The organism is Kitasatospora sp. NPDC086009 (assembly GCF_044540385.1).
Lineage (GTDB): Bacteria > Actinomycetota > Actinomycetes > Streptomycetales > Streptomycetaceae > Kitasatospora.
Genome location: NZ_JBITSA010000015.1, coordinates 57,672 through 113,179, shown reverse-complemented (window position 1 = coordinate 113,179; position 55,508 = coordinate 57,672). Strand labels below are relative to the sequence as shown.

The 55,508-nt window shown below is 75.2% G+C and carries 48 protein-coding genes and 1 pseudogene (1 of these 49 only partly in view); 24 read left to right on the top strand and 25 right to left on the bottom strand.

The features are described 5' to 3' along the window. Together ACIF6L_RS29385 and ACIF6L_RS29380 are read right to left on the bottom strand one after the other, a co-directional pair. Positions 1 to 127, bottom strand: the 5' portion of a protein-coding gene (locus ACIF6L_RS29385; protein ID WP_359806202.1) for a hypothetical protein. The gene continues 80 nt to the left of window position 1, outside the view; the window shows 127 of its 207 coding nt (coding positions 1–127); its start codon is at positions 125 to 127; its stop codon lies beyond the left edge, outside the window. Positions 128 to 136: 9 nt separating this feature from the next. Further along, positions 137 to 3,331, bottom strand: coding sequence for an SNF2-related protein (locus tag ACIF6L_RS29380; RefSeq protein ID WP_396490516.1), 3,195 nt, complete (start codon positions 3,329 to 3,331; stop codon positions 137 to 139). A 193-nt stretch (positions 3,332 to 3,524) separates the two neighbouring features. On the opposite strand from ACIF6L_RS29380, the gene ACIF6L_RS29375 reads away from it, so the two are divergent. From ACIF6L_RS29375 to ACIF6L_RS29340, 8 genes are all read left to right on the top strand, one after another. Beyond that, positions 3,525 to 4,847, top strand: a complete 1,323-nt coding sequence (locus ACIF6L_RS29375; protein WP_396490514.1) for an MFS transporter — start codon at positions 3,525 to 3,527, stop codon at positions 4,845 to 4,847. A 148-nt stretch (positions 4,848 to 4,995) separates the two neighbouring features. Continuing rightward, complete coding sequence (locus tag ACIF6L_RS29370) at positions 4,996 to 5,646, top strand: hypothetical protein (RefSeq protein WP_396492608.1); 651 nt, start codon at positions 4,996 to 4,998, stop codon at positions 5,644 to 5,646. A 129-nt stretch (positions 5,647 to 5,775) separates the two neighbouring features. Then, entirely contained in the window at positions 5,776 to 5,970 is a 195-nt protein-coding gene (locus ACIF6L_RS29365) for a DUF1508 domain-containing protein (RefSeq protein ID WP_329490958.1), read from the top strand. A 129-nt stretch (positions 5,971 to 6,099) separates the two neighbouring features. Next, on the top strand, positions 6,100 to 7,362 hold the full coding sequence (locus ACIF6L_RS29360; protein ID WP_396490511.1) for a glycosyltransferase family 4 protein: 1,263 nt from the start codon (positions 6,100 to 6,102) through the stop codon (positions 7,360 to 7,362). Then, positions 7,359 to 8,612 (top strand): glycosyltransferase, encoded by a 1,254-nt coding sequence (locus ACIF6L_RS29355; protein WP_396490509.1) that lies wholly within the window; start codon positions 7,359 to 7,361, stop codon positions 8,610 to 8,612. The genes ACIF6L_RS29360 and ACIF6L_RS29355 overlap by 4 nt, the downstream gene beginning before the upstream one ends. Further along, positions 8,609 to 9,664, top strand: coding sequence for an SGNH/GDSL hydrolase family protein (locus ACIF6L_RS29350; protein WP_396490507.1), 1,056 nt, complete (start codon positions 8,609 to 8,611; stop codon positions 9,662 to 9,664). The genes ACIF6L_RS29355 and ACIF6L_RS29350 overlap by 4 nt, the downstream gene beginning before the upstream one ends. A gap of 153 nt (positions 9,665 to 9,817) precedes the next feature. Then, positions 9,818 to 10,927 (top strand): NUDIX hydrolase, encoded by a 1,110-nt coding sequence (locus ACIF6L_RS29345; RefSeq protein WP_396490505.1) that lies wholly within the window; start codon positions 9,818 to 9,820, stop codon positions 10,925 to 10,927. A 40-nt stretch (positions 10,928 to 10,967) separates the two neighbouring features. Then, the gene (locus tag ACIF6L_RS29340; RefSeq protein ID WP_396490503.1) at positions 10,968 to 11,354 is read left to right on the top strand and encodes a DUF6188 family protein; all 387 of its coding nucleotides are present in this window, start codon (positions 10,968 to 10,970) and stop codon (positions 11,352 to 11,354) included. 134 nt (positions 11,355 to 11,488) lie between these two features. On the opposite strand, the gene ACIF6L_RS29335 is transcribed toward ACIF6L_RS29340, so the two are convergent. The 4 genes from ACIF6L_RS29335 to ACIF6L_RS29320 all read right to left on the bottom strand — a co-directional run bounded on the left by ACIF6L_RS29335 (position 11,489) and on the right by ACIF6L_RS29320 (position 14,479). Continuing rightward, the gene (locus tag ACIF6L_RS29335) at positions 11,489 to 11,863 is read right to left on the bottom strand and encodes a hypothetical protein (RefSeq protein WP_329490951.1); all 375 of its coding nucleotides are present in this window, start codon (positions 11,861 to 11,863) and stop codon (positions 11,489 to 11,491) included. Positions 11,864 to 12,032: 169 nt separating this feature from the next. Continuing rightward, positions 12,033 to 12,437, bottom strand: coding sequence for a roadblock/LC7 domain-containing protein (locus ACIF6L_RS29330; RefSeq protein WP_329490950.1), 405 nt, complete (start codon positions 12,435 to 12,437; stop codon positions 12,033 to 12,035). Between the two features lie 82 nt (positions 12,438 to 12,519). Further along, entirely contained in the window at positions 12,520 to 13,965 is a 1,446-nt protein-coding gene (locus tag ACIF6L_RS29325) for a hypothetical protein (protein WP_396490502.1), read from the bottom strand. 130 nt (positions 13,966 to 14,095) lie between these two features. Then, entirely contained in the window at positions 14,096 to 14,479 is a 384-nt protein-coding gene (locus ACIF6L_RS29320) for a hypothetical protein (RefSeq protein ID WP_329490948.1), read from the bottom strand. A 929-nt stretch (positions 14,480 to 15,408) separates the two neighbouring features. On the opposite strand from ACIF6L_RS29320, the gene ACIF6L_RS29315 reads away from it, so the two are divergent. Further along, a complete protein-coding gene (locus tag ACIF6L_RS29315) occupies positions 15,409 to 15,663 on the top strand; it encodes a LapA family protein (protein ID WP_396490499.1) in 255 nt (84 codons plus the stop codon). Between the two features lie 167 nt (positions 15,664 to 15,830). On the opposite strand, the gene ACIF6L_RS29310 is transcribed toward ACIF6L_RS29315, so the two are convergent. After that, on the bottom strand, positions 15,831 to 16,250 hold the full coding sequence (locus ACIF6L_RS29310; RefSeq protein WP_396490497.1) for a PLDc N-terminal domain-containing protein: 420 nt from the start codon (positions 16,248 to 16,250) through the stop codon (positions 15,831 to 15,833). 403 nt (positions 16,251 to 16,653) lie between these two features. On the opposite strand from ACIF6L_RS29310, the gene ACIF6L_RS29305 reads away from it, so the two are divergent. Together ACIF6L_RS29305 and ACIF6L_RS29300 are read left to right on the top strand one after the other, a co-directional pair. Continuing rightward, positions 16,654 to 17,295 (top strand): alpha-ketoglutarate-dependent dioxygenase AlkB, encoded by a 642-nt coding sequence (locus ACIF6L_RS29305; RefSeq protein ID WP_396490495.1) that lies wholly within the window; start codon positions 16,654 to 16,656, stop codon positions 17,293 to 17,295. Between the two features lie 96 nt (positions 17,296 to 17,391). Next, positions 17,392 to 18,246 (top strand): VOC family protein, encoded by an 855-nt coding sequence (locus tag ACIF6L_RS29300; RefSeq protein WP_396490494.1) that lies wholly within the window; start codon positions 17,392 to 17,394, stop codon positions 18,244 to 18,246. Between the two features lie 147 nt (positions 18,247 to 18,393). Here ACIF6L_RS29300 and ACIF6L_RS29295 read toward each other — a convergent pair whose 3' ends face one another. The 3 genes from ACIF6L_RS29295 to ACIF6L_RS29285 are packed head-to-tail and all read right to left on the bottom strand — an operon-like array spanning position 18,394 to position 21,571. Then, on the bottom strand, positions 18,394 to 19,242 hold the full coding sequence (locus tag ACIF6L_RS29295) for a carbohydrate ABC transporter permease (RefSeq protein ID WP_359806242.1): 849 nt from the start codon (positions 19,240 to 19,242) through the stop codon (positions 18,394 to 18,396). Continuing rightward, positions 19,239 to 20,216, bottom strand: a complete 978-nt coding sequence (locus tag ACIF6L_RS29290) for a sugar ABC transporter permease (RefSeq protein ID WP_359806244.1) — start codon at positions 20,214 to 20,216, stop codon at positions 19,239 to 19,241. Before ACIF6L_RS29290 ends, ACIF6L_RS29295 begins: the two co-directional genes overlap by 4 nt. Before the next feature lie 41 nt (positions 20,217 to 20,257). Then, positions 20,258 to 21,571, bottom strand: a complete 1,314-nt coding sequence (locus tag ACIF6L_RS29285; protein ID WP_329490941.1) for an extracellular solute-binding protein — start codon at positions 21,569 to 21,571, stop codon at positions 20,258 to 20,260. Positions 21,572 to 21,892: 321 nt separating this feature from the next. On the opposite strand from ACIF6L_RS29285, the gene ACIF6L_RS29280 reads away from it, so the two are divergent. Continuing rightward, a complete protein-coding gene (locus ACIF6L_RS29280; protein ID WP_359806249.1) occupies positions 21,893 to 22,843 on the top strand; it encodes an IclR family transcriptional regulator in 951 nt (316 codons plus the stop codon). A gap of 519 nt (positions 22,844 to 23,362) precedes the next feature. Then, complete coding sequence (locus ACIF6L_RS29275) at positions 23,363 to 24,121, top strand: alpha/beta hydrolase (RefSeq protein ID WP_396490491.1); 759 nt, start codon at positions 23,363 to 23,365, stop codon at positions 24,119 to 24,121. 20 nt (positions 24,122 to 24,141) lie between these two features. Here ACIF6L_RS29275 and ACIF6L_RS29270 read toward each other — a convergent pair whose 3' ends face one another. The 5 genes and pseudogenes from ACIF6L_RS29270 to nirB all read right to left on the bottom strand — a co-directional run bounded on the left by ACIF6L_RS29270 (position 24,142) and on the right by nirB (position 30,064). Beyond that, entirely contained in the window at positions 24,142 to 24,753 is a 612-nt protein-coding gene (locus tag ACIF6L_RS29270) for a universal stress protein (RefSeq protein WP_396490489.1), read from the bottom strand. Between the two features lie 178 nt (positions 24,754 to 24,931). Beyond that, the gene (locus ACIF6L_RS29265; RefSeq protein WP_359806257.1) at positions 24,932 to 25,603 is read right to left on the bottom strand and encodes a helix-turn-helix domain-containing protein; all 672 of its coding nucleotides are present in this window, start codon (positions 25,601 to 25,603) and stop codon (positions 24,932 to 24,934) included. 92 nt (positions 25,604 to 25,695) lie between these two features. Then, a complete protein-coding gene (locus tag ACIF6L_RS29260) occupies positions 25,696 to 27,054 on the bottom strand; it encodes a nitrate/nitrite transporter (RefSeq protein ID WP_396490487.1) in 1,359 nt (452 codons plus the stop codon). Positions 27,055 to 27,140: 86 nt separating this feature from the next. Beyond that, positions 27,141 to 27,473, bottom strand: a pseudogene (nirD, locus tag ACIF6L_RS29255) (nitrite reductase small subunit NirD); the annotation flags it as partial. Beyond that, positions 27,470 to 30,064 carry a nitrite reductase large subunit NirB gene (gene nirB, locus ACIF6L_RS29250; protein ID WP_396490485.1) on the bottom strand — a complete coding sequence of 865 codons (2,595 nt, stop codon included), beginning with the start codon at positions 30,062 to 30,064 and terminating at the stop codon, positions 27,470 to 27,472. The gene nirB and the pseudogene nirD, both read right to left, overlap by 4 nt. Before the next feature lie 335 nt (positions 30,065 to 30,399). Between nirB and ACIF6L_RS29245 the strand changes: the two genes are divergently transcribed. From ACIF6L_RS29245 to ACIF6L_RS29235, 3 genes are all read left to right on the top strand, one after another. Further along, entirely contained in the window at positions 30,400 to 31,548 is a 1,149-nt protein-coding gene (locus ACIF6L_RS29245; RefSeq protein ID WP_396490484.1) for a uroporphyrinogen-III synthase, read from the top strand. Positions 31,549 to 31,655: 107 nt separating this feature from the next. Beyond that, positions 31,656 to 32,468 carry a sirohydrochlorin chelatase gene (locus ACIF6L_RS29240; protein WP_396490482.1) on the top strand — a complete coding sequence of 271 codons (813 nt, stop codon included), beginning with the start codon at positions 31,656 to 31,658 and terminating at the stop codon, positions 32,466 to 32,468. A gap of 154 nt (positions 32,469 to 32,622) precedes the next feature. Then, positions 32,623 to 34,200 (top strand): carboxyl transferase domain-containing protein, encoded by a 1,578-nt coding sequence (locus ACIF6L_RS29235; protein WP_396490481.1) that lies wholly within the window; start codon positions 32,623 to 32,625, stop codon positions 34,198 to 34,200. Positions 34,201 to 34,283: 83 nt separating this feature from the next. On the opposite strand, the gene ACIF6L_RS29230 is transcribed toward ACIF6L_RS29235, so the two are convergent. From ACIF6L_RS29230 to ACIF6L_RS29220, 3 genes are all read right to left on the bottom strand, one after another. Continuing rightward, the gene (locus ACIF6L_RS29230) at positions 34,284 to 35,237 is read right to left on the bottom strand and encodes a hypothetical protein (protein WP_396490479.1); all 954 of its coding nucleotides are present in this window, start codon (positions 35,235 to 35,237) and stop codon (positions 34,284 to 34,286) included. A gap of 2 nt (positions 35,238 to 35,239) precedes the next feature. Next, positions 35,240 to 35,773 (bottom strand): SigE family RNA polymerase sigma factor, encoded by a 534-nt coding sequence (locus ACIF6L_RS29225; RefSeq protein ID WP_329490929.1) that lies wholly within the window; start codon positions 35,771 to 35,773, stop codon positions 35,240 to 35,242. A 173-nt stretch (positions 35,774 to 35,946) separates the two neighbouring features. Further along, positions 35,947 to 36,921, bottom strand: coding sequence for a helix-turn-helix domain-containing protein (locus ACIF6L_RS29220; protein ID WP_396490477.1), 975 nt, complete (start codon positions 36,919 to 36,921; stop codon positions 35,947 to 35,949). Between the two features lie 116 nt (positions 36,922 to 37,037). Here ACIF6L_RS29220 and ACIF6L_RS29215 point away from each other — a divergent pair, with 116 nt between their 5' ends. Together ACIF6L_RS29215 and ACIF6L_RS29210 are read left to right on the top strand one after the other, a co-directional pair. Continuing rightward, positions 37,038 to 37,832 (top strand): NAD(P)H-dependent oxidoreductase, encoded by a 795-nt coding sequence (locus ACIF6L_RS29215; protein ID WP_329490927.1) that lies wholly within the window; start codon positions 37,038 to 37,040, stop codon positions 37,830 to 37,832. 517 nt (positions 37,833 to 38,349) lie between these two features. Further along, on the top strand, positions 38,350 to 38,724 hold the full coding sequence (locus tag ACIF6L_RS29210; protein WP_329490926.1) for a transglycosylase SLT domain-containing protein: 375 nt from the start codon (positions 38,350 to 38,352) through the stop codon (positions 38,722 to 38,724). 275 nt (positions 38,725 to 38,999) lie between these two features. On the opposite strand, the gene ACIF6L_RS29205 is transcribed toward ACIF6L_RS29210, so the two are convergent. Continuing rightward, positions 39,000 to 39,458 carry an HD domain-containing protein gene (locus ACIF6L_RS29205; RefSeq protein WP_396490474.1) on the bottom strand — a complete coding sequence of 153 codons (459 nt, stop codon included), beginning with the start codon at positions 39,456 to 39,458 and terminating at the stop codon, positions 39,000 to 39,002. Positions 39,459 to 39,601: 143 nt separating this feature from the next. On the opposite strand from ACIF6L_RS29205, the gene ACIF6L_RS29200 reads away from it, so the two are divergent. Next, positions 39,602 to 40,609: an AEC family transporter gene (locus ACIF6L_RS29200; RefSeq protein WP_396490472.1), complete on the top strand. Its 1,008-nt coding sequence runs from the start codon at positions 39,602 to 39,604 to the stop codon at positions 40,607 to 40,609. A gap of 262 nt (positions 40,610 to 40,871) precedes the next feature. After that, on the top strand, positions 40,872 to 41,219 hold the full coding sequence (locus ACIF6L_RS29195) for a hypothetical protein (RefSeq protein WP_329490922.1): 348 nt from the start codon (positions 40,872 to 40,874) through the stop codon (positions 41,217 to 41,219). A 72-nt stretch (positions 41,220 to 41,291) separates the two neighbouring features. Here ACIF6L_RS29195 and ACIF6L_RS29190 read toward each other — a convergent pair whose 3' ends face one another. Continuing rightward, on the bottom strand, positions 41,292 to 41,726 hold the full coding sequence (locus ACIF6L_RS29190; protein WP_396490628.1) for a MarR family winged helix-turn-helix transcriptional regulator: 435 nt from the start codon (positions 41,724 to 41,726) through the stop codon (positions 41,292 to 41,294). 185 nt (positions 41,727 to 41,911) lie between these two features. Between ACIF6L_RS29190 and ACIF6L_RS29185 the strand changes: the two genes are divergently transcribed. Next, entirely contained in the window at positions 41,912 to 42,781 is an 870-nt protein-coding gene (locus ACIF6L_RS29185) for an alpha/beta fold hydrolase (RefSeq protein WP_396490470.1), read from the top strand. Positions 42,782 to 42,958: 177 nt separating this feature from the next. Here ACIF6L_RS29185 and ACIF6L_RS29180 read toward each other — a convergent pair whose 3' ends face one another. After that, on the bottom strand, positions 42,959 to 43,222 hold the full coding sequence (locus ACIF6L_RS29180) for a dsRBD fold-containing protein (RefSeq protein ID WP_329490920.1): 264 nt from the start codon (positions 43,220 to 43,222) through the stop codon (positions 42,959 to 42,961). 282 nt (positions 43,223 to 43,504) lie between these two features. Here ACIF6L_RS29180 and ACIF6L_RS29175 point away from each other — a divergent pair, with 282 nt between their 5' ends. Continuing rightward, on the top strand, positions 43,505 to 44,488 hold the full coding sequence (locus tag ACIF6L_RS29175) for a DMT family transporter (protein ID WP_396490468.1): 984 nt from the start codon (positions 43,505 to 43,507) through the stop codon (positions 44,486 to 44,488). 29 nt (positions 44,489 to 44,517) lie between these two features. After that, positions 44,518 to 45,192 (top strand): DUF6629 family protein, encoded by a 675-nt coding sequence (locus ACIF6L_RS29170; protein ID WP_396490466.1) that lies wholly within the window; start codon positions 44,518 to 44,520, stop codon positions 45,190 to 45,192. Positions 45,193 to 45,235: 43 nt separating this feature from the next. Here the strand turns inward: ACIF6L_RS29170 and ACIF6L_RS29165 are convergent, their stop codons facing one another. Beyond that, positions 45,236 to 51,157 carry a TIR domain-containing protein gene (locus tag ACIF6L_RS29165; protein WP_396490464.1) on the bottom strand — a complete coding sequence of 1,974 codons (5,922 nt, stop codon included), beginning with the start codon at positions 51,155 to 51,157 and terminating at the stop codon, positions 45,236 to 45,238. Between the two features lie 88 nt (positions 51,158 to 51,245). Here ACIF6L_RS29165 and ACIF6L_RS29160 point away from each other — a divergent pair, with 88 nt between their 5' ends. Next, entirely contained in the window at positions 51,246 to 52,448 is a 1,203-nt protein-coding gene (locus ACIF6L_RS29160) for an SLC13 family permease (RefSeq protein ID WP_396490462.1), read from the top strand. A 101-nt stretch (positions 52,449 to 52,549) separates the two neighbouring features. Here ACIF6L_RS29160 and ACIF6L_RS29155 read toward each other — a convergent pair whose 3' ends face one another. Genes ACIF6L_RS29155 through ACIF6L_RS29145 form a run of 3 tightly spaced genes read right to left on the bottom strand, consistent with a single transcriptional unit; the run spans position 52,550 to position 55,272 of the window. Further along, entirely contained in the window at positions 52,550 to 53,443 is an 894-nt protein-coding gene (locus ACIF6L_RS29155; RefSeq protein WP_396490460.1) for an inositol monophosphatase family protein, read from the bottom strand. Beyond that, positions 53,421 to 54,290, bottom strand: a complete 870-nt coding sequence (locus ACIF6L_RS29150) for a hypothetical protein (protein ID WP_396490459.1) — start codon at positions 54,288 to 54,290, stop codon at positions 53,421 to 53,423. The genes ACIF6L_RS29155 and ACIF6L_RS29150 overlap by 23 nt, the downstream gene beginning before the upstream one ends. 19 nt (positions 54,291 to 54,309) lie before the next feature. Continuing rightward, positions 54,310 to 55,272: a hypothetical protein gene (locus ACIF6L_RS29145; RefSeq protein ID WP_359835965.1), complete on the bottom strand. Its 963-nt coding sequence runs from the start codon at positions 55,270 to 55,272 to the stop codon at positions 54,310 to 54,312. Positions 55,273 to 55,508: the final 236 nt, after the last annotated feature.

Genomic DNA, 55,508 nt, shown 5'->3' with positions numbered 1-55,508 from the left:
CGACCAACCCGTCGACGGCCGGGGCCGCTTCGGGGCCTGCGTCGGCGGGCGCGATAGGCGGCGGGACCCTGCCCTGCCAGAAGGTGTCGAGCGACTCCGTCAACGGGCGGTCATCCGGTACTGGCATGGTGGCGGGTCACTCCCCGATCGCGTCGGCGGACAGGGTCAGCAGCTCGCGCAGCCGCTCGGTGGACAGCTCGGCCAGCCACTGCTCGCCGCCGCCGACCACGGCGTCGGCCAGCGCGCGCTTGGCGGAGATGAGGTCGGCGATCCGCTCCTCGACGGTACCGACGCAGACCAGCCGCCGGACCTGCACGTCGCGGCGCTGGCCGATCCGGTGCGCGCGGTCGGTGGCCTGGTCCTCGACCGCCGGGTTCCACCAACGGTCCAGGTGGATCACCTGGTTGGCGGCGGAGAGGTTCAGACCGGTGCCGCCGGCCTTGAGCGAGAGCAGGAAGACCCGCGGGCCGTCCGGGGCCCGGAACCGCTCGACCAGGTCGTCCCGCCGCCCCCGGGGCACCCCGCCGTGCAGGTACAGCACCTCGCCGCCCAGGCGGCGGCTCAGGTACGGCTGGAGCATCGCGCCGAACTCGGCGTACTGGGTGAAGACCAGCGCGCGGTCCCCCTCGGCCAGCGCCTCCTCCAGCACCTCGACCAGCCGCTCGACCTTGCCCGAGCGCCCGGCCACCTCCGTTCCGTCGTGGAGGAGTTGGGCCGGGTGGTTGCACACCTGCTTGAGCCGGCCGATCGCCGCCAGCACCGCCCCCTTGCGCTCCACGCCGCGGATGCCCTGGAGGCGCTGCAGCAGGTCCGCGACCACCGCCCGGTAGAGGCCGGCCTGTTCGGCGGTGAGCCCGCAGTGGACGGTGAACTCCTGCTTGGCCGGGAGGTCCTGGGCGATCAGCGGGTCGCTCTTGCTCCGGCGGAGCAGGAACGGACCGCTCAACCGCCGAAGCCGGGCCGCGACCTCGGCGTTGCCGGACTGCTCGACCGGGATCGAGAAACGCTCCTTGAACGACTCCGCACTGCCGAACAGGCCGGGGTTGGCGAAGTCCAGGACGGCGTGCAGATCGGCCAGCCGGTTCTCGACGGGCGTGCCGGTGAGGGCGATCCGGGGGCCGGAGCGCAGTGATCGCAGCGCCCTGGACTGCCGGGCCGCCGGGTTCTTCACCTGCTGGGCCTCGTCGGCGACGATCCGCCGCCAGCGGATCCGCCGCAGGTCGGCGACGTCGCGCTGGACCAGCCCGTAGGTGGTGATCACCAGGTCGGCGGACGGATCCGGCGCCGAGCGGTCGGCGCCGTGGTGGACGTGCACGCGCAGGCCGGGGGCGAACCGGGCGGCCTCCCGCTGCCAGTTGCCGACCAGCGACATCGGGCAGACCAGCAGGGTGGGCCCGGCCGCGCCGCGCTCCTGCTCCAGCGCGAGCAGGGCGAGGGTCTGGACCGTCTTGCCCAACCCCATGTCGTCGGCGAGCACCGCGCCCAGGCCGAGCCGCCCGAGGGCGTCCAGCCAGGCCAACCCCCTTCGCTGGTAGGGGCGGAGAGTGCCGGTGAAGGCCTCGGGCAGCTGCGGCGTCCGGTCGGCGTCGCCGGGCCGACCGGCCAGCAGGTCGCCGATCGGCCCGGTCGCGTGGACGGCCGTGACGGGGAAGCCATCCACACTGGCGCGGTCGTCCACGGCCAGTCGGAGCAGCTCGACCGGCTCCATCGTGCCGCTGCCGTGGTCGGCCAGGAACCTCACGGCAGCGGCGAGTTGGGCCTGGTCGACCTCGATCCAGCGACCGCGCAGCCGGACCAGGCCCTGCTGGGCGGCCGCGAGCTCGGCCAACTCCTGCTCGGTGAGGGTCACTTCACCGAGCGAGAGCTGCCACCGGAAGGCCAGTACGGCGTCCCGGTCGATCTGCGCGGTGCGCTTGACCGCGCCGGGGGTGGCGGCCGGAGCCGCGGTGAGGACCAGCCCGAGCCGGGGGCGCCGCTGCCACCAGGCCGGGAGCAGCACCCCGAAGCCGGCCCGGGTGAGGGCCGGCGCCGCCGTGCGCAGGAAGTCCAGCGCGCCGTCGCGGTCCAGGTCGACACCGGTGGGGCGGGGGTCCAGCAGGGCGGTGCGCAGCGGCGGGTGGATCCGGGCGGCCCGGTCGAGCTCGGCCAGGTAGGCCTCGGCCGGATCCGGGACGGTGCGGGCCAGGGCCGCGTGCGCCTCGTCCTCGGCCCACAGCGCGGCGGCGGGCACCACCAGGGACGGCCGGTCGGCGGCCTGGACCAGCAGGTCGAGCCGCCAGGAGTCGGCGACGGCGCCGCCGTCGGGGTCGTCCGGGTCCGGGCCGAGCGGTTCGCCGAGGCGCAGGTTCAGCCGGACCGGGCTGTCCGGGGACCGGGCGGCGTACCAGGCGGCGAGCCGCTCGGGCAGGTCGGCGGGCGGGCGCTCGGGAAGCCGGCCGTCGGCGGAGTGGAGCGCGGCGAGCCACGGTTCGGCGGGCGGTTCGAGATCCGCGAGCGCGGCCCGGGCCTCGCGGTCGACCAGGGTGTCCAGCAGATCTGTCGACAGGTCGACGGCGCTGCGCCCGGCCGGCGCCGGCTCCGTGGTCGGTGGTCCGGGCGTGTGCTGTCCGGGCGCGGGCGCTGCAGGCGTGGGCGGTGCGGACGCGGGCGGTGCGGACGCGGGCGGTGCGGGCGCGTGCGGTCCGGGCGCGTGCTCGGCGCGGCAGACCGGGGGGCAGCCGGCGGCCAGGGCCGCGAGCTCCCGGCGGGCCGCGGTGTCCGGCGCGGGCCGCCAGCGCGCGTACCACTCCCCCGGCCGCTCCTGTTCCAGCGCGGGCAGCAGCCGCCCTCGCCCGACCAGCCGCCAGGCGAGGTCGTGGACGGCGGACAGCCAGCGCAGCGAGGCGCCGTACGCGACCTCGACGGTTTCGCCGCCCGGGAGCTCGACGGTCGCGCCCGGCCAGTGCGGGTCGTGCAGGGCACCCAGCAGCTGGGCCGCCTCGGCGGCGTCGAACAGCAGGGTCGGCACCCGCCAGGGGCTGAGCGTGACCCCGCGCGGCGCGGCTCCGACCGGCAGATCGGGCGAGGGCACCGGTCGGCCGCCGAGGGCGGGCAGCAGCAGGCCGGTCCAGCGCTCCGCCCCCTGGCCGGCGAGCCAGTCGAGGCCCGGCCCGATCGCGCCCAGCAGACGCGCGACGTCGGCGGCCGCGCAGGCGAACGGATGGGCGCCGGCCCGGGCGCCGTCCGCCGCACTCCGGTCGGCCGCCGCGCGGCCCTCCCGGTACACCGCGGCATCCTCCGCCCAGAGGGCGAGGCGGCCGTCAGCTCGCCAGAGCGCGTGCAGGGCGTACATCGGCCGGGGCCTTCCGGAGCGGTGCGGACAGCGGGCTTCCCAGCCTAGCTTCGAGGTCCGACAGGTCGGCCGGGCGGCGGGTGGTGCCCCCGCAAGTCCCCCCATGAGGTCTGTTGACATCAAGTATCTTGACGTCGAGATTCATGTCCGGCAGGCTGCTCCCCGAACACCGGAACGGCGAGGGGCAGGGGTCATGGCACAGCACGGGGGCGGACTACTGGCGCAGCTGCGGCGGCCGCCGGGCGGACGGGACGGGCGGGTCATGCTGCTCGCCCAGTTCCTGGACCGGACCGGCACGGGGGTGTGGGCCGCGGCCTCGGTGCTGTACTTCACCTTCGTCACCCGGCTGGACGCGCGGCAGGTCGGCCTGCTGCTGGGCGTGGCCGCCGTGGCGGGCATCGCCGGCTCCCCGCTGGCCGGGCAACTGGCCGAACGGTTCCCCGTCCGGGGGCTGCTGATCGGGTGCCACCTGGTGCGGATCGCCACGATGGGCCTGCTGCTGGTCTGCGACGGCTTCACCGCGCTGCTCGCCGTGATGGCGGTGACCTCCCTGGGCGAGCGGGCGGCCAAGACGCTGGAGATGCTCTTCGCCACCCGGGCGACGGGCGAGCGGCGCTCCACCTACCAGGCACTCACCCGCAGCGCGGCCAACGCCGGGTACGCGCTGGGCGCGGGCATCGCGGCGGTCGGCCTGGCGGTGGGCACCACCGACGCCTACCGGGCACTGGTCCTCGGCAACGCGCTGTCCTTCGCGGTGACCGCGGCCCTGGTGTGGCGCACCCGGGAACCGCGCGGCGGCGGCCGGGTCGCGGCGCGGGCCGATACGCCGGGCGCCCCGGCACAGGAGCCGGCGCCCAGCCCGTGGCGGGACCGCGGGTACCTGCGTTTCGTCCTCCTGGACATCCCGATGAGCCTGGACGACTCGGTGCTCAACGTCGGGCTTCCGCTCTGGCTGGTGAACCACACCTCGGCGCCGCACGCCCTCGTGCCCGCCTTCCTCGCGATCAACACCGTCCTGGTGGTGGTGCTCCAACTCCGGGTCTCCGCGCGCGCCGAGGGCCCGCACCGCGCGGCGGCGGCGGTCACCCTGTACGGCGTGGCGATGTCGGTGGGCTGCGCGGTCGTGGCACTCGGCACCGGCGGCGGGGCCTGGTCGGCGGCGGCCGCCCTGCTGGTCGCGGCGATGCTGGTCACCGCCGCCGAGCTGATGCGGTCGGTGAGCTCTTGGGAGCTGGCCGTCTCGCTGGCCCCCGAACGGGCCCGGGCCTCCTACCTGGGCGTGGCCGGCATGGCCCAGTCCGTCCAGAAGTCGGCCGGCCCGCTGCTGCTGACCGGCGCGGTGATGGCCGCCGGCCCGGCGGGCTGGCTCACCCTCGGCGCCGCCGTCGCGGGACTCTCCGTCGTGCAACGCCGCTCCTGCGAACGGCGGTTGGCGGAGCTCGCCGCACCGATGGCCGAACCGCCGAGCACTCCCCGGGGCGGAGCCGTCGACAGGGCACCGGAACTGCGCGCCTGAGGTCCGGTCTCCGGAGGAGTTGCCGCCCGCGAACCGCGAGGTGGAGTCGCTCGGGGCGGTCGACGACCGAGCGGGCGGCCGTCGACCGGGGAGCGACACCCGGTTCAAGCCTCCGGCGACGGGAACGCTGCCGCCGGGGGTGGTCGGGATGGCAACGGCAGGGGGTACCGGCCCGGGGCCGGGGACCGGTCCGGGCGGCGGTGGCGGGCCGGGCGGCGGTGGCGGGCCGGGGAACACGCCGGGCGGCGGACCCGGCGCTCCGCCCGGGCGGTCACGGCAGCGAGCCGTTCGAGCCTGGCTGGGCCACTGGTCCACCGTCCTCGGCGGTCTCGGGACGCTGCTCGCGGGCCTCGCCGCCGTCCTGACCTGGTGGCAGCTTTCGGGGAACAACTCCCCCCACCCGGCGTCCTCCGGCGGGCCGGCCGCCGCCGCGGCACCGGCGAGCACGTACGCGTCGACGACTCCGGGCCCGGTGGCCACCGCCACGACGGCGTCCTGGGCCGGGACCTGGCGCGGGAGCATCACCCAGGGACGCGAGAAGTACGTCGTCCTCGTACGGATCCGCGACGCGCGGATCGGCGAGGAGTTCGCGGACGCCGAGTACTCCCCGCTCGGCTGCACCACGGTCTGGCTGCTCACCGAGCGCCTCCCGAAACGGCTGACCGGCCACGAGAGGGTCACCCGCAACACCCGGACGACGTGCGTGAACGGCGACTTCGTGCTGGAGCCGCGCAGCGACGGCACGCTCCTGTTCGACTGGGGCCCGTCGCGGGCCACCGGCATCCTGACCCGCGAGTAGCACCGCCCTGAAACTCTCGGCCCGATCGCGGTAGGGGGTGACCCATCTGGCTCATCTGGCATGCGGTGGTGGGAACTTGGGCCTACGTTGCGGTGCGAGGGGGCTACCGGACCGAAAGGTGAAAACCCAATGGCAGGGAAGTTCGAGCTGTACACCGACGAGACCGGCATGCACCGGTTCCGGCTCAAGGCGAGCAACGGCACCGTCGTGGTGACGGGCGATCCGCACGAGAGCCGGGACGACTGCATCAGGAGCATCGAGTCGATCCGGAAGCTCGCGCCCTACGCGGAGCTCAAGGAGACGGCGGCCGGTCCGGCCCGGTAGGGCGGACGCACCGCGCTTCGGGCGGGTGAGGGCGCAAACGCGGGTCGGTGGCACAATCGCCGACCCGCGTTCGTTTGTTCGACAGATCCCTTTGGCCGCCTGCACGCCGGATGCGGACAGAACGTTGGCATGCGCGTCGTCATCGTCACCGAATCCTTTCCGCCCGAGGTCAACGGAGTCGCCCACAGCGTGCTGCGGACGGCCGAGCATCTGGTCCGCCGGGGCCACCAGCCGCTCGTCATCACCCCGGCACCCGCGCGGGGGGCCGAGTGCCCGCCGCACGTCTTCGGAGGCGGGACGGGGGCGGCCGAGCTGCCCGTGGTCCGCGTCCCGTCCGTCCCGCTGCCGGGCTACCCGCAGGTCCGGATCGCGCTGCCCGGCCGGCAGCTGACGGCCGCGATCGCCGGGCACCGGCCCGACATCGTCCACCTGGCCAGCCCGTTCGTGCTCGGCGCGCGCGGGATGCAGGCCGCCGCCCGGCTGGGTGTCCCCGCCGTCGCCGTCTACCAGACCGACCTCGCCGGGTACGCGCACGCCTACCGCGCGGGCCGCGGGCTGGGCGAGGCCGCGGCCTGGCACCGGATCCGGACCGTCCACCGGGCCGCCGCCCGCACCCTCGCGCCCTCCACCCCGGCGGCACAGGACCTCACCGCGCACGGCGTGCCGCGGGTGCGGCTCTGGCCGCGCGGGGTGGACTCGGTCCGCTTCCACCCGCGCCACCGTGACGAGACGCTGCACCGGGCCCTCGCGCCCGGCGGGGAGGTGCTGGTCGGGTACGTCGGACGGCTCGCGCCCGAGAAACGGGTCGACCTGCTGGCGAGCGCCTCGGCGCTGCCCGGGGTGCGGGTGGTGGTGATCGGCGACGGACCGTCCGCGCCGGGGCTGAAGGCCGCGATGCCCGGCGCGGTCTTCCTCGGCCGGCGGACCGGGGAGGAACTGGCGCGCTGTTTCGCCACCCTGGACGTGTTCGTGCACACCGGCCCGCTGGAGACCTTCTGCCAGACCATCCAGGAGGCGATGGCCAGCGGGGTCCCGGTGATCGGCCCGGCCGCCGGGGGGCCGCTGGACCTGGTCGGCCACCGCCGGACCGGCCTGCTGGTGCCGCCGAGGGACGGCGCGGCGGTGGCCCGGGCGGTCACCACGCTGGCCGGCGACGCCGAGCTGCGGGCCGCCTACGGGCGGGCCGGGCGGGCGGACGTGACGGCCCGCACCTGGGAGGCGGTCGGGGACCTCCTGCTACGGCACTACGCGGAGGTGCTGGCCGAGCACCGCGGCACCGCGGTGGCCGAGGTCACGGGTGCGACCGGACCGGGCCGCGAGGGGGCGGCCCCGACGGCCGCCCCGGCGTGCCCCGCCGAGGGCGCCCCGGTGGCGGAGGAGCTCCCGGCATGACCGACCACGGAGCCTCGCTCCGGATCGTCCGGGTGGCGAACTTCGTCACCCCGGTCTCGGGCGGACTGCGCACGGCCCTGCGCCACCTCGGCGAGGGCTACCGGGCCGCCGGCCACACACCGGTGCTGGTCGTCCCCGGCGAGCGGCGGACGGAGGAGGAGACCGGGCAGGGGCTGGTGGTCACCCTGCCCGGACCGGTGCTACCCGGCAGCGGCGGCTACCGGCTGCTCACCGACCGGCGGGCGCTCGCCCACGAGCTGACCCGTCTGGCGCCGGACCGACTGGAGGTCTCCGACCGCACGACGCTGCGCTGGACCGGCGGCTGGGCCCGGCGCCACGGCCTGCGCTCGGTCATGGTGTCGCACGAGAGCGCCGCCGGGCTGCTCCGCACCTGGGGCCTGCCCGGCCCGCTCGCCACCGCGGCCGCCGACCGGCTCAACTTCCGCACCGCCCGGTCCTACGACACCGTGGTCTGCACCACCGACTGGGCGGCCGCCGAGTTCCGCCGCCTGGGCGTACGAAACCTCGCTCAGGCACCGCTGGGGGTGGACCTGACCGCCATGCGCCCCCTCACGGCCGCCGAGCGGGCGGACGAGCGGGCGCGCTACGCGGACCCGGGGCAGGCGCTGCTGGTGCTCTGCTCCCGCCTCTCGGCGGAGAAGCACCCCGAACGCGCCGTCGACGCCCTCGCCGAGCTGTCCTCGGGCGGGCTGCCGGCCGTCCTGGTGGTGGCCGGCACCGGACCGCTCCGGTCGCGGCTGGCCACCCGGGCCGGGCGGCTCCGGCTGCCGGTGCGCTTCCTCGGGCACGTGGCCGGGCGGGGCGCACTGGCCCGGCTGCTCGGCTGCGCCGACGTGGTGCTCGCCCCCGGACCGGTCGAGACCTTCGGGCTGGCCGCGCTGGAGGCGCTGGCGTGCGGCACCCCGGTCGCGGTCAGCCGGTCCTCGGCGCTGCCCGCCCTGGTGGGCCCGGCCGGTGTCGCGGCCGACGACACCGGCGCGGGATTCGCGGGGGCGGCGCGTGAGCTGCTCGCACGCCCCGAGGAGGAGCGCCGCGCCGCCGCCCGCGCCCGGGCCGAACAGTACGGCTGGCCCGCCGCCGTGGCGGCCTTCCTCGCCGCGCACCGTGCGGCGGCCGTGGTGCCGGCCCCGCTCGGGACGCCGGACCGGGGGCAGGACCAGGACCGGGCCCGGGAGCGGGTGCAGGACCGGGCGGTCTCCCCGGCCCCCGGGACGGAGGAGGCACGATGAGCACGGCCGTCGTGGGGGACGAGGGCGGCGAGACGCTCCCGGGCACGGCGCGCCCGGAGGCGGCGACCCACGAGCCCCTGCCCCTGCCCCTGACGGCGGTGGCCCCGGGCAGCGTGCGCGGGGAGCGGAACGCGGGTGCCGGGAGCGCCGTCGAGCCGGTGCGGTTCGTGGCCCTCGGCGACTCCCTCACGGAGGGCGTCGGTGACCCGGTCACCGGCGGCTGGCGGGGCTGGGCGGCGCTGCTCTCCGGCTCACTGGCTCCGCCGGGGGTCGGCGTCGAGTTCACCAACCTCGCGCGGAGCGGGGCTCTCACCACCGACCTGACGACCGAGCAGCTGCCCGCCGCGCTGGTGCTGCGCCCCCGGCTGGCCGCCGTGGTGGTCGGGGGCAACGACACCCTGCGGTCGGAGTTCGACATCGGCCGCACCGCCCGGGAGCTGGACACCACGCTCCGCGAACTCTCCCGCGGCGGCGCCCTGGTGCTCACCGCGTGCCTGCCCGACCCGGGCACGCTGCTGCGACTGCCGCGGCCGCTGGCCCGGCCACTGGCCCGCCGGATGGACGCGGTGAACACCGTGGTGCACGCCCTCTCCGCGCGCCACCGCGCCCTCCACCTGCACGTCGCCGGCCTGCCCTGGACGGCGCGGCGCGGCTTGCTGAGCGTGGACCGGCTCCACCCCAGCGCCGAAGGGCACCGGCTGATCGCCCGGGGCTTCCACGAGTTGCTCGCGGCCGCCGGCCGGCCGCTCGGTCCGGCCCCCACCGGCGGTCCCGTCGACCCGCCCCCGGGCGCCGTCGCCGACCTCTGGTGGATGGCCACCCGCGGCACCAGCTGGGTCGCCGAACGCAGCACGGACCTGCTCCCCGGCCTGCTCGCGCTGGCCGCCGTCGAAGGCTGGGCACGCCTGCGCGGTGCCACCGGCCGCCACGACGAGCGGATGGCCCGGGCGGCGGCGGCCGCGCTCGGCGCGCTCGCGCCGGTCGACGCGGACCCACGCGGACCGGTCGACGCGCTCGCGCCGGCCGGACCGCACGGCGGCCCGCCGAAGTGATCGCCCCTCACCGCCGGACGGACCGCTACCGCTGGTACGCCGGTACCGCCGGTTCGCCGCGGTAACCGGCGGGGAACCGTTCGGAGCGGGTGGGGTGTCGTGGTGGGCAGCGGGCGGATCGACCTGCCCGGATCGAGGGAGGGAGTCGGAGCAATGACGGACCGACAGAGCGGTGACTTCGGACGTGAGTTGATGGCAGCCGCCGGGGTGCTCTTCCCGTCCGCCGACGGCCGGGTGCTCGTGGTGCGGCTGCCGTACGACCGGAAGCACCCGGTGGCCGTCCCCGGCGGGGGCTGGGATCCAGAGGACGTGTCGCCCCGCGCGACGGCCGTCCGGGAGGTCCGCGAGGAGCTCGGGTTCACGCCCGTGCTCGGCCCACTGGCCTGCATCGACTGGACGCTCGACGATTTCCGCCCGCCGATCGCCGCACACCTCTACTGGGCCGAACCGCTCACCCCCGAGCAGTCGGCCGCGTTCGCTCCGGACACCGCCGAGGTCGGCGGGTGGACCTGGCTGACCGCCGAACAGGCCGCCCACGCGCTGCCGCCCCGCCTCTCCCGGCGGGTCACCGCCTGCCTGCGGGCGCCGCGCTCGGCCGGTCCGCTGGAGCTGGAGGACAGCCACCCGGCCGGGCACACCCTGGAGCATCTGACGGTCGAACCACCGCCGGAGTACACCCGGTTGGCGGGTCTGGCGCTCACCGGGGACACCACCGGGACGGCTGTCGAGCCGCCGGCTCCCCCGATGGACCGGGCCGGCTACATCGCCAGCCGGCCGCGGATCCGGGCCAAGGCCCGGGCCGTCTTCACCGACACGGCCGGGCGGGTCCTGCTGGTACGCCTGCGGCCGTGGCCGGGCGGCGGCGAGGAGCCGTACTGGACGCTGCCCGGCGGCGGGATCGAGGCCGACCGGGAGCTGCCCCGGGCGGCGGCCCGGCGGGAGATCCGCGAGGAGCTCGGCTGGGAGTACGAGCCGGGCCGGCTGCTGGCCCTCGACTGGCTGCCCGGCCGGGGCGCGGACCCGGCTCACGACCGGGACACCGCCGTACTCGTCTACCTGTTCGACGGCGGGACCGCGTCGGACGAGCGCCTCGCCTCGATCACGCTGCCCGAGGACGAACTGGTCGAATGGCGGCTCTGCGACCCGGCCGAGGCACGCGCGCTGCTGTCCGCCCCGTCCTGGTCGCGGACGGCCGCCGCGCTCGCCGCCCGCGGCGGCTCCGGCGGACCGGCCGAGCTGGTCGAGGGCCGACCGGCGCGCTGACCGGGCGGCCCGACCGGTGGCCCCGGTCCACACTGGAGGCATGGAGAACGGGATCGCGGACGTCCTGGCCGGCCGTCGGGTGGAGTCGGTCCGCGGGGGCGGGCGACTCGACATCGACCTGGACGGGCCGGTGACCGTCCGGGTGACACACGAGTTCCGCTTCGCCGTGCCGTCCGGGGTGGAGCGCTTCTACCCCGCGCCGGCCGTCCGCCCGACCGTCCGGCTGCTCGCCCTGGTCGGCCGGACGGTGGGAACCGCCCGGGTGACCCCGGCCGGTGGGCTGGAGCTGGTCTTCGACGGCGACACCGTCCTGTCGGTGCAGCCGCACGCCGTGGTCGCGCCCTGGACGGTGCTCACCCCCGAGGGGGTCGTCTGCTCCGGGCTGGCGGGTGGCGAGGTGACCTGGACGGGCGGCCCGGGCGGCTGAGCCGGGCCGCACCCGCGACCGGTGGCCGGACCGGCGGCCGGGCCGGACCCTGCGCCGCGCGACGCAGGGTCCGAGCCACGGACGGGTCGGCCGGACCCCGCCGAGGGCCGGACCGTTCCGGGCCCCGGAGTGGGTCAGACCTCCATGTCGGCCTCGATCTTCGTCAGCTGGTGGCGGGCCATCGCCAGGTTGGCCCGGCTCTTGTCCAGCGCGAGGTAGAGGAAGAGGCCCTTGCCGCTGCGGCCGGTGAGCGGCCGGATCAGGTGGTACTGGCTGCTGAGGGTGATGAGGATGTCCTCGATGCCGTCCTGCAGGCCCAGCATGTCCATCGTGCGCATCTTGGCCCGGACCACGTCGGTGTTGCCGGCGGCGGCCACGTTGAGGTCCAGCCCGCCGGGGCCGTCGAGGGTGGCGAGTGCCATGCCGCTGTTGTAGTCCACCAGTGCGGCACCGAGGGCGCCTTCGATCACGGTCATGGTCTGCTTGAGCGCGCCTGCTGCGTCCGTCATGTCGGTTTCTCCGGTTCGTTCGTGGGTTGGGGATCGGTGGGACGTCGATAGGTGGGGAAGGTCGGAAGTCGACACGTCGACAGGTCTGCCCGTCGACAGATCCGTCCATCGACCGGTCTGCCGCCGACAGGTCGCCGGGTCGGCGGGTGGTGCTTCGGGCGGCGGGCGGTCAGCCCACCTCCTTGGACTCCCGCACGTCCTTGGGCGCGAGGGAGTCGGCGAGGAGCTCGGCGATGCGCCCGGCGGAGCGCCTGGCCTCCAGGTGCAGCCGGCCCACGTTCACGTCCGGGTGCGCCAGAAGGGTCAGCACACAGCTTCCGCCGGCCGCGTAGGTGGCGACGTAGCCGTGCTCGCCGCGGACCAGCGACTCCCGGAAGTCGCCCTGCCCGGTCGTGTCGGCGAGCCGCTGCGCCAGGCCGAGGGAGGCCGCCGTCATCGCCGCCAGGCCCGAGGGTTCGGTCCCGTGGGTGTCGTGGGCGACCAGCAGGCCGTCCACGCTGGCCACCAGCCCGCCCGCGAGATGCGGTACCCGATGCTTGAGGGCGCGGAGTTCGGCCAGCAGCTCGGTCTCCAAGGCGATCAGTTGTCTCCTTCCGACACGCTGCTTGAGCGCCCGCCTCATGGCCGTGAGGACGGAGTCGCGGGCGGAGAGAGGTTCAAAGTCGGGCCTCCAGAAGGTCTCGGACCCGGGTCAGCAGCGCGATGTCCGGGTCTGGAACGGTCAGCGGGTGGGTCGCTGCCGGGGTCGGTGGAAGGGCGGCGGAGCGGGTGGCCCCCGCCGGGACAAGCCCGGCCAGCGCGGCCCCGGGGACGCGACGGTGCAGCCCACCGGTACGGCCGACCGGCGGGTGACCGGCAGCGGACCGCCCGGCCGGCACGGTCGCGGCGGCCGGCAGGCCCCCGAGCGCCCCGGCTCCGGCCGGCGCGTGCCCGGCGGAGACGTGCGCAGCGGTGCCGGGCGCAGCGATACCGGGCGCCACCGGTGCCTGGGCGGCGTGCCGAGGCGCGGCGCGTCCCGGGGTACCGCCTCCCGGGGCGGGTCTTCCAGGGGCACCGGCGCCAGGGACAGCACCTCCGGGGGTGGCGAGCAGCCCGGCGGCGGCGAGCCGGCGGATGTCCGCCGTGGTCGCGAAGGCCGAGCGCCCGAGCAGCCGGGCCAGCTCCGCCGGGGTTCTTCGGCCGTCCACGTGGTCGAGCAACTCACGCTGGTGCCGGCTCGGCCGGCGGCGGACCACCCGGGTGGGCGCCGCCGCCCACACCTCCCGATCGGCCCGGCCACCCTCGACAGCTGGTCGTCGCTCCCCGAACTCCCATGCCGCACAGGCCTCGTGGGCGTCATGAACCTCACCGACAACGTGCCCCTCGTGAGCCTCGTGCGCCGCACGGAACCCGTCGGACTGCCGAGCGGCGACAGCCCCGGCAGCACCGACAGCACGACCGGCCCCGACCGCTTCGCAGGCCACCGGGCGGACCGGCGCGGTGTCGACTTGGGGCCACGGCCAGATCCGTTCGAGCAACCGACGGCGGCGGTCGACCTCCCGGCAGAGCCGGAAGGCGCTCACCGCCGAGACCGGCCCGAGCCAGTGCCGCACGCCGGATTCGAAGGACCAGCACCCCGCCGTCGACGGTCCGGCGAGCCCGCCCGACCGGGTCGGTGCGGCCGCCCCGACCGACCCGGCCGCCTCCGCCGCACCGGAGGCCCAGGCGGCGGCGTTCCATGACGCGGCGCCGACGCAGTCCAGGACGAAGAACGCGGCGTCGTACAGCGCGCCGAGATGGCAGATCTCCAACTCGCCCCGGCTGAGGCTGCGTTGTTCCACCAGCGCCTCGCCGACCCGGCACTGGGGGCCGAAGCTCCGGACGGTGTCCCGCCACGCCTCCGGGGTGATCCGGCCGCACCCGGTCAGCAGGGCGGCCAGATCGGGGCTGTGGTCGGACTCGGCGTGCACCACCAGTCCGTCGGCGAAGTAGAGAGCCCCCGCGGGCCCGCGCAGAACGCCGGTCAACCGGCCCTCGGCGAGCCTGGTGACCGCCTCACCCGGGTTCCGCCCGAGCCGCCCCGGGGTGAGGACGCCCATCGGGGGCAGGACGAGGCCGCTCATGCCGACCGCCGGTGGGCGACAGGCTTCCGCCCGGACGGCCGAAACACGACGGCGGGGGCCGGACGGGCATCCGCGCAGTTCGCAGGACCGACCGAGGCCGAAGGGGTGGCCGGATTCACGATCGTGTTCGTCATCCGAGCACCAGTTCCTCGGCGAGGCCCTGGAGGCGGTAGCGCGCCGCAGCCAGGTTGCCCTCGGTCCGGTCGAGCCAGAGATGCAGGACGAGCCGGCTGTCGAAGACGGTGTCAATGAAGCACAACAGGTGGTAACTGCGGCCCGCAGTGACGATGATGTCCTGCAACGGCGCTTGCCGGTCCTCCGCCCCGGTGAAGGTCTGGCTCTCAACAGCCGCCCGTACCAGGTCGGTTGCTTCGGCGGCCGAGGTGTCGTGGTCCCCGCTGGGGCTGATCCCGATGCTGCCGAGGGCGAGCCCGCTGCTCCAGTCGATCAGACTGGCAGCCCGGGCACCGGCGATCGCCATCGCCCCGGAGAGGCATTCGTCGATACCCGGCACTCGGGCTCCTTCGGAGGGTTCGGTACGGCCGGGAGCGCTCGGTCGGCACCGGCCGGTCCACCACGACCAGTGGCGGCTTCGACACGGAAGGCTACTGCCGGATTCCATATGACGAACATTCCAATGGCATATTCACACCGCAGCAGGCCACTTTCAGCCATCCTGTGACACATCGTCAGATCACCGCTCACGGCGAAGCCGCTGGCCGGGCGACCGGCTGCCGAACAGCCCGGGAGGCGACCAGGGGCGCGACCTTGGCCGGTTGTCGGCCACGACGGAGGGTTTCGGACGGGATGTGCGGTAGGGCCGCATCACGCCACGCTCGCCCCACCGAAGTCCGTCCGGCCACCGCGGCGGGGCAGCGGGCGATCAGGATGATCACGTGGCCGACCGCGCGCGGGCCCATGAGATCGACTCGTTCGGCCGGACGCAGCCGCCACCCTGGGCGACGAAGCGGCGGCAGCCGGGGAGAGTGCACCCCGTCCGGCCGGCGCCGACTCCCGGGGCAGTCCGGCAGTCCGGCAGTCCGAGGGAACGAACAAGGCGGCCGCCCCCGATGGGGAGCGGCCGCCTTGGAATGGAGCGCCAGGCCCGGGTCGAACGGACTCTTCCTACTGAAAGTAGGACGTGCTCCAGTAGCACCTCTGACGCCTGACCGAGAGATCATTTCCTCTCGACGGGAAGAACATTAGCAGGACATCACGCCTGGTCAGAAATCGAGTGGGCGGCAACGGGAGACGGACCCGGCGGAACCCCGGCACCACTCGACCGCGCCCGTGACAACGAGCGACGACGACCGGTCGAGCCGGGGCAGCACCGGGCGCCCGACGCGACACGGGAAGGCCGGGCCGGGCGGTCGGCGGGCCGAGAGCCGGCGGCCGGATTGCTCCGAACGGGCCCCGGACGGCGGGTCGCACCATACTGGGGACATGGCGCAGAACACTCCTCCGCCGCACGCTCCGCCGACCGTCACGGTCAAGGGCCGCGAGGTGCGGATGCGTACGATCGCGGTCGCCGTCCTCGCGGTGCTGGCCATCTGGTTCATCGCAGCCAATACCGGATCGGTCTCCATCACCCTCTGGGTCGCCACCGTCACCCTGCCGCTGTGGGCGGTCCTCACCGTGACGCTGGCCGTCGGGCTGGTCATCGGGTACTTCCTCGCCCGTCGGCGGGCCAAGGTCTGAACCGGCCCTGGACCCCGGTCCCGGGCACCGCCCGGCCGGGACCGGGGCGGCGGCGCGTCCGCACCCACGGCACGCACGGCACACGGCCCACACGGCACACCGCCCGTCGACGGACGGCACCGGCGGGCCGCGGCGCGATGCCCACGACCCGCCGGTGCGGCCCGGCGTCAGGAGAGCAGGATCTCCTTCGCCTTCCGGAACTCCTCCTCGGAGATCGCCCCGCTGCTTCTGAGGCCGGCGAGCTTGGCCAGTTCGTCGACATGGCCGCCCGCCCCGCCAGCGGTACCGGTACCGCCGCCCTCACCGGCGGCCGCCTCCTTGACGTACGCCTTGAAGGCGGCGTCGGCCTGCTTCGCCTGCTCCAGGTCGCGCTCGCCCATCGATTTGCCGCGCGCGATCAGGTAGACGAAGACGCCGAGGAAGGGCAGCAGGATCACGAAGATCAGCCAGCCGGCCTTGCCCCAACCGCCCATGTCATGACTGCGGAAGATATCCGAGATGATCTTGAACAGCAGGAAGAACCAGAGGATGAAGAGGAAGAGCTCCAGCATCGTCCAGAACAGGTTGAGCAACGGGTAGTCGTCCACGGTGTCCTCCTCCCGCCGGCCGACCGACCGTCGGTGGCCACGCGGTGAACCGCGCCGCCCGGAGGTGGGCGGCGGACAAACGAGTCATATCACCGCTATTCGGCCGCCGCATGTCAGACATCGAACAGCCGGCGAGCGCGTCGAGCCCTCCGAGGAGGCTCTTCTCCACCACCCGCGCGGCGATTTCCCCGGCGCCCCCGCTCACCCACTGGCCGCGACCAGGCGGAGCTCGACGACGGCGCCAGGTGGGCGAACGCCTTCGCGCTCACCTCGGTGACGGCTGAGGTCGAAGCGCGGATCACCGCCCTCGTGAAGCAGGCGGCGAGCCGAGGCCCCCGCGGCGGGAGCCCACACCCGAAACAATTGTTCGAGCATACGTTCGATAACGGCGTAGGCTGGATCCATGCCGAGCACCCTGCACCTCCAGCCCTCGCTGTTCGACGACGCCGACGGGGGCGGGGCCGCGCTGGGGCCTCTCACGGGGGTACGGCGGGAGGTCCTGGGCGCCGGCGCCTGGGTGGACCTGCTGCCCGGGTGGGTGCACGGGGCGACCGGGCTGTTCGAACAGCTGGCGGCGGAGGTGCCGTGGCGGGCCGAGCGGCGGGAGATGTACGAGCGGGTGGTGGACGTGCCACGGCTGCTCGCGTCCTACGGGGAGCGCGACGCGCCGCCGCACCCGCTGCTGGGCGAGGCCCGGGCGGCGCTGAGCGCGCACTACGCGGAGGAACTGGGCGAGCCGTTCCGGACCCTGGGGCTCTGCTACTACCGGGACGGGCGCGACAGCGTGGCCTGGCACGGTGACCGGATCGGGCGCGGGGACCGCGAGGACACCATGGTCGCGATCGTCTCGGTGGGCGAGCCCCGGACGCTGCTGCTGCGCCCGCGCGGGGGCGGCGGGCCCGTCGTCCGGCACCCTGTCGGGCACGGGGACCTGCTGGTCATGGGCGGGTCGTGCCAGCGGACGTGGGAGCACGCGATCGCCAAGACCGCCCGGCCGGTGGGGCCGCGGATCAGCGTCCAGTTCCGGCCGCGCGGGGTGGCCTGAGCAGCCACGGCCGGGAGCGGGCCGGGCGTCCCGGTTGCCGGGGGGCCGGGGGTCGCGGAGGCTGGCCGAGGGGTCCGCCAGGGCTTGGAGGACGGCATGCCGAAGGCCGGCAGGTACCACGAGGGCGTCCCGTGCTGGGCCGAACTGGCCGCGCCGGACGTCGAGCGGGCACGACGGTTCTACGGCCGGCTGTTCGGCTGGGAGTACGTGCCGACCGGCCCGGCCGGTGACGAGTACCTGGTGGCGACGGTGCGCGGGGTGCAGGTGGCCGGGATCAGGTCGCGGCGGGAGGTCGACGGGCAGGGACGGCCGGCCTGGACGACCTACCTCGCGGTGGACGACGCCGACCGGACGGCCGGACTGGTCCAGGAGGCGGGCGGACTGGTCGTCTTCGAGCCGTTCGACGTGCCCGACCAGGCGCGCGGGGTGCTCGCGGTGGACCCGCTCGGCGCGGACTTCGGGCTCTGGCAGGGGTCGCTCAACCCGGGGGCCGGCCTGGTGAACGAACCCGGCACGGTCGCCTGGAACGATCAGCTCTCCCCGGCGCCGGACACCGCCCGGGACTTCTACGGCCGGGTCTTCGGCTACGAGTATGACGCCGCCGCGGCCGACCACACGGTCTTCCGGGTCGGCGGGCAGCCGGTCGGCGGGATCGGCGGGGACCCGGGCATCGACCCGGACGGCCCACCGGCCTTCTGGGCGGTGTACTTCGGGGCGGCGGACACCGACCGGACGGTGGAGCGGGCGGTCCGGCTCGGCGGGAGCGTGCTGGACGGACCCGAGCCGACCCCGTACGGGCGGCTCGCGGTGGTGCGGGACGACGGCGGGGCGGTGTTCACCCTGATCTCCGTCCCTCCGGGCGAACCGGCCGACCCGGGACCGGACCAGGACCAGGTACCGGCCCCGGGACCGAATCCGGACCAGGACCCGACCGACCGGACGACGATCTGAGCTCCTGCCCGCTCCGCACCGCGGGGGCGGTGGGCCGGGCCCACCGCCCCCGCGGTCCGGGCGGGTCGCCCGTCGGCACGTGCCCGGCCTGGGACCCCACTCCCGTGACCGGGCCGCTGTCACCCGCCTCGGCCCCTTCCTCGCGGGTCAGTCCTTCACGGCGCCCGCCAGCCCGGAGACCAGCTTGCGCTGCACCGCGATGAAGAAGATCAGTACCGGCACGGTCATCAGGGTGGACGCCGCCATGATGCCGCCCCAGTCGTTCTCGTCCGGCTTGAAGAACACCAGCAGCGCCGAGGGGAGCGTCTGGTTCTCGGTGGCACTGATGATGAAGGTCTTGGCGAAGACGAAGTCGTTCCACGCCGCGATGAAGGAGAACACGCTGGTCGCCGCCAGACCGGGGGCCACCAGCGGCAGCAGGATCCGCCACAGGATGCGGGTCCGGCTGGCACCGTCGATCTGGGCGGCCTCCTCGATGGAGACCGGGACGGCGGCGACGAAACCGCGCATCATCCAGATGCCGAACGGCAGTGAGAAGGCCAGCTGCACCAGGATCAGCGAGGCCAGGGTGTTGAGGCCGATGCCCGGCGCGACCCGGCCGGCGTCGCGGAACATGAAGAACAGCGGAATGGTCAGCGCCTCGACCGGGATCATCTGGGCGATCAGGAACATCACCATGATCGTGGTGCGGAACCGGAAGCGGAAGCGGGTCACCGCCACCGCCGCCAGGAAGACCACCAGTGCCGACAGCACCACCACCGAGAGCGCGATGACCAGGCTGTTGAGGAAGTAGCGGCCGAACCCGTCGACGCTCAGCACCTGCCGGAAGCTCTCCAGCGTGGGGTGGGCGGTCCACGGCCTGGGATCCAGCGACTGCACCTCGCCCTTGGGCTTGAAGGCCGACAGCACCATCCAGAAGATCGGGAAGGCGGTGACGACGGCCACCAGGATCGCGGTGGTGTTGGCGGCGAGCCGCCAGCGGCTACGGGCGTTCACAGTTCATTCCCCGTCCGTCGCAGGGTGCGGATGTAGAGGACCGTCGGGATCACCAGGATCAGCAGCATGATCACGCCGATCGCCGCGCCGAGCCCGTACTGGGAGGAGGCGAACGCCTTCTGGTACGCGTACACGTTGAGCACGAGGTTCTGCCCGGCGATGCCGCCGCCCTCGGTCATCACGTAGATCTGGGTGAAGACCTTGAAGTCCCAGATGACCGACTGGATCACCACAACGGTCAGGATCGGCCGGAGCATCGGGGCGGTGATCCGGCGGAAGGTGGTCCAGGTGCCGGCGCCGTCCAGGGCGGCGGCCTCCAGGATCTCCTCGGGGATCGCCCGGATGCCCGCGTAGAGCGTCACCATCACGAACGGGAAGGAGTGCCAGACCACCACGGCACCGACGATGAGGAACGCCGACCACTTGTCGTAGAACCAGTTGTACTCGTGGAAGCCGCTCAGTCCGAGGTCGACCAGGGTCTTGTTGACCAGACCCAGGTTGGTGTCGAACAGGAAGCTCCACACCGTCGATCCGGTCATCGCCGGCGCCGCCCAGGCCGCCATCGCGGCGGTGGTCAGCACCAGCCGGGCCACCCGGCCGACCCTGGTCAGCAGCACCGCGAGGGTGGCGCCGACGGCCAGGGTGGCGATCACGCAGAACGCGGCGAAGCCGATCGTCTGGGTGAGCACCGACCAGAACTGGGTGTCGCTCAGGATCTTCTCGTAGTTGCCGAGGCCGACGAAGCTGGTGGGCACTCCCCCGGACGCCTGGGCCTGCCCGAAGTCCAGCACCGACAGCAGTCCGAGCTGGTAGATCGGGTAGGCCACCAGCGGGATCATGATGATCGCGGCCGGCAGGAGGAGCAGCAGCGGTGGGCGGCGCCGGCCGCGCGGGGGCGCGGCCGGGCCGGTGCCCCGACGACGCCCGCTCGGGGAAGTCGACGCCGCCGGGGCAGTCGTGGTGGGTGCGGACACGTACGGGACCTCTCTCGGGGCCTGCTCTCTCGGGCGTGCGATCAGTGACCGGCCGCGAAGGCCGAGGTGATCTGCGTGGCGGCGTCGCCCGAGGCCTTGGCCACGTCCGACTTTCCGGTGACGATCTGCTGGAGCATCGTCGGGATGACGGCCTGCGCGTCGATCTGCGCCCACGCCTGGTCCAGCGGAACGAACTTGGTGCCGGCCGCGATGGTGTCGGTGAACGGCTTCAGGAAGGCGTCCTTCGCCGCGACCTTGTCGTTGACGGACTTGAGGGTCGGCAGGTTCCCCATCGCGTCGTACATCTGCTCCTGGTAGCCGGGGCTCGCCAGCAGCTCGGCGAACTCGACCGCGAGGGTGCGGTGCTTGGCCGCCTTCATCACCCCGAGGTTGTTGCCGCCGCCGAACGCCGGGGCGATCGACCCGGACTTCTCGCCGGGCAGCGGGACGACGCCGTACTTGCCGTTGACCGGGCCCGCGTCGACCTTGCTGCGACTGGAGTTGGGCAGGATCGCCATCGCGGACTTGCCGGCCGCGAAGAGGTCGACGGTCTTGCCGCCGGTGAGGTCGGCGCACTGCTGGGCCGGACAGCCGTCGGCGCCGAAGAGGTCCGTGTAGCGCTTGATCCCGGCCTGCGCGGCGGGCGAGTTGATCCCGGCCCTGAACGCGGCGCCGTCCTTGGTGGCGATGTCGCCACCGGCGTCCCAGACGAACGGCAGCGCACCGAAGGTGTACTTGCCGCCGACCGCGATGCCGAAGGTGTCCGGGTGCGCGGCGTGGATCTTCTGGTTGGCGGCCACCAGCTCCTGGTACGACTTCGGCGCGCTCAGCCCGGCCTCGGTGAAGAGGTCGGTGCGGTAGTACAGCGCACGGACGCCGACCCACCACGGCAGGCCGTAGGTCTTGCCGTCCAGCACGGCGGTCTTGGCGATCGCCGGGTCGAGGTCGCCCTTGTCCTTCCACTTGTCGAGGTCGGCGCCGATCTCGGCGAGGCCGCCGGCGGCGACGTAGCCGGGGAGGTCGGTGTTGCCGAACTCGACCAGGTCCGGGGCGCTGTTCGGGTCGTTGAACGCGCCCTTCATCTTGGCGGCGCGGGCCGAGGCATCGGTGTCGATGTAGCTGATGTCGACGGTGACGCCCTGGTGCGAGGCCTGGAACTCGGTGATCGCCTTGCTGATCACCGCCTCCTTCGCCGCGTTGCCGGCCTCGTTGTACAGCCAGACCTGCAGGGTGCCCGTCCGGTCGTCGCCGGCCCGGTCGCCGGCCGGCAGCGCGGTACCGGGCGAACAGGCGGCAGCCGCGAGGCAGCTGGCGGCGAGGACGGTGGCCGCGGCGGTCCGTCTGATGAGTCGCATGGGTGGAGACCTCCCCTCCCGACAGCTGCCGCCGAGACGTGCGCCGCTGGGGACGGGCACGTCGAAGCAGGCCCTGACCGGGGCCGATGGTGGGTGCGTGAACGCCTTGATGTGGGGGTACGGCAGAGCGACCGCTCGGGTGGGCCGCGGCGCCTGCTCGATGCCACGGACGTTAGGCGGGGGCGCTCGGGGGCAACAAGAGGCCGTTCGGGAAGTTTTGCAGTGCACAACGCTGTATCGAAGAATCGGCTAACCCGGCGCGAGGGGGTACCGTCTGACCACCGCCGCAGTCCGGCGGTGGAACGAGAGGGGAACGGACCGATGACGGAGACGGGGACCGGGTCGCAGGCCCGGCCACAGACCGGATCGGAGCCCGGACCGAGACCCGCGCCGGAGCCCGCGCCGGCGGCCGGCGCGGTCGACGGGAGCGACTCCGGGGAGCCGGCGAAGGACGGCGCGGAGCCGGCGAAGGCGGCCGCGAAGAAGGCGGCGGGTTCCGAGCGCAACCAGTCGTCCTCGCTGCGCCGCGCGCTGGCCGTCCTCGGCCACGTACGCGACCACGGCAACGGGCGGGGCGTACCGCTCGCCCAGCTCGCCGAGGCGCTGGGCCTCAACAAGAGCACCGTGCTGCGGCTGGCCGGCCCGCTGCTCGACGAGCACCTGCTCGACCGCGACCGGGAGACCGGCTGGTTCCGCCTCGGCCACGGCTCGCTCCGCCTCGGCCAGGCCTACCTGTCCACCCTCGACCTGCGCAGCGTCGCCGCCGAGCACCTGCGGCGGCTGCAGCGCGAGGCCGGCGAGACCGTGCACCTGACGGTCTGGCAGGCTCCCGGCATCGTGTACCTCGACAAGGTCGAGGACGAGACCAACGTCCGGATGGCCTCCCGGGTCGGCAGCCGGGCGCCCGCGTACTGCACCGCGACCGGAAAGGCGATCCTCGCCTGGCTGCCCGACGAGGCCGTCACCGAGGTGGTCGCCGCCGGGCTGCGCCCGGTCACCGCCTGGACCATCTCCGACGAGACGCACCTGCGGGCCGACCTCGCCCGGATCCGCGCCCGCGGCTACTCGATCGACGACCGGGAGAACGAGCCCGAGGTCCGCTGCGTCGCCGCCCCGATCTTCGACCACACCGGCGAGGTGACCGCCGCGCTGTCCGTCTCCGGCCTCACCTCGCGGATGACCGCCGCGCGGGTCCGCTCGCTCGGCCCGGTGGTCGCCCAGGTCGGCCTGCGGATCTCGCGCGAACTCGGCTCCGACCGCCAGCCCGGCTGACCGCGCTCCGGCCGGCCGGCCGTATTCCGTCCGGCCGACCGCATTTCCGGTCGGCGCGATTCCGGCGGGCCGGCCCCGGCGCGACGGGACCGTCGGTACCCGGAGAACGAATGAGGTCCGGTGCCTTTCCAGGCACCGGACCTCATTCGGATTGGAGCGCCAGGCCCGGGTTGAACGGACTCTCCCTACTGAAAGTAGGACGTGCTCCGGTAGCACCACTGACGCCTGACGAGGAATCATCTCCCTCGCGACAGGAAGAAGACTAGCAGGTCAGGGGCCATGCTCCGAACCGGCCCGGGCATCGGCCGAATCCGGGAAAACAGAAGAGGCCCGATGCCTGGAAAGGCACCGGACCTCGTCCGATGTGGAGCGCCAGGCCCGGGTTGAACGGACTCTCCCTACTGAAAGTAGGACGTGCTCCGGTAGCACCACTGACGCCTGACGAGAGATCATCTCCCTCGCGACAGGAAGTACAGTACCAGCTCGGAGACCCCGTCCCGAACCCGAGGAGAATCCCGGATGACCGGTCAGCGCCCCACCCCGCCCGAGGTCGTCGAGTACACCCCCGGCCACCTGATGGACGTCCACCGCCCGGTGGGTGCCGAAGGTCCGGCGGCCGTCGTCCTGCTCTGGCACGGGCGGGGCTCGGACGAGCGGGACGTGCTGCGGCCGCTGGCTCAGGAGGCGGCGGGGCTGGGGCTGCTGGTGCTCGTCCCCGACTGGCGCTCGGACCAGGAGGACGGCGGCCGTGCGCGGCTGCTGGCGTCGTTCGAGTACGCCCGCCGGGAGGCGGCCTCGTTCGGCGGCGATCCGGCCCGGTTCGTACTCGCCGGCTGGTCGCTGGGCGGGCGCGAGGCCGTCGCGCTGGCCACCCACCCGGACACCCCCGAGGAGCTCCGCCCGACGGCGGCCGTCGGGATCGCCTCCGCCTACGGCCGCCCGGCCGTGACCACGGGCGAGGCCCCGCTGCCGCTCCTCGCCGAGCGGCCCTCCCCCGTCCCGGTCTGGCTGGTGCACGGCACCGCCGACGACCTGGTGCCCGCGGCGCTGAGCCGGGAGCTGCACGCCGCGCTGACCGAGCGGCGCTCGCCGGTACGGCTGCTGGAGCTGGACTCCGACCACGCCGGCGTGGTGCTGACCGAGTACGACCCGGCCGTGGAGCGCTGCCGCCCCGCCCGGGCGGACCACGCCGTGCGCGCCGGCCGCGCGACCGCCCGGGTCCTGGCCGAGGCGGCGGCCGTCGGCGCACCGGCCCGGGCCGCCGACCCGGCCCGCTGACCGAGGGAGGCGGGCCGCGGTCAGCTGCCGACGGTGAGGGGCAGCGCGCGGACGTGGTGGTGGCGTTCGAGGGCTTCGAGGTCGCGCTGGAGCGGTGGCTTGGGTACCGCCAGGACGGGGCAGGCGGCGTGCCGCACGCAGTAGGCCGTCACGGACGGGCGCAGGGCGCGGGCGAGCGCCCCGCGGCCGCCGGCGCCGAGGACGAGCTGGTCCCCGGGGCGGTCGGCGGAGCGGACCAGGGCCCGGCCGGTCTCCCCGCGCACGGCCTGGCAGCGCAGCCGGACGCCCGCCGGGCCGCCGCCGAAGGCCTCGTCCAGCGCCTGCCGCAACCGGGCGACGGCCGCGTCGCGGCAGGCGCTGAGCAGCGGCGGGCAGGGGGACCGGCGGTAGCCGAACTCGCCGCCGGCCGGCGTCCAGCAGAGCACCGCGAGGACCTCGGCGTCGGTGCGGCGGGCCTCGGCGACCGCGTGGTGCAGGGCGGCCAGGCTGCCGAGTGACCCGCTGACCCCGACCACGAGGCGACCGCGCCCGTCCGGTTCGCCCCCCGGTCCGCCACCCGGCCCGACCGTCGACTCGCCCGTCGGCTCGTCCGTCGGCTCGTCCCCGTGGATTCCGGCGCCGTTGTCCGCCATCGCCCTGCCCGTCCTTCCGGCTGTCCTGCCGCGCTGTCGCGTGTCTCGCTGTCGGACTCAGCAAAGCCGGGCCGCGGCCGGAGCAGCCGTCCGTTGACGGAGCCCTGACGCGCGGCGGGCCGATCCGTACGCGGTCCTGACGGCGCTCCCCCCGACGGCAGCGGGGTGCACGGCCGGGTCAGGCGCCGGGGCCGTCCGCCTCCCAGAGGTCGGCGAACATCTTGTCCAGGTGCTCCTCGCCGATCGGCGGGACGGGGAGCGGGTGGGCGGCCCGGGTGCGGAAGCCGTCGAGCAGGAGGGCGAGGTAGCGGCGCCAGAGGTCGGGGCGCAGCTCGGTGGTGGCGGGCAGGGCCCGGCAGAGCGGGCCGAGCATGAAGAGCAGGTCCATGGTGGCGACGTCGGGGCGCATGGTGCCCTGCTGCTGCGCCCGGGCGACCAGGGTGCCGACCGTCACCGCGTTCTGCCGGCTGATCGCGATCATCGCGGGGGTGGTGGGGATGGCCTGGGTGACCAGGTCGTTGATGCCCCGGTCGGCGGCGACCAGCTCGAAGATCCGCTCGAAGTAGCGCTCGATCGCGCTCCAGGCGTCCTCGGCGGCCAGTGCCTCCCGGGCCGCGCCGTCGAGCAGTGCGGCGGCGTCGGCGAAGACCTCGGCGATCAGTGCCTCGCGGGTCGGGAAGTGCCGGTACAGCGTCGCGTTGCCGACGCCGGCCTCCTTGGCGATCTGGTCCAGCGGGACGTCCAGGCCCTGCCGGGAGAACAGCTCGCGGGCGGCGGCCAGCAGCAGGTCGCGGTTGCGCTGGGCGTCGCGTCGCAGCCGGCCGGGGGTCGTCGCGCTGCTCGATGCCATGCGACGACCCTAGCAATCGCGTCCGCCCGGGCCCGGGCACCGGACCGGCCCCGGGGTGGGCGACACCCCGGGGCCGGTCCGCGCGACCGCGGTCAGCGTGACGCGCGGGGCCGCAGCCAGACCGCCCAGGTCAGCGCCGAGCAGAACAGGTAGGCCGCGAGGAAGCCGAGGTACGCGGCGTCGCCGTTGTGGGTGCTGAGGAAGGACTGCCGGAAGGCCAGGTTGACCAGCACCCCGCCGAACGCCCCCACCGCCCCGGCCAGTCCGATCAGCGCGGACGACCGGCGGCGCGAGTCGGCCTCGGCGTCGGCCGGATCGGCGCCGGCCGCGACCTCCGCCCGGGCCCGGTCCTGGTAGTGCGCCGGGATCATCTTGTAGGTCGAGCCGTTGCCGATGCCGCTCAGCACGAACAGCGCGACGAAGCCGCCGAGGAACAGCGGCAGCGAACCGGCCCGGGAGGCGGCCAGCACGACGGCCGTGCCGGCGCCCATCCCCACGAAGGTGGCCAGGGTGACCCGCGGACCGCCCCAGCGGTCGGCCAGCCGCCCGCCGACCGGCCGCAGCAGCGAGCCGAGCAGCGGCCCGAGGAAGGTCAGCGCGGCAGCCTTGACCGGCGTGTCGAAGCGGTCGTGGAACTGCACCTGCAGGACCTGCCCGAAGGCGAAGCCGAAGCCGATGAACGAGCCGAAGGTGCCGATGTACAGGGTGGAGACCGCCCAGCCGTACGGGTCGCGGGCGACCTCGCGCAGCGCCCGGCCCTCGCCCCGCGGCGGGACGGCGAGGTTGTCCATCCGCCACCAGGCCCCGGCCGCGGCCAGCACGATCAGCGGCAGGTAGAGCAGCGGCAGCAGCCGGGGGTGCGCCGCGCCGGCGGTGGCGAGCACCAGCAGGCCGAGCAGCTGCACCGCCGGGACGCCGAGGTTGCCGCCGCCGGCGTTGATGCCGAGCGCCCAGCCCTTGAGGCGGTGCGGGTAGAAGGCGTTGATGTTGGCCATCGAGGAGGCGAAGTTGCCGCCGCCGACCCCGGCGACGCAGGCCACCGCGAGCAGTGTGCCGTAGTGCACGCCCGGGGTCAGCACCAGCGCCGCCAGCGCGGTGGGGACGAGCAGCAGCAGTGCGCTGATCACCGTCCAGTTGCGGCCGCCGAACCGGGCCACCGCGAAGGTGTACGGCAGGCGCAGCGTCGCGCCGAGCGCGGTGGGCAGGGCGGTCAGGGTGAACTTGCCGGCCGTGTCGATGTGGTACTCGGGGCCGAGGAAGAGCACGAGCACCGACCAGAGGCTCCAGACCGAGAAGCCGATGTGTTCGGAGAGCACCGAGAAGACCAGGTTGCGCCGGGCGATCCGGGCTCCGGTCCGGTCCCAGAACGCGGTGTCCTCCGGGTCCCAGCCGGCGAGCACGGTCGGGGCGGGTCTGCTGCCGGGGCGTCCGGTCTCGACGACGGCGCTCATGCGGGGGCCTGCGCGGTGGCGCGGGCGGGCACGGCGGGGCGGGCTGGCACGGCGGGGCGGGCCGCGGCGGGCGCCGGCTCCACCGCGCTGCGGACCGGCCAGAGCCTGAGGACGGCGGGGGTGCCGTCGGGGGCGGTCTCCTCGTCGAGGCAGCGGCCGTCGGTCAGGTCGAAGACCTGCTTGTACATCGGGGACGCCAGGGTGGGCCGCTCGCCGCGGCTGCCGAGCAGGCCGCGCGAGAGGACGTGCGCGCCGCTGAACGGGTCCCGGTTGTCGAGGGCGTGCAGGCCGCCGGAGCGGTCCCGGAAGACGGCCACCTGCTCGCCGTCGAGCAGCACCGCCACTCCGCGCCCGGGTTGCAGGTCGTCGAGGGTGCAGACGGTACGCCAGCGGGTGCCGTCGTGGATTTCCACGGTCACGGGGTGAGCACCTCCAGTCGGGGCCCGGCCACCAGGACCGGAGCGGGGGTGGTGAGGACGCGCCCGTCCTCGCCGGGGCGGGCGGGGCGGATCTGGCCGCGTTCGGGGACGAAGGTGACGGCCGGGTCCGGGGTACCGGGGGCGTTGACGAAGGAGGAGAAGCGCCGGAGCCGGTCGGGGTCGGCCAGGGTGGCCGCCCATTCGTCCTGGTAGCAAGCAATGTGACGGGCCATCAGCTCGTCCAGCTCGGCGGCGATGCCGAGCGAGTCGTCGATGACCACCGCGCGCAGGTGGTCCAGACCGCCCTCCAGGCGGTCCAGCCAGACCGAGGTGCGCTCCAGGCGGTCGGCGGTGCGGATGTAGAACATCAGGTAGCGGTCGATGGTGCGGATCAGCGTCTCGCGGTCCAGATCGGCTGCCAGCAGGTCGGCATGACGGGGCGTCATACCGCCGTTGCCGCCGACGTAGAGGTTCCAGCCGACCGAGGTGGCGATCACGCCGAAGTCCTTGCTCTGCGCCTCGGCGCACTCGCGGGCGCAGCCCGAGACCGCCGACTTGAGCTTGTGCGGGGAGCGCAGGCCCCGGTAGCGCAGTTCGAGCTCGATCGCGAGGGTGACGGAGTCCTGGACGCCGTAGCGGCACCAGGTCTCGCCGACACAGGACTTCACGGTGCGCAGCGCCTTGCCGTAGGCGTGGCCGGACTCGAAGCCGGCGTCCACCAACCTGGCCCAGATGCCCGGGAGTTGGTCCACGCTGGCACCGAAGAGGTCGATCCGCTGGCCGCCGGTGATCTTGGTGTAGAGGCCGTAGTCGCGGGCGATCTCACCGATCGTGATCAGGCCCTCGGGGGTGATCTCACCGCCGGGCACCCGCGGCACCACCGAGTAGGAGCCGTTGCGCTGCAGGTTGGCGAGGAAGTGGTCGTTGGAGTCCTGCAGCGCGGCCTGCTCGCCGTCCAGGATGTGGCCGCCGCCGAGGCTGGCCAGGATCGAGGCGACGGTCGGCTTGCAGACCTCGCAGCCCTCGCCCTGCCCGTACCGGTCGAGCAGGTCGGAGAAGCCGGTGATGCCGGTGACCCGGACGATCTCGTACAGCTCCGCGCGGGTCTGCGCGAAGTGCTCGCACAGGCCGGTCTGCGGGGCGAACCCGGCGGCCGCCAGCTCCTCGCCGACCACGGTGGCGAGCTGCTTGACGCAGCTGCCGCAGCCGGTGCCGGCCCGGGTGCACTTCTTGACCGCGGTGACGCTGTCGCAGCCCTGCTCACGGACGGCGGCGCGGACCGCCCCCTGGGTGACGTTGTGGCAGGAGCAGAGCACCGCCTCGTCGGGCAGCGCGACCGGTCCGGCGGTGGAGAGCCCGGCGGGCAGCACCAGCTGCTCGGGCGGGACGGTCAGCGGCCGGCCGGCCACCGCGAGCGGGCGCAGGGTGCCGTAGGAGTCGGTGTCGCCGACCAGGACGCCGCCCAGCAGCGCGCCGTCGGCGCCGATCACCAGCTTGCGGTAGACGCCGAGCCGGCTGTCGCTGTAGAGCACGTCGACGGCGCCCTCGGCGGCGCCGTGCGGGTCGCCGAAGCTGGCCACGTCCACGCCGAGCAGCTTGAGCTTGGTGGAGGTGTCCGCGCCCACGAAGCCGTCGCCGGGGCGGTCGGCCAGTTCGCGGGCGGCGGTCTCGGCCATCTGGTACCCGGGGGCGACCAGGCCGTAGACCCGGCCGTCGGCAGCCTGGGCGCACTCGCCGATGGCCAGCACGGCCGGGTCGGCGGTGCGGCAGCGCTCGTCGACCACGATGCCGCCGCGGGCGCCGACCGGCAGGCCGCAGTCGCGGGCCAGCTGGTCGCGCGGGCGGATGCCGGCGGAGAACACCACCAGGTCGGCGGCGAGTTCGCGGCCGTCGGAGAGGCTCAGCGCCCGCACCCGGCCCTCCGGCCCGGTCGCCACGGCGTCGGCGGCGGCACTGGTGTGCACGGTCACGCCGAGGTCCTCGATCTTGCGGCGGAGCAGGGCCCCGCCACCGTCGTCCACCTGGACGGCCATCAGCCGGGGCGCGAACTCGACCACGTGGGTGGACAGGCCCGTGGCTCGCAGCGCGCCGGCGGCCTCCAGGCCGAGCAGGCCGCCGCCGACCACCACGCCGATCGTCGCCCGCTCCGCGTCGGCCCGGATCGCGTCCAGGTCCTCGATGGTCCGGTAGACGTGGCAGCCGGCCGCGTCCCGGCCGGGGACGGGCGGCACGAAGGGCGCGGACCCGGTGGCCAGCACCAGGGCGTCGTAGCGCACCTGCCGGCCGGCCCGGGTGGTGACCGTACGGGCGGCGCGGTCGATGGCGGTGACCGGGTCGCCGAGGCGCAGGTCGATGCCGTGCTCGGCGAGGAAGCCGGGCGGGCAGAGCGCGAGGTCCTCGGGCGTCCGGCCGTCGAACAGCGAGCTGAGGTGGACGCGGTCGTAGGCCGGGCGCGGCTCCTCGGCGAGGACGGTGACCCGCCAGCGATCGGCGCCGGGCTGCTCGGTCCAGGCCTCCAGGAAGCGCTGGCCAACCATGCCGTGGCCGACCAGGACGAGCTCCCGTGGTCGGTCGGGCGAGTGCGACGTCATCGCGGTACTCCTCGGGTCGTACGGGGGGTGCGGGGTGGCGGGGTCTGTGGGGGCTGCTCGGGCGAGCGGGTACGGCGGGTGGGGCGGGTGTCCGGCGGGTGGGGCGGGTGTCCGGCGAGTGGTCCGTCGGGTGCCGCCCTCATGCCGAAGAATCTGACCGGTGGTCGTTTCGCGGTCGGGTCCCCCGTGTTGCGCGCGCGGTACGCCTCGCTCACGGCCTCCGGGGGGCGGGGTGCGCGGCAGGACATCAGCCGTAACCGGGGGGCCGGTTTCGCTTACGCCCGGGTGACCGGCGGGCAACCCCGCCGTAACGCGGAGAAAGCACCCTTGCGCCCATGGCAACCTCCCCCACCCCCACCGGCCCGCGTCCCGGCGCACCCCCCGGCCCACTGACCGGCTTCACGATCGGGGTGACCGCGGCCCGCCGCCGCGACGAACTGGTCGCCCTGCTCAGCCGGCGCGGCGCCCAGGTGGTCGAGGCCCCCGTGCTGCGGATCACCCCGCTGGCCGACGACCTCGCCCTGCGCCGGGCCACCGAACTCTGCCTGGCCGCCCCGCTGGACTACGTGGTGGCCACCACCGGCGTCGGCTGGCGCGGCTGGATGAGCGCCGCCGAGGGGTGGGGCCGGGGCGCCGCCCTGGCCGACGCCTGCCGCAACGCCGTGGTGCTCAGCCGCGGCCCCAAGGCGACCGGCGCCGTCCGGGCGAGCGGCCTCGACGAGGCCTTCTCCCCCGGCTCCGAGGCCACCGACGAGCTGCTCACCTGGCTGCTCGCCCGCCCGCTGGCCGGCCGTCGGGTCGCCATCCAGGAGCACGGCGTCCGGCTGGACGCCTTCGCGGCGGCGCTGCGCGAGCGCGGTGCCGAGGTGATCTCCGTACCGGTCTACCGCTGGGAGGCCCCGGACGACCCGACGCCGGTACGGCGGCTGGTCGAGCAGACCGTCCGGCGGCAGGTCCACGCGCTCACCTTCACCAGCGCCCCGGCCGTCAGCGCCTTCGTGGAGACGGCCACCGCCGAAGGACTGCGGGAGCCGCTGCTGGACGCCCTGCGCGGCGACGTCCTGCCGGTCTGCGTCGGCGCGCTCTGCGCCCGGCCGTTCGCCGACCTCGGCCTGCCCGTGCTGTTCCCCGAGCGCGGCCGGCTGGGCTCCCTGGTCCGCTACCTCGGCGAGACACTGCCCGGCCGGAACCGGCGCGAACTCGCCCTCGCCGGACGGCTGCTGACCCTCCAGGGCAACGCCGTACTGGTCGACGGCGAGAGCCACTGGCTGAGCCCGCGCGGGGCGGCCGTGCTGCGGGCGCTCGCCGAACAGCCGGGCCGGGTGCTCAGCCGGGCCGAACTGCTGCGCACCGTCTGGGTGGACGCGGCGGCGGACGAGCACGCGGTCGAGGCGGCGATCGGCCGGCTGCGGGCCGCGCTCGGGCCGCACGGCGAGCTGATCCGGACGGTCCCGAAGCGCGGCTACCGGCTGGCGGCGGCCTGATGCGCCGGACAGCCGCGAGGCGGAACGGGCCGGAGCGGACGACCGACGCGGCCCCGCGGAACCTGACGGACCGGCTGCCCGGAGACGGTCCCCGGGCCCGGCCGGTGATGAGCCCGGTGCGGGAGTCGGCGGCCCGGCCGGCGCCGCGCGGCGGCCGCCCGGTGCTGCTGGCCGTCGCCCACGGCAGCCGCGATCCGGCTGGAACGGCCGCCACCAGGGCGCTGCTCGCCCGGGTCCGCGCGCTGCGCCCCGAACTCGACGTCCGCTGCTGCTTCCTGGACCTCGCCGCGCCCTCCCTGCCCACCGCGCTGGGCGAGCTGTCCGCCGGCGAGCCCGCCGTCCTGGTGCCGCTGCTCCTCGGTACCGGCTACCACCTGCGGGTGGACATCCCCGGCGCGCTGGCCGACGCCGGTCTGCCGCACGTCCGACTCGCCCCCGCGCTGGGCCCGAGCCCGCTGCTGGCCGCCGCCCTGGCGGACCGGCTCGCCGAGAGCGGCCGCCCGGCCGGCGCCGGACCGGTGGTGCTCGCGGCGGCCGGCTCCTCCGACCCGGACGCCGCCGCGGACACCGCCCGGACGGCGCGGCTGCTCGCCCGCCGGCTCGGCGAGGGCCGGCCGGTCGTCCCCGCCTACCTCTCGGCGGCCCGGCCGACTCCGCAGGAGGCGGTCGAGGCCCTGCACGCGGCCGGCCACCGCGAGGTCGCGGTCGCCACCTACCTGCTCGGCCCGGGGTTCTTCGCCGACCGGGCGGCCGGCACCGCCGCCCGGTGGACCAGCGCCCCGCTCGGCACGCACGACGCGCTCGCCCGCCTGGTCGCCGACCGCTACGACCGGGCCTGCCGCCCGGCCCGCCCCGGCCGCGCCGACCACGCCAACCGCACCGCCGTGCCCCGGCGGGAGGAGGCCGCCGCGTTCCGCTGAGCCGGCGCACAGCGGTCGACGCGGTCGGCGCGCGCAACCCCCGCCCCCGAAGCTGTCGACCCGGTCACACCCGCCCGTCGGTCCGGGACGGCTGGTCGGCCGCTGCGTAGGGTGGATCTTGTCGATGCGGACGGCTCGGACGGCGGGGTGGGTTGTGGGGACCGGAAGTTCACTGACGGCACGTCAACTCATCGGCCTGCTGGTGGACCAGGGCTCGTTCCGGAGCTGGGACGAGCCGGTCGGGGCGCAGTCGGCCGACGCCGACTACCTGGCCGCACTGGCCAGGGCGCGCGAACGCACCGGGGTGGACGAAGCGGTGATCACCGGGGTCGGGCTGCTCGCCGGCCGGCCGGTGGCGCTGGTCGCCTCCGAGTTCGGCTTCCTCGGCGGCTCGATCGGGGTGGCCACCGCGGAACGGATCACCCGGGCCGTGGAACGGGCGACGGCCGAGCGGCTCCCGCTGGTCGCCCTGCCGGTCTCGGGCGGGACGCGGATGCAGGAGGGGTCGGCGGCCTTCCTCTGCATGCTGCGCATCACCGCCGCCGTCCAGGCCCACCGCGCGGCCGGCCTGCCGTACCTCAGCTACCTGCGCAACCCCACCATGGGCGGGGTCTTCGCCTCCTGGGGGACGCTGGGACAGCTGGTGTTCGCCGAGCCGCGGGCCCGGCTCGGGTTCCTCGGGCCCCGGGTGTACCAGGAGTTGCGGGGCGTGGAGCTGCCCGCGGACGTGCAGCTCGCGGAGACCCTGGCCGGGCGCGGCCTGGTGGACGCCGTGGTGGCGCCGGAGGACCTGCGGGAGGTGCTCCGACGGTCGCTGGCCGTCCTGGCCCCGGCCGCGAGCGTGCCGGATTCCGTGACCGCACCGGAGGCCGTACCCGCACCGGACACCGTGACCGCACCGGACGCCGCACCCGCGCCGGACACCGCGACCGCCCGAGAGCCGGACGCCTGGGACTCCGTGCGGCGCACCCGCCGCCCCGACCGGCCGGGGGCGCGCGAGCTGCTGCGCCGGACGGCCGACGAGCTGGTCCTGCTGGACGCGCCAGGCGGCCGCGGCGGCGCCCTGGTCCGGGCCCTCGCCGTCCTGCACGGCCGGCCCGCCCTGATCGTCGGGCAGCAACGGCAGGGTCCGGACCACGAACGCCCTTTCACCGCCGCCGACCTGCGGGCCGTACGGCGCAGCGCCCGGCTCGCCGAGCAGCTCGGCCTGCCGCTGGTCACCGTCGTCGACACGGCCGGCGCCGAGCTGTCCGCGGCGGCCGAACTGGACGGCATCGCCGTCGAGATCGCGCACTGCCTGACCACCCTGCTCGCCCTGCGCACGCCGGTGCTGGCGGTGCTGCTCGGCCAGGGCTCGGGCGGCGGCGCCCTCGCCCTGCTGCCCGCCGACCGGGTGCTCGCCGCCGGCCACGCCTGGCTCGCGCCGCTGCCGCCCGAGGGCGCCTCCGCGATCGTCCACCGGGACGGCGCGCACGCCGCCGACCTCGCCCGCTCGCAGGGCATCGGCGCGGCCGACCTGGCGGCGGTCGGCCTGGTCGACGCCGTGGTGCCCGAACGGCCGGACGCCGCCGACGAGCCGGCCGCGTTCTGCGACCGGCTCGGCCGGGCGGTCGGCGCGGCGCTCACCGCACTCGCCGGGGTACCGGAGGCCGAGCGGCTCACCGCCCGCGCCCGGCGCCACCGCCGGCTCGGGGACCTGCTCGTCGATACGGCCCGCGGCGGCTCCGCCTAGGACTCACTGACCAGTCGCGCCGCACCGGCGCGCGGCGGGAACGGTCGGACAAGCCGCGGCTCCCCCGGGAGGCGGGTCCGGCCTCACTTCAGGAAGTCGACGTGGTCACCGCCCTTCATCGGCACGCCGTCGCGGTCGAACAGCTGCCACGTCTGCGCGGCCTTGCCCGCCGGCCGGGCCACCGCGATCCAGCGCACCGGGGAGTCCCCCACGGTGACCGGCTGCGGCTCGTACGTCGTGCCGTCCGTCCAGGTCACCGTCACCCGGCCGACGTTCGGGTCGAGCCGCGCCGACACCACGTCGAGCGGGGCCACGGTGTCGCCCTTGCCCCGGTGGCCGACCAGGCCCCCGCTGAGCGAACCCACCGTGTCGACGGGCGTCGCGGGCGCGGACGGCGCCGGGACGCTGCCCTGGGAGTCATGGCCGAGGCGCACGCCGTCCACCGTGAAGTAGGTGTTCGTGACGTCGTCCCGGGGCTGCCAGTACTGCTTGACGAACTCCTCCGTCGGCGCGGTGAGCTCCGGGTCCACGGCGTGCCGCTCCTGCCAGATCGCCTGGGCCTGCTGGTAGGCCTGGTCCTGCCGGGCGAGCGGCCAGAGCGCGATCCAGAGCTTCCACTCCTTGCCGTCGGCGGTGCCCTGGGCGACCACCGCCCGGGCCGGGGTGAAGGGGTCGCGGACCGCCGCCGTCGGCGGGGCCGTGGTGGTGGAGGTGTCGGCCGCCGGTCCGCCACCGGTGCCGCCGCCGGTCCCGGACCCGGCCGGGGCGAGCGCCCCGACCGACGTGCCGCCCGCGCCGGCTCCGTGCAGACCGATCGTCGTGCCGCCGGCCAGCACCACCACGGTGCCCAGCGCGACCGCCCCCACCAGGGTCCGTCGCCGCCGCCGCAACCGGCGACCGCCCGCCATGATCTCCGGCAGCGGCACCGCCCCGACCCGCGCCCCGGCCGCGGCCTCCGCCAGCCCGAGCCCGACCCACACCGCCGAGTCGCCGTCGTCCGTCGCGCCCGCGGCGCCCGTCCGGTCGTTGCCGCGCATGCTCATACCGCACCTCCGACGTGTGTCATGCCCTTGAGTTCCTTCAGCACCGAGACCTCTCGGAGCCTCGCTATCCCCTTCGCCGCCTGGCTGCGCACCGCTCCCACCGAGCAGCCCATCGCCACGGCGGCCTGGCTGTCGCTCAGGTCCTCCCAGTGGCGCAGCACGACGGCCTCGCGCTGGCGGGGCGGCAGGGTGGCGAGCGCGGCCAGCAACGCCGAGCGCTGGTCGGACCGCGCGTAGCCGTCCTCCTCGCCCGCCGTCTCCGGCACGGCGTGGACCAGCAGTTCCGGCGGGCGGCGCCGGAAGCGGCGGGCGTGCTGGTTCACCAGGATCCGCCGCACGTAGGCGTAGGGGTCCTCGGCCCGGCGGACCTTCCCCCAGGCCGCGCAGGCCTTCTCCGCCGCGGACTGCACCAGGTCCTCGGCCGCGTACTGCTCCCCGGCCAGCAGGTACGCCGTACGCAGCAGCCGTGGCCAGGCCCCGACGATGAACGCCTGGAACTCGTCGTCCCGGTCGGTCTTCGTTTCTCCCATGAGCACCTCCTCACCCCTCCTGAGCCCGGACCGGGCCGGAACCGCTTCCTCCGCGGCGAATCCGGTGCGGTCCGCGTTCGCGCCCGGGGCACCGGGCGGTGCGGTAGGGGGAGGTGGGGAGGCGCCGGGTGCGAGGCTCCGGGGGGCGCTCCCGGCGCCCTGCCGTGGACGCCTCAGGCGTCGGAGTACCGCGCCGGCCCGGCGGCCCGCTCCTGCTGCGACGCCGCCACGGCCTCGGCCAGCCGGGCCAGCGCGGCGGCCTCCGGGCTGTTCTCCGCCGCGCTGAACACGTGCACGACCAGGCCCGTCTCGCCCGGTGCGGCGGGCACGTGCAGCGTCTCGTAGTCCAGGGTGAGCAGCCCCGCCACCGGGTGCCGCAGCCGTTTGCGGCCCGCGCCGCACACCACGATCTCGCCGGTGGCCCAGATCCGCCGGAAGTCCGCGCTGCGCGCCGACAGTTCGGTGATCAGCGCGGCCAGCTCCGTGTCGTCCGGGTAGCTCCCGGCGGAGACCCGCAGCTGGCCGACGGCCTCGCGGGCCCGGTCCTCCCACTCGGGGTGGACGTCCCGGGAGCCGGGGTCGCAGAACAGGTACCTGGCGTTGTTGCCGTCCCGGCCGCCGGGTGTGCCGAGTCCGCCCATCAGTTCGGCGCCCAGCGCGTTCCAGGCCACCACGTCGAGGTGGGGGGTCGTCGCGAAGGCGGGGAAGTGGACGACGGCGTCCAGGAGCCGCCGCAGCTGCGGGCTGACCCGCGCCGCGGGCGCGGTGCCGCGCCGGGCTCCGGCCAGGGTGGCGAGGTGCCGGCGCTCGGCGGCGTCGAGGCCGAGCGCCCGCGCGAGCGCGTCGAGCACCTCGGTGGACGGCTGGGTGGCCCGGCCCTGTTCGAGGCGGACGTAGTAGTCGACGCTGATCCCGGCGAGCTGGGCCAGTTCCTCGCGGCGCAGCCCGCGGACCCGCCGGTGACGGCCGCCGGCGATGCCGACGTCCTCCGGAGCGACGCGGCCGCGCCGGGCCCGCAGGAAACCGCCGAGCGCCCGCCGGGTGTCGCCGACCCCGTCGACCGCCCCCACCGTCCCGACCGCCCCGAAAGCCTCGACCCGGCCGCCGCCCCCGCCCGTGCCGTCCGTCGTCGTGTCCGTGTGCCTCATCCCGCCCCCCGTTTCCTGGCGTCCAGTATGGGTGGCCCTCCCGGTACCAGGATCACCGGTCCTCTGGTTGACCAGGGTTCTGGCTGCCCGGCCGCGCCCGGGAGAGCGTGTACGACATGACCGCAGCCACGCCACAGCAGCAGAAGATCCTCGTCGTCAGCGCCCACCCGGACCCCCGCTCGCTCAACACCGCCCTCACCGCGTTCGCGGTCGACCGCCTGCGCGGCGCGGGGCACGAGGTCCGGCAGTCCGACCTCTACGCGATGAAGTGGAAGGCCGGGCTGGACGCCGACGACTTCCCCGCCCACGCGCCGGACGAGCGGCTGCACGTGATGGCCGCCTCGGAGCGGGCCACGCTGGCCGGGCGGCTGTCGCCGGACATCGCCGCGGAGCAGGAGAAGGTGCGCTGGTCGGACGCGGTGATCCTGCAGTTCCCGCTCTGGTGGTTCTCGACCCCCGCGATCATGAAGGGCTGGATCGAGCGGGTGTTCACCGCCGGGTTCGGCTACGGCCCGGCCCTGCCTCCCCCCTACACCCAGGACTCCGCCCTGGCGGGCCGGCGCGCGCTGATGTCCGTGACGGCGGGCGCCCGGGAGACGTCGCTCCTCGACCGGGGCATCCACGGCCGGCTGGCGGACGTGCTCCACCCGGTCCAGCACGGCCTCTTCTGGTTCACCGGTATGGCACCGCTGGAGCCGTTCGCGGTGTACGACGCGAACGAGCTGTCCGAGGAGCGCTTCGAGGCGGCGAAGGAGGCGTACGGCCGGCGGCTCGACGGGCTCTTCACCGACGAGCCGGTCCCGTTCCGGTCGCTCGTCGGGGGTGACTACGGCCGCGACATGCGGCTGATGCCGGGTGTGGAGGCGCCGGGGACGGGCGGGTTGGACCTGCACGTCCGCTCGCGCGGCTGAGGAGCCCGGGCGGCGGGACCCGGTCCGGGCCGTCGGGGCGCCCACCGAGGCCGCACCGGTGTGGCGCCGCTCTCAGATCGTCTGTACCCGTAGTGGTTCCCCCGGACCGGTCCGTGACGGGCCCCGGTGGCCCGCCGGTGAGTGCGCTCACACACGAAAGGCCGCCACGACGGGCGGTAGTCGTTCTCGGGACAGCCACTCGGTCGGCCGCCGATCGCGGATCCGCCCAGGCCGGCGGGCACGCCGCAGGCGGCTCCGGAGGACCCTTCGAATCCACGGCACGACCCCGGTTACGACGCCCGGTCGTAGCGAGGGGGTCTTGGCGACGGCCGATCCCGTCTGGCAACAATGGCTCAGTCGTCAGCCGCTCCGGCACCTGTCCCGCCGGAGCACGGCTTACTGCCGAGTCACGCCCCGCGACCGTATCGGCCCCTGTCCGGCCAACGGTCGAGGCGGGGCGTGACACCGGCCCAACCCGATTGAGGTCTTCTCCTTCATGCCCGCTTTCAAGCTCCGTATGCGTACTTCCGCCGCTCTTCTCGCCGGCGCCGCCGGTCTGACCGCCCTGGGCGCCGGCCTGGTGCCCGCCACCGCCTCGGCCGCGACCGTGTCCCCCCAGGCCCTCGCCGCCCAGATCGTGCCGGCCGGCCAGCTCGCGTCGTTCAGCCAGATCATCAGCCACGAGTCCAGCTGGAACGTGACCGCGACCAACCCCAGCTCGGGCGCGTACGGCCTGGCCCAGGCGCTGCCGGGCTCGAAGATGGCCTCCGCCGGTGCGGACTGGAAGACCAACCCGAAGACCCAGATCAAGTGGGCGCTGGACTACATGAACTCCCGCTACGGCAGCCCGAACGCCGCCTGGTCGTTCTGGCAGACCCACCACTGGTACTAAGCCGAACTCTTCCGAGCCACCGGGCCGGCCGGCCGATCGATCGATCGCCGGTGCTCCGCCGGGGCTCCGGCTGCCGCAGCCAGACCACTGTCCCCCCTCACCCCGGGGATCGGACAGGGATCACCGGGGTGACCGAGAGGGCCCGTGCACGCGTGATCCGCGTGCGCGGGCCCTCTCGCCCGTCTCCGGGCCCGGTCCGGCGCGCTCCCCCGGACCCGGCCGGGCCGGGCGAACCTGAGCGGGCCGGGCGGACCGGTGCCGGGCGTCGAAGGGTGTCAGTCGCCGTCCACCCCCCCCAGGCCGAGCAGTTCGCGCATCCGGCGGTACTTGGCGGCCAGCCGTTCGGCCGTCGGCGCGTCCAGGGTGGCCAGCCGGGCCGGACTGGAGTTGTGGGCCAGGTCGGCCCGCTTGACCAGGAGCGCGCCGGGGGTCGCCAGGATGCGGGCCGTGTACTCCTCCACCGGCTCGCCGGGGCGCTTGGTGAGGGCGTCCACGATCGCCTTGGTGTCCTCGGACAGGGCCGCGGCGGCCAGCCACTCGCGGGTCAGCACCTCGTCCTCGATCGCGTCGTGCAGCCAGCCCGCCGCGATCTGCTCCTCACTGCCGCCGCGTTCCGCCACACCGTGCGCCACCGCGGCGAGGTGCTCGCTGTAGGGGTGACCGTTCTTGTCGACCTGCCCGTCATGGGCACGCCGCGCGATCGTCTCGACCTCGGCCAGGCTCAGGTTCTCCACCGGGCCATGGTAGGCCGGGAGCCCCCGCGGGATGCCCGGCCGACTCGGCCGGGAGGGCGTCTGGTTGACTGCGGCGGTGCCGGGAGACCCCCGCGACCCGCCCACCGGACACCGCCGGACACCCCGGACCACCCCGAGGAGCCATGCCCAGTCTGCACCCGTTGCTCTCCGGCTTCACCCCGATCTGGGCCCTCATCGGGATCGGCTACCTGGTCGGCCGCAGCGGACTGCTCGGGCCGCACGCCGACGCGGTGCTGAGCCGGTTCAGCTTCCACCTGGCCATGCCCGCGGCCCTGTTCCTGATGATCGCCCGGACGCCGCTGAACCGGTTCGCCAACCCGTCGATGCTGGCCTTCGCCGCCGGGACGGCGCTCGCCGCCGGTCTCGGCCTGCTGGCCGCCCACCGGTTCTTCGGCCGGGGGCTCGCCTCGGGCACGATCGGCGGGATGGCCTCCGGCTACGTCAACTCCGCCAACCTCGGCATTCCGGTGGCCCTCCAGGTGCTCGGCGACGCCTCCTTCGTCGGGCCGGTGGTGCTGTTCCAGACCCTGCTGGTCACCCCGATCGTGCTGACCGTGCTGGACACCGGCCGCGCCGGCCGCCGGGCCGCGCTCACCCTGCCGGTGCGCAACCCCATCCTGCTGGCGGTCACGCTCGGCGCCGCGGTCTCGGCGACCGGCTGGCACCCGCCCGCCGAGCTGGCCCGCTCCTGCGAACTGCTCGGCGGCGCGGGCGTACCGGCCGCGCTGGTGGCCCTCGGCATGTCGCTGCACGGCCGCCCGGCGACCGCCCCGGACACCGGTACCGGCGCCGGCACCGTTCCTGGTGCCGGTGCCGACATCGGTGCGGGCCCCGGCAGCGGCGCGGGCCCCGGCAACCGCCGGTACGCGGAGGTCGGGGTGACGGTGGTGCTCAAGACGCTGATCCAGCCACTGGCGGCGTTCGCCGTCGGGGCCGGCCTGCTCCACCTGCCGCCCCACCAACTGCTCACCGTGGTGCTGTTCTCCGCCCTGCCGACCGCGCAGAACGTGTTCGTCTACGCCGCCCAGTACGGGCACAGCACCGCGCTCGCGCGGCGCTCGATCCTCTGCTCCACCCTGGTCTCGATGGCGACGCTGTCACTCGTCAGCCGGACGCTCGGACCCGGCTGAGCCGTACGGCCCGGCGGCACCCTCGGACCGGCGCCGCGACGGCGGGTCGGCCCGGCCGACGAAGCGGGCGATGAAGTGGGCACTGAAGTGGGCGACGTGGGTGAAGCGTGGGGAATTCGTGGAGCCCGACGGAGGCGGGATCCGGTGCCCGCCGGTACGCCGCCGGTGGGGAGCCGTCAAGAACCCGCCCGACCTGTACAAGACGCGTGCGACCGGGCGGAAAGCATCGCCTCCCGGGCGGCGCGGTGGAATGCTGGCGAGCATGACTGAAGCCAACCGTCCACCCATGGTCAAGCGTCAGTGCCCCGCCGTCGTCACGCTCCCGCAGTCCGATGTGGATCACTTCAACAGCCTGCCGCACGCCGCCTTCATGATGGAGCAACACCTCCGCTGCGAGCTCGTCGCCGGGCACGAGAGCACCCACTGCGCCCTCGTCCAGGGCGTCGGCAACGACCTGCACTGGGCCTCCTGGCCCGTGTACACGGTCGAGTTGGCGCCGCGCTGCCCGGCCGAGGCCGGGCTGAAGGGGCCGGAGCACGTCAGGGAACCCGACTTCTGCCTGCTCCGCGAGGGCCACCCCGGGGACCACTTCGGCGAGACCTGGTTCTGATCCCCCGGCGCCCCCCGGGAGCGCCCCGCGTCACCGGCCCCGGACGACGATCGCCTCGCGTCCGCGGTCCGGTCACTCCTCCCGGGCCGTGGCCACCACCTCGGTCATGGCCAGCAGGAACCGCCGGGCCGTCGCCAGCTCCGCGGGGTCGAACCGGCCCATGGCGGCCATCAGATCGGCGATCAGCCCGCCGAAGAAGCCCTGCCCGAGCTCCACCGCCCGCTCCTCGACCACCAGCCGGACGCGTCGGCGGTCCCCGGGGTCGCGCTCGCGGCGGATCAGGCCGAGCCGCTCCAGCCGGTCGACCAGGCCGGTGGTGCCCGCCGAGTTCAGCCGCAGCGCCTCGCCGAGCCGGCCCGGCGTCACCACCGTCCCGGCCCGGGCGGCGTCCAGCAGGTGGATCAACGCGCGCAGGTCGGTCGGGTGCAGGCCGTGGCGGCCGGCGAACTCCGCTCCGAACAGGTCCAGTTCGACGGTCAGGCCGCGCAGCAGATGGACCAGCCGCATCGGCTCCTCGGGTTCGTCCACCTCGTTCTCCTTCCGCTCCAGGTGCGGTGGCACTATTCTCTCGCTCAGCGAGATTATTGTTCAGCGAGTAATTTTGCCACCCGCCGGAGGACAGCAGAATGTCAGCACGCGCCTCACGCTCCTCACGAGCCTCACGAACCCCGCAGGGCACCCGGACCACCGGCGTGGGCGGCGCCGACGATCCGCTCGATGCGTTCCTCGCCGCCTACGACGCCGTGCTGGCCCGCTGGCCCGTCCCCGTCGAGCCGCTCACCGTCCGGACGCCGCACGGCACCACCCGCGTCAACGCCTGCGGTCCCCGCGACGGGCGGCCGCTGGTCCTGCTCCACGGCGGCGGCGCGACCTCCACCGGCTGGCTCGCCGCGGTCGAGGCGCTCACCTGCGCCGGGCACCGCGTCCTCGCCGTCGACCTGATCGGCGACCCGGGGCGCAGCGTCCACGACGGCGCCCCGCTCGGCGGTGTGCCCGGCCTGCTGGGCTGGCTGGACGCCGTGCTCGACCGGCTGGACGTGCCCGAGGCCGACTTCTGCGGTCACTCGTACGGCGGGTGGATCGCCCTGGAGTACGCCCTGCACGCCCCCGCCCGGGTCGGCCGGCTCGCCCTGCTGGATCCGACCCAGTGCTTCGCCGGCTTCCGCGCCGGCTACCTGCTGCGCGCGCTGCCGCTCTTCCTGCCGCCCCGCTCGGCCGGCCGGGCCCGCGCCTACCTGGACTGGGAGAGCGGCGGCAGCGGCCTGGACGCCGGCTGGCGCGAACTCTACGCCCTCGGCCACGCCGGGTTCCCGGCCTCCCGGGTGGTCACCGGACCTCGCCCGACGCGTGAACGACTGGCCGTCCTCGGGGCGCCGGCCCTGGTCCTGCTCGCCGAACGCAGCCGTACCCACGACGCGCGCCGCGTGGCCGCGTCGGCCCGCGAGGCCCTGCCCGGCGCCATCGTCGCCGTGCTGCCCAAGGTCTCCCACCACACCCTGCTCACGGCCCGGCCCACCGAGCTCACCGACCGGCTCACGTCATTTCTGTCCGGCGCCGCGTGACCGGCTTCGAACCGGAGGGCGGCGGGCCCAGTAGCTCACGGGCCGTCCGAGCGGAACGGCCGCGGCGCCGGCCTACCGCCATCCACCCCGTGGGTCCCGGGCGGCGCACACCGGCCGGCCCGGGTGCGCGGGTCAGGTCGACCGGCCGGGCGGACGGCGGGTCAGCGGACGGACGGTTCAGTAGATCAGGTAGCCCGGCCGGTGGCCCTCGTCCTCGATCTCGCCGGTCGCCTGGGCCCGTAGCTTGCGGGACAGCGCCTCCAGGGCGCGGGAGGCGGCGACCTCCTCACCGATCCGGGCGAGCGGGCGGTCCTCCGCGCTCTTGAGCGACTCTCCGTGGGCGCTGAGGCCCGGTGCCCTGGCACCGGTGAGCCTCGCGTCGCATCCCGTGTGCACGCCGTCTTCCTCGAAGCTCAGCTCCACATCCCACTGGTTGTGCATGCCACACCTCCTGGCGCCTGCCCCCGTCGCGCCCACTCGGGCCGGCACGGTTGCGGACCCGTGGCGGCTGCTCACACCAGCGTGCGCCCCCGGCGCCCGGGGCGGCAAGCGCGGCCCCGGGCGCCGGGGCCGGCAGCGGAAGCAGCCGTCCGGCCCAGGCCGGCCCGCGTCCCGGCGGTCGGGTCAACGCCCCGGCGGTACGCTGGCGGAAACGTGCCACGACCGCCGTCGAACCACGGATCGCCGGTCCGGCGCGGGCAGCGACATTCGGGTGGTCCCTTCGTGGTGGTCTTCCTCCTCGCACTGAGCGCCGCCTGCTGCCTGGGGCTCGGATTCGTCCTCCAGCAGCACGCGGCACAGCGTGCCCCGCGTGCCGACCTGCTGCGCTGGCGGCTGCTGCTGGACCTGCTGCGGATGCCCGAATGGCTGCTCGGCACCGGGTTCATGGTCAGCGGTCTGATCCTCTCCGCACTCGCCCTCAACCAGGGCGAGGTCTCGCTGGTCGAGCCGCTGCTCGCCACCAATCTGCTGTTCGCGATGGCGCTGTCCCGGGTGCTGACCCGGCAGAGCCTCGGCCGGTCCGGCTGGGCCGGCGTGCTGCTGCTCGCACTCGGTGTGACGGCGTTCATCGTGGCCGGCCGCCCCACCGGGGGCGGCGAACCGGCCGGGGAGCTGCGTCACTGGGTGGTGGTCGGCACCGTGGTCGGCCTGACGGTGCTGCTGGTCTCCACGGCCCGCCGGATGCCGCTGTTCGAGGAGGCCACCCTGCTCGCCCTCGCCGCCGGCCTGCTCTACGGCCTCCAGGACGCGCTCACCCGTACGACGACCCTGCGGCTGGACCACGACGGGCTGGACGCGGTGCTGCGCAGCTGGCAGCCGTACGCGGTGGTGGCGGCGGGGGTGGTCGGACTGCTGCTGGTGCAGAGCGCGTTCGAGGCCGCCCCGCTGCGGATGTCGCTGCCCGCGCTGACGGCGGCCCAGCCGATCACCGGGATCGCCTGCGCGGTGGGCTTCCTCGGCGACCGCCTGCGGGTCACCCCCGGTGCCCTGGCCTGGCAGGCCGCGGGACTGGTGGCGGTCGTCATCGGGGTGATCGTGATCGGGCGCCACCCGGCCATGCCCGGCAGTGGCCACCGGGCGGTCCCGCGCGCCGCCGAAGCCGCCGAAGCCGCCGACCGCCCGGACGGCGGGGACTCGCCGGACTCCCCGGACGGCCCGGACTCCCCGGCCGGCGCGGGCCCCACCGACCCCACCGGCTCCCGGTAGCCGGGCCGGCCAAGGAACGGCGGCGACCCATGTGCTGGAGCGCGCAGGCGGACCTCGTCGCCGGCGGGGTGGTATCGGGCATCGGCGTCCTCTGCCTGGTCCGGACCCACCGCGCGGGACGCCCCGAGCGACTGCCGCTCGCGGCCCTCCCGCTCGTCCTCGGCGTGCACCAGCTGATCGAGGCCGCGGTCTGGCACGGCGCCGAGGGCGGCCTCCCCGCCGGTCCGGCCGGGTGGGCCCGGACCGCGTGGGCCGTGATCGCGTTACCGCTGCTGCCCGTCCTGGTCCCGGTGGGGGTGTGGGCCGCCACCCGCGACCGGGCCCGCCGGCGCCCGCTGCTGGGCTTCGTCCTGCTCGGCCTGCTGGTCGCGGTCCCGCTCGCGCTCGCCGTCGCGACCCGCCCGGTGACGGCCACCGCGCACGGCCACACCCTCGGCTACGCCGTCGGCATCCCGCACGCGGCGCTCCTGCTGACCGGCTACCTGGTGGCGACCGTCGGCCCGCTGCTCCTCAGCGGCGACCGCCTGCTGCGCCGGCTCGGCCTGCTCACCGGGGCGGGCGCCGTCCTCTGCGCGCTGCTCTGGCGGCTGGCCTTCGTCTCCACCTGGTGCGCCCTGGCGGCCCTGGCCAGCCTGCTGCTCCTGCACTGGACGGCCCGCCCGCCCCGGGACGCGGCCCCGGCCGGCGACCCGGCGGCGTTCTGACGCCACCCGTCGGCCGTGGCCCCGGGCCCGCCCGCCCCGGGGCTCACAGCAGCGCCTCCGGCGGCATCCGGTGGACGCCCGGGAGCCGGGTGTCGAGCTCGCCGGGCTCGAAGCGGCACATCCCGACCGCGTGCCAGAACTCGCCCACGACGTCGCCCTCGTACTTGTACGCGCCGGACGGCAGCAGCGCCGCCCAGCCGTCCGGTGCCCCGAGCAGGGTCGCCCGGGCCGTGGGCGCGCCGTCGGCGGGGACGTCCCAGAGCCGCACCGTGCCGTCCTCACCGCCGCTGGCCAGCAGCGATCCGTCCGGGCTGAAGGTCACCGCCAGGATCCGGCCGGTGTGCCCGCGCAGCCGTCCGAGGTCCTGCCCGGTGCGGGGGTCCCAGAGCCGGACCACCCGGTCGTCCCCCGCCGTGGCGAGCAGCGACCGCCGGGGGTGCACCGACGCCGTCCAGAGCCGGCCGGCGTGGCCGGTCAGCCGGTGCCTGATCCCGCCGTCCGCCCAGACCACGGCGTCGCCGTCCCACGAGGCGCTGGCCAGCCAGGAGCCGTCGGCGCCGAACGCGACGCCGTACACCCGGTCACCGTGCCCGTCGTGCCGGGCCTCGATCCGGCCGGCCTCGATGTCCCAGATCCGGACGCTGCTGTCGTCGCAGCCGGTGGCCAGCCGGCGCCCGTCCGCGCTGAACGCGATCGAGCGGACCCGGCCCCGGTGCTCGCGCAGCGTGGCGACGTGGGCGCCGGTGCTGCGGTACCAGATGCGGACGGTGTCGTCGTCGTTGGCGGTGGCCACGAAGACGCCGTCGGCGCTGAACGCCTCCGCCCAGACGTGCTCCGTCTCGACGTCCATCTCCCGCAGGTACTCACCGGTCAGCGCGTTCCACAGGTAGAGGTCGCCGTCGTTGCTGGCGGTGGCCAGCACCGGCCCCTGCGGGCTGAACTGCGCCGAGACCAGCCGGCTGCTGCGCCCCGAGAGCTCCCTGACCCGGCGGCCCGTGGCGGGCTCCCAGAGCCGGACCACGCCGTCGTTGCCACCGGCCGCCAGCACGCCGGCGTCCCCGCTGAAGGAGAGCGAGCCGATCCGGCGCCCGTGGCCGCGCAGCAGTTGGCGGCTGCGGCCGGAGGCCGGGTCCCAGAGCCGGACGGCGCCGTCGTTGCCGCCGGTCACCAGCAGCGTGTCGGCCTCCGCCCCGCCCGGTCCGGCGCCGGGGCGGAACCGGCAGGCCCAGACCGAGCCCCGGTGCTCGGGCGGCTGGCGGCGCGGGGCCACCACCTCGCGCCCGCCCGGGGCGGGCGGCCCGACCCGCCACACCCGGACCACGCCGTCGCTGTCCCCGGCGGCGAGCCGGCCGCCGCCGTCGTCGAAGTCGACCTGGTAGACCGAGCCGGTGCAGCCCTCCAGCCGGCCGGCCGCCGTCCCGTCCTGCGGGTTCCAGAGCCGGATCTGACCGGCCGTGTCGCCGCTGGCGAGCAGGTCCCCGTCGGGGTGGAAGGCCAGCGTGTAGACCCGGCCGCCGTGCCCCTCGAAGGTGTGCAGCAGGCGTCGCCCCGCGACGTCCCAGACCCGGACGGCGCCGCCCGGGGCTTCCGGGGCCGCGTCCGCGGCACCCCGGACGGCCGCGCCGTCCGCACCGGCGTCGCCGGTGGCCAGCAGCGTCCCGTCCGGGCTGAACCGGGCCCGGAAGACCGTCCCGCGGTGCCCCGGGAGCTCGGCGACCCGCTGCCCGGTCGCGGTGTCCCACAGCCGGGCCCCACCGAGCCGGTCACCGGTCACCAGCAGGGCGCCGTCCGGGCTGAAGACCGCGGTGTAGACGGGTGCGGCGTGGCCGGTCAGCCGGCGCAGCAGCCCGCCCGTCGCGGTGTCCCAGAGGGTGACCGTCCCGTCGGCGTCACCGGTGGCGAGCAGCGCCCCCGTCGACTCCAGCGAGACCGGCCAGACCCCGCCCGGGTGGACGTCGAGGCGGTGCAGGCACTCCCCGGAGACCTGGTCCCAGAGCCGGACGGTGCCGTCGGCGCTGCCGGTGGCCAGCACGCTCCCGGCGAACTTCACCGCGTAGACCCGGTCGATGTGGTCCTTGAGGGTGCGCAGGGCGACTCCGGTGAGCGCGTCGCAGACCAGCACGCTGCCGTCGGCGCTGCCGACCGCGAGCAGCTGGCCGTCGGCGCTGAAGGCGACCGGTTCGGGCAGCCGGGCGGTGCGCACGCCGAACCCGTACGGCACGCCGACCTCCGAGGGCCGGAAGCCGGCCTCGACGGGCAGGCCCGGTGCGATGGCCGCGGCACGCAGTTCGGGGGCGGCCAGCACCTCGTCGTCGGTGACGGTGGAGATCAGGGCGGCCCGCTGCCAGCGGCTGCCCCGCAGCCGGGCGCCGCGCAGATCGGTGCCGATCAGCCGGGCACCGCGGAGGTCCGCGCCGGAGAGGTCGGCGCCGGAGAGGTCGGCCGCGTCGAGCCGGGCACCGGCCAGCCGGGCGCCGCGCAGCGAGGCCCCGGCCAGGTTGGCGCCGAGCAGCCGGGCGTCGGTGAGGTCGGCCTGGCCGAGGTCGACGCCGGAGAGGTCCCGGTGGGAGAGGTCCTCGCCGGCCAGCGCGGCGCCGCGCAGGTCGGTGTGGGCAGGCACCCTCAGCCGGGCCAGCACCTTGACGGCGTTGAGCCGCGCGGTCTCGTCCGCCTCGCCGGCCCCGTCCAGGACGTCGTGGGCCCACTGCTGGCAGAGCTGGTGGTCGGCGAGGTCGCAGAGGAACTCGACCGCCAGCCGGCTGAGCGGGCGCCGGGTGAGCAGCTCCGACTCGCCGTTCCCGAGCGAGGCCGCCGCGGCCCGGGCGACCAGCCACTCGACCACGGAACCGTGGATGAACTGGAACACGCCCTCGTCGGACCGGACGAGCAGACTGCCCGATCCCACCGCGTGCGCGAGCTGCGGCGCGGGCAGGTGGCTCCCGGCCAGGCCGGTCAGCGCACCGGAGAGGTCGAGCAGTTCGTCGTACGGCAGGGAGGTGCGGCTGGTCTCCCAGAGCCGGACCGCGAGCGCGGTCACGGCCTCCCAGAGCTGGTCCAGGCCGAGGCCGGGCGCGGCGCCCGGGCCGCCCTGGCCGCGCCGCTCCTCGAACTCCAGCCAGGCGGTGAAGACCTCCTGGTAGAGGCCGGCGGCGCTGAGCGCCCGGCCGGCTCCGGCGACGGCCCGCAGCCGGTCGTGGTCGAGGTCGGCGACGAAGCTCAGCAGCCGGGGGTTGCGGCAGAGCGCGAGCAGGTCGGGGATGGCCTCCAGCAGCCGCATCCGGCGGTCGGCGGCGGCCTCGTCGCCGTAGCGGTTGGCCAGGTAGCCGCGGATCTGGGCGGTGGTGAAGTCCTGGACGGCGATCAGCCGCCGCTGCGGGAGCAGGCCGACCCGCTCGCCGAGGGCGGTGAGCACCTGTTCCTGGGAGCTGAAGTGCTGGGTGCGGCTGCTCACCACGATCTTGGCGTTGTCCACGGCGGCGTCCAGCAGCACCTGGAGGTGGTCGGCGGCGCGCTCGTAGCTGACCCGGTTCAGCAGTTCGTCGAAGCCGTCGAACAGGAGGACCACGCGCCCCTGCCGGAGCATGTAGCGAAAGGCCCGCAGGTCGAGGGTGTCGACGCCGTGGGCGGTCAGGTGGGCCGCCACCAGGCCGTCGAAGGAGTGCGCCTTGTCCAGTGCGCTGAGGTCGATGAACAGCGGCGTCAGGTGCGGGAGTTCGACCGGGATGCGGCGGGCCAGCTCGCGCAGGGCGAAGGTCTTGCCGTGCCCGAAGTCGCCCAGCAGCAGCAGGAACCGGCCGTGGTCGGAGTCCAGCAGCCGGAGCATCTCGTCGACCAGGCCCTCGCGTTCCTCCCCGCCGGGGCGCTCGGCGTCCCGGTAGCGCTGCGGCAGGTAGAGGCCTGGCTGGTACTGGCTGTCGGCGGCCAGCCGCTCGCTCTGCGCGGCGACGTGGTCGCGGAGGTCGAGCAGGCCCTGGAACTCGATGAAACTGCGCAGCCGGACGCCGCGCCGCCGGGCCCGGTCGCGCAACTCGCGCGGCGGGGGCGGGCCGTCGTGGACCAGCTCGGCGTCCGGGGCGCTGCCGGCGGCGTGCACCTCGTCGACGAAGCGGTCGACCTCCTCGGCGGTCGGGGTGTGCACACAGACCGCGACCCGCTGCTGGCGGACGAATCCCGACTCGTTCCAGGTGACGAAGAGCTGGGGCGGCGAGCCGGCGACAAAGCGGATCTGGGCGCCCTGGTGCCGGGTGCGGCAGACCTCGGCGACCCGGGCCAGCAGGGTGTCGAGCGGGGAGGGCAGTTCCCTGGTCTCCCGCTCGGCGGCGGGCACCGGGGCGGGGCCCGCCGCGGGCGGGGTGTCGGGGGCGGCCCGGTCGGGCGGCGGGGGGAACGCGCGGTGCGCCCGGTGCCAGCCGACCGCCGACCGCCGGGGCTCGGCGCCCGGGGCTGTGCCCGCCCCCGGGGCGGCGCCGGGGCTCGGGCTGGGCCAGTGGGTGAGCCCCTCGCGGGTGAGCTGCAGCAGCTGGTGCGCGCCCGGGGCGGTGGCACCGAGGACCCTGAGCTCCCCGGCGGAGGTGGGCAGGTCCTGGAGCGCGGCGCGGCCGTCGGCCGGCCCGTGCAGCAGCAGGTGCAGCCGGGGCGCGGTCAGCCGGGTGAAGCGGTCGACGTCCCGGAGCGGCTCGGCGTCCTGGCCCGCCCGGGCCGACCGGGCGCCCGCCGGCCGGGGCGTGACGGGGTGCCGGACGCCGCCGATCCGCAGCCAGCCGTCGTTCTCGTACGGGCGCAGCGCCTGGGCGAACCACGCGGCCTGCTCGGGGCCGAGCCAGCCGTACCGGTCGTCGGGCCGGTGGCTGTGGGCCATCGAGGAGTTCAGGCCCGCGACGACCGTCCCGAGCTCGGGCACGGGGAACAGCGTCCAGGGCTGGTCGCTGTCGAAGACCACGTCCAGCCCCTGGTAGAACTCCTGGAACAGCCGGGCGTAGTGGCGCCACTTGGGCCAGTACGGCGGGGTGGGCCGCAGTTCGTCCGCCTCGCAGGTGGCGAAGTAGGCGCGGGAGGCCGCCTGGCTGACGTCCTGACCGCCGGGGACGATCGCCACCCGGTGCGGCTCCAGCCCGAGCAGGGAGCGCATGCCGGTCAGGAAGGCGAGGGCCTGCTCGCACTCCCGGGGGCTGCCGGACGCGGTGAGGTCCCCGGTGACGACGACCAGTTCGGGTGCCGGGGCCCCGGCGTCGGCGAGCTCGACGAGGTCCCCCCAGACGGCGGCCTGGAGCTCCGCGGGATCGGTGCCCCGGCCGAAGGACGGGCCCGCCAGGTGCAGCACCGTGACCGACTCCCGCCCGCCCGGGTGGCCCGCCGCCGGCGGGTACTCCGGCCGCACGGAGGGCCTGCGCCGGCCGGACCGCCCGGTGCCGCCGACCGGCCGCAGCGCCTGCGGGGCCGGCTCCCCGTCCTGCTGCGCCCGGGCGGCGGGCGGCGCGCCCGCGGCGCCACCCGGATAGCCCGGCCGCAGCTCCGGCCGGGCCCGGCCGTCCATCGCCTGGGCGACCCTGGCGAGCAGCAGGTGGCGGGCCAGCGCGGGGTCGGTGACGGTGGCCAGGTCGATGTAGGTCAGGGTGGCGAGCAGGCCGTCCACCGGGATGTCCTCGATCCGGACGGTCAGCAGCCTGCGCTCCGGGGCGTCGGGGTCGGCGCGCAGGGCCGCCTGCCACTCCATCCGGCCGTAGCGCGAACGCTCGTAGTGGCGCGAGAGCAGCGCGATGACCGCGGCGGACTCGGTGACACCCCGGTCCATGAAGTCGACGAAGTTGGTCCCCGGGACGAAGTCCCACGCCTGGAGGAAGGCTCGGTAGCCCGCGTCCTCCAGCGTCCAGGCGATCCAGGCCGCCCACCGTTCGTCGGCGGGCGAGTAGCTGATGAAGAAGTCGATCGGCCCGGGGCCGCCCGGGTTCACGTCATAAGCCCCCATGGGGCCAGCTTATGGCCGATCGCCGACGAGCGACCCCGGTTCGGACCCACACTCGACCAACCACCGCTCGTATGCGACCCTGACCACCGTGCTTGCCTACTGGCCCAACGTCAAGCGGCTCCACCCTCTCGACTGGGTGGCTGCTGCGCTGCTCGCCTGCGGGCTGCTCCTCCTCGCCACCGGACTGCTACCGACGGACTCCGCCGGGGCCGCGATCTCCCGGATCGCACCCCTGCTCGCCTTCCTCGGAACCGTCATCGTGCTCGCCGAACTCACCAGCACCGCCGAGGTGTTCGACGTGCTGGCGGCCGGGGTGGCCCGGACCGCCCGGGGCAGCTACGCGGCGCTGTTCGTGCTCTGCGTGGCGCTGGCCGCCGTCACCACGATCACCCTCAACCTGGACACCACGGCCGTCCTGCTGACCCCGGTGATGCTGGCGCTCGCCTCGCGGGTGGGCATCGCGCCGCTCCCGCTGGCGATGACCACGGTCTGGCTGGCCAACACCGCGAGCCTGCTGCTCCCGGTGTCCAACCTGACCAACCTGCTGGCCGCCGAGCGGGTCGCGCTCTCCCCGAGCGGCCTGGCCCGGGTGATGTGGGCGCCGCAACTGGCCGCCGGCCTGATGACCATGGCCTGCCTGTGGTGGTTCTACTGGCGGCGCGACCGGCGCGGCGCGAACGACTACGACCCGCCGCCGGCCCACCGGCCGGCCGACCGGGTGCTGTTCAGGATCTGCGCACTGACCTGCGCCGGGTTCCTGCTGACCAGCCTGCTGGCCGACCTCCCGCTCTGGGTCGCCTCGGGGGTGGCGGCCCTGGTGGTGGTCGTGGCGTTCGCCGTGCGGCGGCCCGAGGCGCTGCGGGCCTCGCTGATCCCGTGGCGGCTGCTGGTGATGGTGCCGGGGATGTTCCTGGTGGTGCAGACCTTCGACGCGCACGGGCTGCACCGGGTGCTCGCCGCGGCGATCGGGACGGACGGCGGGGTGCTCGGGATGTTCCGCGCCTCGGCGGTGGGCGCGGGGCTGTCGAACCTGCTCAACAACCTGCCCGTGTACCTGGCCGGCGAAGCCGCCGTACCGGCCGGCAACCACCAGCAGCTGCTCTCCCTGCTGATCGGCACCAACATCGGCCCGCTGATCACACCCTGGGCCTCGCTCGCCACCCTGCTCTGGTACGAGCGGTGCCGGTCGGCCGGGCTGCGGGTACCGCTGCGCAGCGTCGCGGCGACCAGCGCCGTCCTGGCCGTCAGCGGGGTGGCGCTGGCCACCGCGGCCCTGACCCTGACGTCGTGACGGCGTAGCGGCGTGACGACGGTGGCCGGGGATGGCCGGTGGTGGCCGGAGGTGGCCGGAGGTGCACGGGGCGGGGAGACTCGACTCCGCTGCCCGTCGCCTCAGCCGTGCCCGGCGGCCGAGGCGGCCCGGGCCACCAGGTCCAGCAGATAGGGCAGCGCCTCCGGTCGGCCCGCGACGAAGCTCCGCGCGGTGTCCGGCCGGCCGATCCGCCCGCTGAACCGGCCGCCGTCCAACCCGCGGACCACCACACCCGCCTCCGCCGCGAGCAGGTACCCGGCGGGCAGGTCGATCTCCTCCGGCAGATAGCCGACGAAGCCGTCGATGTCGCCCCGGGCCAGCATCGACCAGGCCAGCAGCGGCGCCCAGAGCTGCAGGAGCCGCTGGGAGCCGGCCTCCAGCTCCGACTTCAGCGCCCGGAGCAGCCGGTCATCGGTCGCGATGCCGTGCCCCTGGGTCCAGGCGAGCACCGGCCGGGCCGCGGCGACCGCACGCGCCGAACGGGCCGCACCCGCCGTACCGCAGAGCCGTCCCTGCGGGCCGAAGGCACCGGCACCGTGGACGGCCCACCACGTCCGGCCGATCACGGGGTCGTGCACGACCCCCACGACCGGCTCCTCGTCCACGCAGAGCGCGATGCCGACCACATAGGCCGGCAGCCCGATCACCACGTTGTTGCTGCCGTCGAGCGGATCCACCAGCCAGGTGCGGCCCGGCGCCGCACCGCCGGCACCGCCCGCTGTCGCACCGCCCTCCTCGGCGACGATCCGGTCGCCCGGGAAGCACTCCGCGAGCCGGCTGGTCACCAGGGCCTCGGCCTGGAGGTCGAGTTCGGTGACCACATCGCCGTCCTCGCCCTTCGTGCAGACCCCGAAGGCGTCCTGGAACCGGGCGCTCAGCAGCGCCCCCGCCTCCTCGGCGGCCCGCACCGCCACACCGCACTCGAACGCGAACGGGAACGCCGGGGCGCCGTCACGCTGCCTGATCGGGTCCACTGATCCTCCTCGCTGCCTCTCCGGCGATCCGAGCCGTCTGGTCGGCGTCGCAGAGCCGGCGCACCACCCGGCGGGCCGGACCGTCGACGGGCCCCAGCACGACGTCCACCGATCCGGGCACGGACCGCCCCAGCACCACCGTCGCCGCCGACGCGGCCCCGGTGAGGAGGGTGGTGTGGAACTCGCCGGCCGCCAGGGTGTACGTCTCTCCGCGCGCGCTGCGCTGCTCCACCACCGGCTCCCAGCGCACCAGTCGCGGGGTCGGCCGGATCTCGTCCGCACCCCCGCGGCTGTACACCTCGAAGGCGCGGTGCGTCGGCCGCCGCGGCTCGTCCAGCACCCGGACCCTCAGGTTGCCGACCCGCCCGTAGAGCACGCTGCTCTTCAACTCCCAGCTGTGGCAGTGGATCTCCGGCGGAGGCGCGGGCGGGTGCGCTGCCGGTTGCGGGGGCGGGTGCGCCGCCCGGCGCAGACCGGGCATGACCGGCCCGAAGACGTGCACGCAGACCCCGCACGCGCCCTCCCGCAGGACCGGCAGGCAGTAGAAGCCGAGCGGGTGGGCCACCGCGCGCAGGGGTCTGCTGCCCGAGGCGATCTCCGCCAGGATCCCGCCGACCAGCCCGTCGAGCCCGCCCGGTTCTTCGGGCAGGCCTGGTTCGGACGGCGCGCCCGGGCCACCCCGGCTGTGCTGATCTGCCCGGCTGCCCCGGCCTGCCCGGCCGTCCTGGCCTGCCCGGCTGTCCTGGCCTGCCCGGCTGTCCTGGCCGGCCGGTCTGTCCGGCTCACCCGGTTCGGCCGCCGCCCCGGTCCGCCCGGCGGCCCGGTCGAGTCTCGTGAAGAGGTCCATCGTCTCCCGCCTCCGGCGGCTACCTGCGGTAGGGGTTCTCCGCGTGCAGCGCCCTGTCGATGATGTCGCCGACGTCGCGGTCCGAGAGGGCCGCCGGCAAGGGGATGCCGAGCTGCTCGAAGAGCCGCCGTGCCTCGTCGACGGTGGGGTCCTCGCTGAGCGGCTCGGTGTCCCGCAGGTCGAGCTTGAGCGCCTGCTCCCGGTAGTGGTGCAGCTCGGTGACGTAGTAGTCGTAGAGCGGACGCCCGCGCTCGACGTAGAGGCTGACCCGCCGCGGATCGTCCTGAGTGATGATCAGACAGGACGCGGAGAGGTCGAAGCGCAGCGTCGGGACGACGGACGACAGGTGGACGTCGATCTCCAGGGTGTCGAGCCGCTGCCGGTACCACGAGGCGGCGAGCACGGTGGCGTACGACTCCTTGCGGGTGCGCTCGACGCTCCAGCCGTCCTGCGCGACGGAGTCCCGCCGGCTGCTGAACGTCTCGCGGAACCGCGAATAGGCGGCACAGGCCCGCTCGTCCCCCGGGTGCACGATATCGATCTTGACGGTGAGCGAACGGCGCCTGCGCTGCGCCTCCCGCACGCACTCGGGCAGGGTCACGGCCCGCAGATAGGTACCGGTGCCGCCCTTGAAGACCCACCGGTCGGTGTCCTGCCGGGCTCCCTCCAGGGCCCGTTCGAGATCCATACCGGCCAGCTCGCGCACCGAGGTCAGACTGTCCAGCGCCTGCCGCGCGCCGGCCGTGGCCTCCCGGATGTCGGCGATCCGGCGCTTGCGCTCGGCCAGCGACCCGTAGACCACCGCGGCGAGCACCAGGAGCGTGGCACCCGACACGACGTTGTCACCGAGCACTCCCCCGAACATGTCGAGCAACCCGACGGTCAGCGCGCCGCAGAAGGCGACGACACCGTCCGAGTTCCTGAGCGCCCAGGCGATCGCGCCCTCCAGCCGCCGCCCGGACCCCGAGCCCCCGTTCGCCACCCCGCACCCCCGTCCTTCGCCCACCAACATGGTAGGTCAGCGGTCCAGTTGACGCCCAGACAGTTCACTGCCGGAACGGAGCACGAAGGGCGCGCTTCGAGCGTGGAGGGCGCACACCGTGGGCCGTCGCCCCGGCCGGCCGGTACCTGCCGCACCGGCCGGTGGCACGAACCGGCGTCACGAGTGGGCGTCACGAGTGGGCGTCACGAACTGGCGTCACGAGCCGGTGACGCGAA

What these genes read in the sequence shown, in the direction of transcription:
- ACIF6L_RS29345 (WP_396490505.1), top strand. Translation starts at nt 9,818, where the DNA reads ATGACGGACCGACAGAGCGGTGACTTCGGACGTGAGTTGATGGCAGCC.
- ACIF6L_RS29285 (WP_329490941.1), bottom strand. Translation starts at nt 21,571, where the DNA reads ATGCGACTCATCAGACGGACCGCCGCGGCCACCGTCCTCGCCGCCAGC.
- ACIF6L_RS29200 (WP_396490472.1), top strand. Translation starts at nt 39,602, where the DNA reads ATGCCCAGTCTGCACCCGTTGCTCTCCGGCTTCACCCCGATCTGGGCC.
- ACIF6L_RS29170 (WP_396490466.1), top strand. Translation starts at nt 44,518, where the DNA reads ATGTGCTGGAGCGCGCAGGCGGACCTCGTCGCCGGCGGGGTGGTATCG.
- ACIF6L_RS29260 (WP_396490487.1), bottom strand. Translation starts at nt 27,054, where the DNA reads ATGAGCGCCGTCGTCGAGACCGGACGCCCCGGCAGCAGACCCGCCCCG.
- nirB (WP_396490485.1), bottom strand. Translation starts at nt 30,064, where the DNA reads ATGACGTCGCACTCGCCCGACCGACCACGGGAGCTCGTCCTGGTCGGC.
- ACIF6L_RS29365 (WP_329490958.1), top strand. Translation starts at nt 5,776, where the DNA reads ATGGCAGGGAAGTTCGAGCTGTACACCGACGAGACCGGCATGCACCGG.
- ACIF6L_RS29220 (WP_396490477.1), bottom strand. Translation starts at nt 36,921, where the DNA reads ATGAGGCACACGGACACGACGACGGACGGCACGGGCGGGGGCGGCGGC.
- ACIF6L_RS29225 (WP_329490929.1), bottom strand. Translation starts at nt 35,773, where the DNA reads ATGGGAGAAACGAAGACCGACCGGGACGACGAGTTCCAGGCGTTCATC.
- ACIF6L_RS29270 (WP_396490489.1), bottom strand. Translation starts at nt 24,753, where the DNA reads ATGGCGGACAACGGCGCCGGAATCCACGGGGACGAGCCGACGGACGAG.
- ACIF6L_RS29280 (WP_359806249.1), top strand. Translation starts at nt 21,893, where the DNA reads ATGACGGAGACGGGGACCGGGTCGCAGGCCCGGCCACAGACCGGATCG.
- ACIF6L_RS29315 (WP_396490499.1), top strand. Translation starts at nt 15,409, where the DNA reads ATGGCGCAGAACACTCCTCCGCCGCACGCTCCGCCGACCGTCACGGTC.
- ACIF6L_RS29275 (WP_396490491.1), top strand. Translation starts at nt 23,363, where the DNA reads ATGACCGGTCAGCGCCCCACCCCGCCCGAGGTCGTCGAGTACACCCCC.
- ACIF6L_RS29350 (WP_396490507.1), top strand. Translation starts at nt 8,609, where the DNA reads ATGAGCACGGCCGTCGTGGGGGACGAGGGCGGCGAGACGCTCCCGGGC.
- ACIF6L_RS29325 (WP_396490502.1), bottom strand. Translation starts at nt 13,965, where the DNA reads ATGAGCGGCCTCGTCCTGCCCCCGATGGGCGTCCTCACCCCGGGGCGG.
- ACIF6L_RS29340 (WP_396490503.1), top strand. Translation starts at nt 10,968, where the DNA reads ATGGAGAACGGGATCGCGGACGTCCTGGCCGGCCGTCGGGTGGAGTCG.
- ACIF6L_RS29195 (WP_329490922.1), top strand. Translation starts at nt 40,872, where the DNA reads ATGACTGAAGCCAACCGTCCACCCATGGTCAAGCGTCAGTGCCCCGCC.
- ACIF6L_RS29180 (WP_329490920.1), bottom strand. Translation starts at nt 43,222, where the DNA reads ATGCACAACCAGTGGGATGTGGAGCTGAGCTTCGAGGAAGACGGCGTG.
- ACIF6L_RS29210 (WP_329490926.1), top strand. Translation starts at nt 38,350, where the DNA reads ATGCGTACTTCCGCCGCTCTTCTCGCCGGCGCCGCCGGTCTGACCGCC.
- ACIF6L_RS29355 (WP_396490509.1), top strand. Translation starts at nt 7,359, where the DNA reads ATGACCGACCACGGAGCCTCGCTCCGGATCGTCCGGGTGGCGAACTTC.
- ACIF6L_RS29265 (WP_359806257.1), bottom strand. Translation starts at nt 25,603, where the DNA reads ATGGCATCGAGCAGCGCGACGACCCCCGGCCGGCTGCGACGCGACGCC.
- ACIF6L_RS29370 (WP_396492608.1), top strand. Translation starts at nt 4,996, where the DNA reads ATGGCAACGGCAGGGGGTACCGGCCCGGGGCCGGGGACCGGTCCGGGC.
- ACIF6L_RS29360 (WP_396490511.1), top strand. Translation starts at nt 6,100, where the DNA reads ATGCGCGTCGTCATCGTCACCGAATCCTTTCCGCCCGAGGTCAACGGA.
- ACIF6L_RS29375 (WP_396490514.1), top strand. Translation starts at nt 3,525, where the DNA reads ATGGCACAGCACGGGGGCGGACTACTGGCGCAGCTGCGGCGGCCGCCG.
- ACIF6L_RS29305 (WP_396490495.1), top strand. Translation starts at nt 16,654, where the DNA reads ATGCCGAGCACCCTGCACCTCCAGCCCTCGCTGTTCGACGACGCCGAC.
- ACIF6L_RS29335 (WP_329490951.1), bottom strand. Translation starts at nt 11,863, where the DNA reads ATGACGGACGCAGCAGGCGCGCTCAAGCAGACCATGACCGTGATCGAA.
- ACIF6L_RS29380 (WP_396490516.1), bottom strand. Translation starts at nt 3,331, where the DNA reads ATGTACGCCCTGCACGCGCTCTGGCGAGCTGACGGCCGCCTCGCCCTC.
- ACIF6L_RS29300 (WP_396490494.1), top strand. Translation starts at nt 17,392, where the DNA reads ATGCCGAAGGCCGGCAGGTACCACGAGGGCGTCCCGTGCTGGGCCGAA.
- ACIF6L_RS29215 (WP_329490927.1), top strand. Translation starts at nt 37,038, where the DNA reads ATGACCGCAGCCACGCCACAGCAGCAGAAGATCCTCGTCGTCAGCGCC.
- ACIF6L_RS29190 (WP_396490628.1), bottom strand. Translation starts at nt 41,726, where the DNA reads ATGCGGCTGGTCCATCTGCTGCGCGGCCTGACCGTCGAACTGGACCTG.
- ACIF6L_RS29165 (WP_396490464.1), bottom strand. Translation starts at nt 51,157, where the DNA reads ATGGGGGCTTATGACGTGAACCCGGGCGGCCCCGGGCCGATCGACTTC.
- ACIF6L_RS29230 (WP_396490479.1), bottom strand. Translation starts at nt 35,237, where the DNA reads ATGCGCGGCAACGACCGGACGGGCGCCGCGGGCGCGACGGACGACGGC.
- ACIF6L_RS29240 (WP_396490482.1), top strand. Translation starts at nt 31,656, where the DNA reads ATGAGCCCGGTGCGGGAGTCGGCGGCCCGGCCGGCGCCGCGCGGCGGC.
- ACIF6L_RS29245 (WP_396490484.1), top strand. Translation starts at nt 30,400, where the DNA reads ATGGCAACCTCCCCCACCCCCACCGGCCCGCGTCCCGGCGCACCCCCC.
- ACIF6L_RS29150 (WP_396490459.1), bottom strand. Translation starts at nt 54,290, where the DNA reads ATGGACCTCTTCACGAGACTCGACCGGGCCGCCGGGCGGACCGGGGCG.